Origin of the sequence: Nostoc sp. (genome assembly GCF_036917535.1) — a bacterium.
Classification (GTDB): domain Bacteria; phylum Cyanobacteriota; class Cyanobacteriia; order Cyanobacteriales; family Nostocaceae; genus Nostoc.
In genome coordinates this window covers 115,344-173,014 of sequence record NZ_JBALDA010000078.1, presented here as the reverse complement: position 1 = coordinate 173,014, position 57,671 = coordinate 115,344, and the positions used below count along the sequence as shown (strand labels likewise).

The following is a 57,671-nucleotide window of genomic DNA, read 5'->3' as shown; positions in this document are numbered from 1 at the left end:
CACTCCTAACTTTGGATGTTTGGGAACACGCCTACTACATTGATTTTAAAAACGCCCGTCCAGCGTTCATCAAGAATTTCCTAGACAACTTGGCCAATTGGGACTTTGCTGCTGAAAACTTGGCTAAAGCTTAATTAATTGGCAGTTTTGAACTGGCTGCGATGTCTTTTAGCCAGCTACTTTGTAGCTACGTAGCTTGTGCCAGATATCTAAAGTAAAGATAATTCAGTTAACACCTTTGTCAGCAGTCACGACAGTAGTCAGTCAAGCTTAAATTGATGGGTAAGCGATTTCGTAGTAGGGACTTTAGTCCTTATTTTCTAAGCACTAAAGTGCTTACTACAAACCCTGAAAACTAGCTTGACATTGTACTAGTATCGTGACTGTTTTTGCTTTGGAGTTTAGAGAATAAAAGAGATCAGGGAAAAATCAATTCAAAATTCAAAATTAAAGAACTTCTGCCTCCTGCCTCCTCTTCCCTAATCCCAATCTGCGTCATGATATGAAAATCAAAATATAAAATATATGGATAGCAAAGAACTAGCACAATACATCGAAGCAACAAATAGCATCTCTAAACCTTGGGTATTGATACAACTGCGCCTCAAGAAATTGCAAGAGCGTCGAGCTACCCTGACAAATGATGTCTACATTAAAGAATTAGAAGATATTTACCAAGACTTGATGAATTTGGGAGAATGGTGGCGCGGTATTGAAGATGAGGTATTTTGAGGTATTTTAAAGTGAAGAGTTATGAGTTTTCCTAACTTTTAACTCCTAACTCCTAACTTCTAACTTAAAACCCAACCTAATGGCTCAAGCTCTCGATCAAGTCGATTACGATACTCTCGATGCTGCAAAACGACGTTTCATCGATGCCGCAAAACGCACACTTGGCTTCGCAAGCGCTTATGGCATCGTGTCCGCGTCAGGTTTGGGAGCAAGCGCTAATGCTTTCAGCCTCAACCTCGCTCCGTTTATGGAGGCGGGGGCTAGAGAACTTTCGATGACGCTTGTCCCTGAAGGACTGGGCACCGCAGACGATACCCGCCCTGACGACCTTTCTGAAGAAGAACTTCGACGATTCTGGTGGAATATTGGTGTCAAGATCGTCTCGTGTCTGACGAACGATGCTGCAACTTCAGGTATGCAGACTATACTTCTCGGTCTTTATCTGCCGTCGAGTACTCCTGAAACAATCTTTACCCCTGCTTTTCTTGATGGATTTCTGGATGGAGTAGTTGAAGGGTGCAAACGAGTGGGGTGTGTCTATCTCTCAGGAGAAACTCCTCAACTAAAAACTAAGATGATTCCAGGGCGGCTCGACATCGCCGGCTCGGTTTTTGGAGTTATGTCGGCTGGTGTCGCTCCCATTGATAGTTCGCGTCTGGATGTCGGCAATACCATTGTTCTCGTCGAAAGTTCGGGCCCCCATGAGAACGGCTTTACCCCATTGCGAAAGCTTGCTGAGTCGCTCCCTGATGGTTATAGAACAAAACTCCCAAGTGGGCAGGAGTTCTGGGAAGCAATGAATGCTGCGTCATATCTTTATACACCGCTTGTACAGAGCGTGCTTAGTGAGGGGATTCGTCCCACGGCGATGGAAAATATCACTGGTCATGGCTGGCAAAAGCTGATGAGGTCGGTGAAGCCGCTTCGATATGTCATCGAAACGATACTCCCAGTACCAGAGATATTTACATTTGTTGAGAGTCATCTTGAGGGTGGGGCCGAGACGATGCTTTCAGTGTTCAATTACGGTGCAGGATTCGCATTCTATACAGAGTCTAAACAGGATGCAGAGAAAATTGTCCTGCTTGCAAGAGAACATCAACTTTCGGCTGTGATTGCAGGAAGAGTTGAAGCGTCTCTTTCCCGCGAGGTAGTGGTAGAACCTCTTGGAGTCAACTTGAAGGGAGATTCTTTTGGAATTGCGCGAGGGGTATAATGGAAATGTAGCGATCGCTAGTTTTCTCGAAGTGTAGACTCACTTAGCCGATGCCTGCGTTTTTTGCTGGCCTACGCTAAAGTCATTATGGGTTATCAAAAATCCGTAATTGCTGAATATAAATAGCATTTTTTATACTCAAAATTATTTGGCAATTCAGACTTATTAAAGATAATTACTCTATTAAAGCTTTATTTTATAAGTCATTTACCATAGATGCTAGAAGCATATTTATGAAATTTTAGATGTAATATTTAACACTACTCAAAACTAAAGTAGTGCAAAGTACCCATGACTACTGAGATTAAGATTTGCTAACGTAGTCTTAACATATTGAAAAATTTGCTGAGAAAGCTGAGAAAGTAGCAGCCGATACTAATTTTTAGTGTTAGTTCTTTCTCATCTAGAGATGTGGCGTTTTGGTGTGTTAAGAAAATATATTTTTCTTCAGAGGGGGTTATGGTTGTAAATTTGGCCCGTACTACAGCTTCAGCAGAACTTTTGAAGCAAGTATTCCGTAACATTGATGCACATACTTGTCCAAGGTTGTTCAACTTTCACATGCACACTGTCCACTCGGATGGAAGGTTGCAGCCAAGTACATTAATCGAGCAGGCGATCGCTATTGGGCTAAAAGGTTTAGCCATCACTGATCATCATAGTATTATCGGCTATCAAGCAGCCCAAGCTTGGTTAGAAGATTGGAAGTGGAATAATCCTAATGCAAGCATTCCTCACCTGTGGAGTGGCGTAGAAATCAATGCCAACCTTTTAAATATAGAAGTTCACATTTTGGCTTATGCTTTTGCAACAGAACACCCTAGTATGAAACCTTATCTGCAAAGAAGGACGACTACAGGCCAAGAATATCAGGCAAGTAACGTGATTGCTGCGATTCATAAAGCTGGGGGATTGGCAGTTCTGGCTCATCCAGCTCGTTACAAGCGATCGCTTTTCGATTTAATTCCAGCTGCGGCGCAAAATGGTATCGATGGTGTGGAAACTTTCTACGCTTACAATAATCCTAACCCCTGGAAACCCAGCACCTTGGAATCAGAACAAGTGCAAAAGTTAGCTGATGAATACTTTCTTTTCAATACCTGTGGTACTGATAGCCACGGTTTGAGCCTGCTACAACGCTTGTAAAGATGAATCCATTTTTTTCAAGTCTCCTGGCAAATTCAACCAGGAGATTATTCTATTTTGGATTTTCTGTATACTCAATTAGTTAAGTCACCCATTCTTTAATCTCATCGTGGACTCTAGGAAAAATTTCCGGTTGTTCTGCTGAATCATCTACAGCAATTCCCGGTGTTAAGAGGTACAGTAACAGCAATTAGTAAACCAGTTTTTTAAATGTTTAGGATTCATTAAGTTGAGTGCAACAGAAATGACTGTATCAACCATTTGTGTTGTAGTTGGAGCAAAACTGCGTAAAAAAGATTTGAGTTGTGACCACCATAATTCAATTGGATTAAAATCGGGAGAGTATGGGGACAAACAAATAACTTTTGCACCTACAGCTTCAATCATTGGTTGAATTGATGCTAGTTTATGAGCGGGTAAATTATCCATAACTACTACCGCTCCTGACCATAATTGAGGTACTAAAAACTTCTCAATAAATACATCAAAGGCTTTACTATCCATTGAGTTATTCATGGTCATTAATGCCAGAACTTTTTTAATACTAACTGCTCCAATTACTGTTACCTTCGACCCGCGATAAAATGGTTTTAGCTCATATACTCTTGTTCCCGGTTCTGAACGTGCATGAGTTCTTCCTAAACCCAGTATTACTCCTGTCTCATCTAAAAATACTAAGTTATCTGGATCTATATCTCTTACCTTTACCCAATATTCTGCTCTTAACTTTAATATTAAGTAGTAGTGATTAGGTTAATGCCCAAGGCTTCAAGTTGCTGATTGCTCCAAGCCGTTGCTTGTCGCTTCATCGGTTTTGATTGCTCGTTCTACTCCTGTTTTAGCAATTTCTAGCAGTTGTTTAGATTGTTCCCACACTTTGCGAGATTCCCTGAGCTTTGCTGTAATCTTCTGACGATCAAAATTTTTCCAGGTGCTTTGGCGATCGTGGGCGAAACCGTGACAGAAGCGATCGCCCTTTGTAAAAAAGGTATAGTTTTCAAAAAAAGTAATAGCAATTGTAGTTTGAGAAGTATGAGAAAGTTTTGCCACACTCTACCCAAACTAAATTTTTTGGCGTTGCAGAACAGTGGGATGAATTGGGGCAAGCAGGGGAGGCAGGGGACGCAGGGGAAGCAAGGGGAGAATTTTGGAAGTTACTAAATCATCCCGCAACTATGCAACGCCAATTTTTTTTACGTTTATAGTCGATTCTTGGTAGGAATCACAATCATTGAGAAATAGGGTACTTCATCTGGATTAACTTCATCTAGGGGTACGATGCGTTGCTGTGATGTTGATGCCCGCTCAATATATCTTGCTCGTGATGCTAACCCTAATTTATGCAGGATATCTCGTACTTTGGTAAAGTGACGACCTAGTTTCATAATTGCCGCTGCATCGGTCATCAGCAAATGTGTAGTCAGTTCTTCTGCCGGCAATGGCGCTGGTAAGACGGTGAGAATATCGGTGTAGTATGTGAAAGGTACACCTAAAGCTACCGGACAAGCCATCAGTGAGGAAACTCCAGGGACAACTTCTGTTTGGTACTGGTCGCATAACCGCGTGAACAGGTACATAAATGAGCCATAGAAAAATGGATCGCCCTCACATAGCACCACGACATCTCGACCTGCTGCTAAATGATCGGCGATTGGTTCAATTTCCTGGTCATAAATAGACTTTGCCTTTTCTGGTTCCAAAGCGCGGGGGAAGTGAAATAGCACCTCGATTTGATTGCCAGGAAGATACTGCGCTACGATCGCTCTGGCAATACTTTCTTTATCTGTGGCTGATTGATAAGCTACCACAGGAGCCGCACGTAATAACCGCAGCGCTTTCAGGGTCAATAGTTCAGGATCGCCTGGGCCGACACCAATTCCATAGAGACGACCTTTGGGTTGCATATTCATTCTTCCTCCGTTGCCAGGGCGTTAACTGCTGCTGCCGCGATCGCACTTCCACCGCGCCGACCGTGTAAGGTTAAAAATGGTACATTTCTGCTGTCTGCTGCTAGTGCGGCTTTTGATTCTGCTGCACCGACAAACCCCACTGGAAAGCCCAAGATAATCGCAGGTTTGGGCGCTCCTGCATCGAGCATTTCTAACAGCCTAAACAGGGCTGTGGGCGCATTGCCAATTGCGATTACTGAGCCTTTGAGGTGCGATCGCCATAATTCGAGAGCTGCCGCCGACCTTGTAGTACCCATATTCTGGGCAATTTTTGGCACTTCTGGCTCATTTAAGGTACAAATAACTTGATTGTTTGCAGACAACCGCCGTCTGGTGACACCATCGGCGACCATCCGGCAATCGCACAGAATTGGCGCTCCTGCGGCTAATGCTGCCCTTGCGGACTGTACTGCTGTTGGTGAATATCCCAAGTCCGTGACAATATCCGTCATTCCACAGGCATGAATTAGACGTACAGCAACTTTTGCTACATCTTGTGGCAACACATCTAAGTTTGCTTCTGATCGGATGATTGCAAAGGAATTACGGTAAATTTCGTTGGCATCTCGGATATAGTCGGGCATTAAATTTGGGATTTTAAATTTTAGATTGATTTGTTAGTCATATTTTGAGTTGGGGTTTAAATCCCCGAATCAAAATGTCTTTAATTTTGAATTTTGTTAGCGCAGCGTTAGCGAGTCCGCGAGCGTCATTTTGAATTTTGAATTGTTAACTATGGTTCATTTTCTAAGTATTTATTAAATAACTGTTGTAATTGTGCTGGTGGATATCGATTAGCAAATTCTCCAAAGGACTCATCAGAATTTAAGCGTTGAATTTTATATACATATAGCATCCGCTCTATTAATGCAGGTAGTTCGGCAAAAGTTACATATTGATATAGTTCGCGTCCAAATTTATGCTTGCCGTCACCAACATAAATGTGATATCCCTCTACAGTTTCATTGTCAGCTTCAATGCTGACACCAAGCAGAGTAATATCACTCTTGCTATGTTGGGCACAAGATTTTTCGCAGCCAGTGAAGTGGATATTAACTGGGTAATCGAGAGTAACGCGAGTTTCAAGATACTCTGCCAATGCCAACGCATGACTTTTGGTATCCGTAGCAGAAGCGGCGCAACCCTTTTTTCCAGAACAGGCAACTAATCCGCCCTTAATGTTGGTTGTAGAGGAATCTAATCCTAAAAAAGCAATTTCACTTTGGACATCAGCAATCCATTGCTGAGGAATATCTGTAAGCAGCAAATTTTGCCAAGGGGTTAGCCTGAGAGTTCCACTACCGTATTTCGCTGCTAAATCTGCTAAACCCCGCATCTGTCTACTCTCCAATCGACCCAGGGGCAAGACAACACCAATGTAAAATAAGCCTTGCTGACGTTGGGGATGGATGCCAATATGGTGATATTTCTCTCCCTTGCCTTGCTGAGGGAGTAGGTCTTTTCTGATTTCACTGCATAAAAGAGAAAAAGGTAGACGCTGTTGAACTTCCTGGAGATAATTTTCGCAACCCAAAGTATTCAATAACTCTCTCAAACGTAACCGCCGTTTACTCGAAGTACGACTATAAGCTAGATAGACATTTGCCAAGGCTGCCAAGACGGGCAAACATTCCTCTGGTAGTAGCAAAATTCCCGTATCGCTCGGCGGTTTACCCTTCTCGCCGACACTGAGATAGAGGCGAAAGTAAACATTACCATCAACTAAGACAGCGGCAAAAGCGATATCATTCAAGCGATCGCCCACCTGAATTATCCCACCACCATCAAAGCAAACGCTAAATTTGGCCGATAGTCCCGAAAGCGCCGGATGTGCTGCAATATAGTCATCCCAACCTTCTACAAAAGGGCGAGTGTCGATTAATTCCTGGGGATCTATACCAGCAGTTGGACTGGTCATAATATTGCGGATTTGGTCTACAACAGTATTGTCACAACCTAATCCCATCTCCTGGAGGTACTTCAGAACCTCAGCATTTATCTTCGTGCGGATTTCACGAACTTGTAGGTTAGCTCGATTAGTCACATCTATATAGCCGCCACCGTGCTGTTCTGCTATATCTGCGATCGCACGGCACTGTTGACTACTAATAATTCCACCTGGTATTCTTATCCGAGATAATATACCATCTGTGGCGGGAGTAGGATAAAACAAGCCAGGACAAGTGGCAAATCCAGATAGCAAACTTAGAACTCCTTCCCTGTGCAACGCAGGGAGTAGACGGTGAGTGTGTCTTGAGGACATCCTAAGAGTTGGCATTCTGACTTGGGTAATCCCATCACAGCTGCGGCACAGTCCCGGAATTTCACCGGAGTTTCCCAACTCTTAGCTTTAGTAATTTAGACTTTGTTTTGGTTATAGATATCAACCAGACATCATCCAGATAATCATCTTAACATTACTATAGCCAGAAATTTTACAAAGAAGGCAGGAAAAAAGAAGTATGAATAAAAACTTTAGTTCTGGGTATAAAGCCCAGTTTAAAGGAAGAATTGTATCGAGTAGAGTGCAACGAGATACAAAGCGTCCTTGCTTCAATCCCACGTTTTAAAACGTGGGTTCCTCCTGCCTCCTGCCTCCTATCTCCTGCCTCCTAAACTGAGCTATTTATTATAATAACGGCGATATAATTCACACGATGTTTAAAAATAAAACTGAAGCACTCAAATTTTTGAGAACATTTGTTTAAAGGTTAATTAAATAATTCGTAATTAAGTGATGATTAACATTGCACCTGCCATTGTAATACTAGGTCAAAATAGCCTGACAGTAGCACGCAAAATAATCAACGTCTTACCAGAGGCAACACTATACGGTTTGGAGGGTCGCACGTCGGGAGTTGATGTCAGCTTTACGAATTTTGGCGAGACGCTACGCGAGTTATTTGTGCAGGGAAGACCGCTGATTGGCATTTGTGCCGCCGGCATTTTAATTAGGACGCTAGCTCCCGTAATCTCGGATAAACGACAAGAACCACCAGTGCTAGCTGTAGCTGAAGATGGTAGTGCTGTTGTCCCTCTCTTGGGCGGACTTGGTGGAGTCAATGATTTAGCACGTCGCATTGCTGAAACGCTGGATGTCAAACCTGCAATTACGACCACAGGCGATTTACGTTTAGGCACAACGCTGTTATCTCCTCCCCCTGGATACCATTTAGCAAACCCAGACGATGCGAAGAAATTTATCTCAGATTTGCTAGCTGGGGCACAAGTCAAGCTAGAAGGAATAGCACCTTGGTTGAGCAATAGTAAATTACCGATAGATCCAAAGGGAGATTTGACCATCCAAGTTACAGAACGTTTGGTGACTCCTACAGCCAACTGTCTTGTTTACCACCCAGCAACGATCGCGATCGCAATTAGTGGCATGATTAATGATCCAGTAGCTTTAGTACAACAGCTACTAACTGATGCCAAACTAGAAAAAGCATCAGTCGCTGGGATATTTGCACCCATCACCGCCGCAGCCGATCCCGCAATCCATACGATAGCTAGCGCCTTGAATGTGCCCGCCCGCTTTTTCACCCCAAATCAGCTAGAAAGTCTACTTTCACAAGGTTATAGCCCCGCCCAAGCTGTAGCGATCGCTGTCACAGGCACATCCCCTTTATCTTTCCCTTCTTTTAACATTGCGATCGCTATTGCCCCTCAAGTAATTGACCCTAACACCATCGGTCAGCCACGGGGACGGTTAGCAATTATTGGCACGGGCCCTGGTAGTTCGCTGTGGATGTCTCCCGAAGTGAAGGAGATACTCAAGTCCGCAACTGACCTAGTGGGTTATAAAACTTATTTAGATTTAGTTGGTTCTCTGGCTGATGGCAAACAACGGCATGAATCTGACAACCGCGAAGAAGAAGCACGAGCAAGCATGGCCCTTGATTTAGCTGCATCTGGGCGATATGTAGCTGTAGTTTCATCTGGCGACCCCGGTATATATGCAATGGCAACAGCGGTTTTTGAGGTATGCGATCGCTATGCTAAACCCGAATGGGACAGTATCGACATTCATGTGGCTCCAGGTATCTCTGCAATGCAGGCAGCAGCAGCAGCCATTGGTGCGCCCCTTGGACATGACTTCTGTGCTATTTCCCTTTCTGATATCTTAAAACCTTGGTCTGCGATCGCCCAACGAATTGCTGCTGCTGCCGAGGCTGATTTCGTTATTGCTTTTTACAATCCTGTTTCCAAAGAGCGTACCTGGCAGCTGGCAGAAGCAAGAAATATTTTGCTGCGACATCGAACACCAGATACACCAGTAGTGTTGGCCCGGAATCTTGGTCGGCCAGGACAAACGGTGAAAGCAATCGCACTTGACCAGTTAACACCAGCAAGCGCTGATATGCGGACAATTATTCTCGTTGGTTCCACAAAAACCCGAACCATCAAGCGCCGCGATGGTAATATCTGGGTTTATACGCCGCGTCGCTATACTGAATAAGAGTGCCAGAAGTCGAGATCGCCTATGAATCGGTAAATATAGAATTTAGTTTCAAGTTAGTGGCAATAGCAATGTATCCTCAATTTTCTGTCGTACTTCGCGATTTACGTAACAATCGCTGTTGAGGCAATCTGCCAGCAATTTATTAGCGTCATAGTAATACTGCCAAAGTTCCCTCTGAGCATTGTTGAACTGCCAATTATGACCAATATTGCGATACTCAATCATAATGCCTCTGAGCTTTTCAACCCAAGTTTGACCATTTTTCTGCCACCATTGCTCATATTTTTCCCAATCATCTGCTACATTAGGAAGCTGCTCTTCGAGATGTTGAAGTGCTTGCTCCAATTGAGAATTACGGTATTGGTTGCTCACGAAGATGGCTTGGACAAGGGTTCGGGCTAAGTCCTGGGCTTGTGTTCTGATGAGGTTGAGGTCTCGCGCTTGGGGTCGGAAGAGGTCTCGCGCTTGTGCTTGAGTGAGGGCTTGAGTTTGAGCTTGGACTTGAGTAAGAGCGAAGTCCTCATTGAGGTGTCGAGCTAGAACTTCGTCAAGGTCTTGGTTGAAGTTTCGGTCAAGACTTCGAGCAAGGTCTTCGTTGAGGTTTTGGGCGAAAGCAAGGTGGCTGTAGAGGGATCGAACAGCAGCAGCTTTACAGTACGCTTCTACAGATTCTGACTTTTGCTTGACCCAAGTGAGGAACTCCTGCAATTTTTCCTCTTTTTCTAAAAGTTCATCAATTCTCTGTTTCATTAACTGCAATAAATTATCTGCATTTTTTAGCATTCCTACTGTTAGTAGGAATACTTCCCGCCATCGCTTTTCAATAATGTGGCTAACTAAATTTTGAAAAGCATTTTCTATATCGGAACTGTAAACAATCTCTTTAGCAGTGAAATACTCTTGAAACGTGAGATGGGAAAAAGAATAAATGCCTCTAGCTCGTTCTACTATGAGTCCGTGTTGCGCCTCAATAGATTTAAGCACTACTTCACTGTCTACTTGCAATGCTCCTGGATCGATTTTGGCTTCAGGTAAATTGCGTATATATTCTGCAATATATCTTTCTAAATCTCTTTGCTTAAAAAAATACTCATTACGCTGAAATGTAATCAAGCTAATTTGACTAAGTAAATTTTCTTTATTTCGGATAGATAATTTTTTATAAACCTCATCTCGCACAATACCGCGTTTGTTATCCCATTTTCTTAACAATGTATGAATCGCTCTATTATATAGTTCTGCTCTGTCAGATGGAAAATCACCTGAATCACTAAATTCCAAACATAACAATGTTAGTAATAAAGGGTTATTAGCCAACTCTCTAATTGGTTCATTTAATTCTAACTGCTGTAAAAATCGTTGGTATGAGTCTAAATCATTTTTTTGTTGAAACCATTTGTTAATAAATTTTCTTATCTGCTCATCGTTAAAATCAGCTATTTCAACTTCAGTAAACTTTTCAAAAGTATATTCTCTAGCTGCTATTCGACAAGTGATAACATACTTATTTTTATACTGTTCTGTAAAAAGTCTAATTTGATTAACAATTTGCCAATGTTGTTTTTCTCTAACTTCATCTAAACCATCAAGTAAAATGAGAAATTTACCAAGACTTAATAAATTAAGCACTTGAGCATTAGTTATTTGATTGAAACCCACAATTTTTTGAACAATAAAATTATATAAGCTAGGCTGCTCATCAGTTTCAGCGAATTCTTTGAGAGTGATAAAAACAGGAACTTGTCCCTCTTGAAAATTTCCAGAAATACATTCTATGGCTAAATATTTCAAAAAAGTGGTTTTTCCTGCACCTGGTTTACCCAAAATCATTAATCTTGAGTTACACTTTACCACTTCTAATCCAGAAACCCGTTTTTCTATAATCTGACCTATTCCAATACGTTCAACTTCATTTGCACTTGTTTTGAATTTTTTTAGTAATTCATCAAGATTCAAACGCAAGCGTCCAGTAATTGTTTCAAGAATATTAACATCAGTATAAATATCATTTAGTTCGATAGGCTGCGTCATATCTAGTACACGCATAGTGCCACATCGCTCTTTGATGTAAGGTTCTACCTTTTCACGTAACTCCTGTACGACATTAATAGTGACATTAGCTTTTCCCAATGGACTAATTGAACTAAACGCATTATTTATGCCGACAATTTCTTGCCAATCTAGTTCTAGCAGTTCACAAATTTTGACAAGATTTTTGCGGTCTACTCCTTTACCTGCAAAAAAATTAGCAACTGGCTGGCGGGTCGTCTGAAGTTTTTCTGCTAACTCTTCCTGTGTCCAACCTTTACTAGTTAAAGCTAGCTTTGCCTTATTTATACCTACTTGACAGGCTTTAAGAGATTCTCTTGCCATAGTCAAAAACCTAACGTTATGCCTATTTTAGCGGTAGGAAGCCAAAGTTATACCTAACTCATACAAAAGTCATTTCTCTGAAAACTTTACCTAGACTGAACTTTAAGCGTTGAACAGCGAGACTAAAAGCAGTTAAGTGGTAAAAATAAAGATGACACAATTCACGAATCAAGAAATTATCAGAGAGCGTGTACGCCAAGCACGTTACAGTTTCAACCTTGCACTGATTGCAACTGGACTGTCTGCCTGTATTAGCCTTGTAGGTGCAGGGCTTCTACTATCAGGCAAAGTTCCCGAAGGAACTGTTACTGCCGCAGGTGGAATGGCTGCAAGTGTGCGATGCACTCAGCTTGCTAAAGACACAAACGACAGGTTAGACAAGATTTTACGCGAATTAAAGGATGAAGATTAAATCTTTTCAACTATAAAGATCTTTGGTCACAAAACCCTTAAGGTAAAGGTTTAAGGGACTTCTAAAGAATAAATTGTCCCAAAGAATTAATCTCTAGGCAGTTACTCAATAATGATAATCATTCGTTAGAAGATAAATCTGAAAAATCTCGCAGACTAGAGGCATTAAGTAAAAGCAAATTTACTTTTAGATCCTCCCTAATCCCCTTTAAAAATCTGGGAATCGGAATCAAAGTCCTCCTTTATAAGGGGAATTTAGGGGGATCTAGAACTTTTTATACCGACAATACGACTTTTCAAACATCCTCTTAGTGGGACTTAGACAAAAAGTAGTCATAAAAAACCTCAAACGTATATGCAGAGAGACTTTGACATTGTTTTACCTAGCTTTTTAATATATCTGGGTTTCAAGCGTTTTTGAGCATTTGGTGTATTTTCTTACCCTGCATGAGTTTGAGGCTTGTTTTTGTCTCAAAAATGTTTAAGTCCCGTTAGCAACTTCTGCTTTCACATTTTGTGCCTTCACATTTTGGTTTATAACCCACATTCCGCAAACTTTTCTAAGGGCATAACATTGTTCTGCCCTCACTGCGTGTTTTATTCAAAAGAATTAGGCTAATTTTTCAACTCGCAAACCAAAGTATGTCAAAACAAGTTCGGTTGAGCCATTATTGACAACTTCGTGTACTTCTCCTGGTTCGATGGCTACGCAGTTTCCCGGAAGCAGGGAGTATTCTGTACCATCAATATGAATTACTCCCGAACCAGCTTCTACAAAAAATACCTCGCACATATCTTGATGCGCGTGTGCTGGTGCGGTTTGTCCAGAAGCAAAACGTGCTTGAGAAAAGTTAGTTAAGTGAGGTAAATCGCCGAAGCGTAACATCACCTTTTTTTTGATTTCGGCATTGTGAGAAACAGACTCTTCAGGCAAGTCTTTAAGGGAAGTGGTAATCATTCAGGTCTTAAATCATTAGATAATTCCACAATACCCCTAGACCCATCAATCCGTACCCGTTGACCATCTTGCAGAAGCCATGTAGCACTACGAACATCCATTACTGCGGGAATTCCATACTCACGAGCAACGATCGCACCGTGAGAAAGCCTTCCACCAGCTTCGGCAATTAATCCTCCAGCCTTTAATAACAAAGGGGCCCAGCCGGAATCTGTATAAGGCACTACCAGAATCGTATCTCGATCAATGTTTGGCACGTCTTGTAAATTTCGCAACACTTTCACTCTACCTTCAGCTTGCCCGTGACTGGCTCCAATACCTTGTAAAATTTGGTCAGAGTAGAGTTCAGAGGGAGCTAAGGGGTGAGGAGGTGTATTGCCGTAGACTAAAAGAGGTATTTGAATAATCTCACTATCTTGGAGAAATTGCGATCGCCTAAATTCCACTAATTTATCTAACTGCTCTATTAAGCTGGAATCTTCATCCCCAATTAGACGCCGCACTTCATCAAAATTGAGAAAAAAGATATCGCCTGTTTGCCTAAGTAAGCCAGACTTTAACCAAATCTTCTCTAAAGCCACAAAACTCCAACGCAATTCAGCTAAAAGTCGAGAATAAACTTCGGTGACTCGTCCTTTGATATCCACACGCCGTTGCACGAAAGAGCGTTTGCGCTTCCTGGCAAAAATACTATTAATCGCGTCTTTAGCACCTGCTTGTGGTTCGTTCCCCTGCATTAACTGCACAAACATCTGCTTAATCATCTGGGGATTTTCCCGCCAAGTGGGAACGGAAATATCAGTTCCCACCTCACTTAAGTAGCCGTAATCTTGAAGCAATTCGTTAAATTCTTGGAGGATCTTCTCTCCTTCGGGGGTTTGCTTTAATTGCTCAAATACTTGCTGTGGCTCAAACTCAACCAATACCTGCTTGGCATCTGTAGCGATTGCACTGAGCGATCGCAATGCTGCTACCTCTGGGGTGACGCTATGATCGATTTGTGCATCTTTTACTCGAAAAATCGCCTGTCTTAGGGCAGCACTCAAGGGAGCTAAAATGCTGTAATATGTCCCATAACGTAGCAACTCCAGAATAAAATCAATTCTTGCCAACAACTGGGGTGCTGACAAGCTATCTATATCTTCCTCTGCCAACTGCGATAACCCAGGAATGAATCGTTTGTGATAATCCTGCTTGAAGTCCTTTTCTAAATTTAATTCCTGCTTCAGCAACTTCCCTAGTCCTGGCAAATTTTCCCAAGTTGACTGCAAGGAGGGTTTACTTAATTTAGCTCCTCTAGTTAAAAATTCCAAACTTTCTGGCGGTAATCCCATGCGGAGAAAAATATCTCCTAAAAGGGAAGCATTAAAGTAAGCTCTAGAATAGTGGAGAGTTGCTGTTTTAGTGAAATCTAACCCCAAGGCGCGATCGCCTAGAACTAAAGTAAAAAATTCTCCCCAAACTCCACAAGTTAAAGGACGATTAATTGACCATGTTAAGGGGTGAATTACTCCGGGAATTACTTCCGCAGCGATTTTGCGTGTCCAGATGGGCAACAAAGTAGCGATCGGTCGAGATTGCAACACCCAAAGCGTTTGACCATCATAACTCCACTCGATATCTTGAGGAGTGCCATGATAACGTTTTTCGAGTCGGTAAGCTAGGTATGCAACTTGTTTGATTAATGACTGTGGTACTCGTCCTTGACCTTCTAATTGTACATAGTAAGAATTTTCTGTTTCAACGACAAAAGCGCGATATTGTTCTGGTGTAACTTTTCCCGAAACGACTTGTGTCGGGCTGCCTGGAAGGGCTTCAATAACGATCGCATCGCCTTGCTGGGTAATGGGATCGCGACTGAAAGCAACGCCAGAATATACACTCTGGACTTGTTGTTGAATTAACACAGCCATTGCTGTATCATTTAAGCCGCGATCGCGCCGATATTGGACAGCATAAGGATGATTGTAGGAAGCTTGAACTTGGGCGATAGCTGACTGTAATGCCTGTGGACTAGTAACATTGACAACTGTTTCATACTGTCCAGCAGCAGAAGCGTGTTCTGAATCTTCTCCAATAGCAGAGGAACGCACCACCAACGGGGATAATTCTGATGGCTGGAGAAATTCTGTTAACAGTTCTGGATCGTCGATGGGGGCCAATACCCATCCTTTCGGCACTGGATAGCCCCAGCGCTTAATTTGAGATAATGTCGCCGCCTTTTCTCCGACTATAGCAGCATTCAACTCCTCATCTAGAGAAACCATTGCGCGATCGCCGCGCAAAAATTCCAACATCGCTTGCGATTCTGTTTGTGCCTCTTGGGCTGGCAGTTTCATATCATCAGGAATTTTGGTATAAATCCAGCCCATTAAACCTGCTAAGGCGACAGCAGCAAATATTCTGGGAATATCGCTCAGGTGCAGAAGTGCCACAAACAAAGGAAAAAGCAGCAAAACCCCAAATTTGACTAACTTTCTTGATTGCAGAATTGTCAAAATGATACCTGCAAAGAAAGATACAAATACCGCTACTAGGGGATCGTGTACGACAAATCCCCAGACAACATTTGTCGTACCTGCTCCTCTGCCCATCCAGTATCTACCGATTACCAGAGCGATCAGGGCAACCAACTCCCAAAACGATCCTTCTGGGAAGAAAATGCGGGTGATTAAGACTGCCGCAATTCCTTTTAAAGCTTCTGACAAGACTGCCAGAATTCCCACAATTTTACCGCCATGATAAAAGGCAGCTGATACACTAATGTTTCCTGTACCAACTTGTGATAACTGCTTCCCTTTCAGGGCGTAAGTTATCCATGAAATCAGGGGTAATCCGCCCAAAAGGGGGCAGATAATTAAAATAACGAAAACACCCCAAGGTTCAAACATTCTGGAATTTGGATTTTAGATTTAAATTTTCCATCTAAAACCTCAAATCTAAAATCTAAAGTTTTGCTGAAATTTTTGATGGTTATAAAAAGGCTTTTATTTATTAGTTGCTAAATGGACACTTGGCTAAGACGGAAACCGTTTATGCCAGTGTCCTTCTAGACTACTAATGGTTTTAGTTTAGCGCATAGGCAGCTTGTAGCGCCCAGATAACGAGAGCAGCGATCGATCCCAGAAGCAACACGGTAGAGATAGTGACTACTTTTGGGGAATCTGCTCCTTTAAATTTCATAATTCCGCGATTTAAGTCGGACACAGCTTTGTAATCCTCTCTTTTTGGGGCATGAAATATTTGTCCGTCTTGATTGTAGTCCTTCTCTTTGCGGATGATGTTAAATTCACTTTAAAAATTTAGAAGTGAGAAGTGGGGATGCGGGGACAAGGGAGACAAGGGGGACAAATCAATTCAAAATTCAAAATTCAAAATTCAAAATTAAAGAACTTCTGCCTCCTGCCTTCTGCCTCTTCTTTTTTAATGCCCAATGCCCAATGCCCAATGCCCAATCCCCCAGTATCATTGAAAAGCAACTCAGTATAAGAGGGTGTAAGTAGGTGAAAATAGCACTGAGCGTAATTTTGGCGGTGGTTGTGGGATTGTTTTTGGTAATCGAGATCGGATTGCGATCGCTATTTGGTTTTGGTAATCCCCTGATTTATATTGGTGATGAGCAAATTGGTTATTTGTTGGCTCCTAACCAGCGTACCCGTCGTTTTGGTAATCGCATTGAAATTAATGAATATTCTATGCGAGGTAGTCCGATAAAAAAGCTACCTGCACCTACTGGGCTGCGAATTCTCCTTTTAGGTGATTCTATTGCTAATGGTGGCTGGTGGACAGATCAGACTAATACAATATCTAGTTTGATGATGCGTTCTCTAGCATCATCTCCTAATAGTAATTATCAGGAAGTAGAAGTATTAAATGCTTCAGCTAACTCTTGGGGGCCAAGGAATGAATTAGCTTATTTAGAGAAGTTTGGCAATTTCAACGCGCAAGTAGTGGTGTTAATAATTAATACTGATGATTTGTTTGCAACTCCTCCTACTTCTTTGCCAGTCGGACGCGATCGCAATTATCCCGATCATAAACCTCCCCTAGCACTAGTGGAAGTGTGGCAGCGTTATATTGTTAAGCAAAAGCCAATTCCTGAACTCCAAGCCGTGCAAAATGAACCAGGCGATCGCGTGGGGATTAATTTGGAAGCGATCGCTAAAATTCAAGCCTTAATTCGCCAATCCAATAGCAAATTTCTGCTGGTGATGACTCCTTTGCTACGAGAAATTGGCGAACCAGGCCCCCGCGATTACGAAATTAAAGCACGTCAGCGCTTGAGCGATTTTACCAAAGCACAGCAAATTCACTATATAGATTTTTTACCGAGTTTCAATTCAACTACCAACCCTCAAGGTTTGTTTCACGACCATATTCACCTCAACTTGCAAGGTAATAAATTTGTCAGTGAAGTTATGGAGCGATCGCTTTTGGAAATACTAGGAAATTCGTCAACCCCCTTCGGGGAAATTCAAAATTCAAAATTCAAAATTATCAATCCCCACGGATAAATCCGGGGGCTTGAATAATGATGCTGCACTTTTTTTGTCTCCATAAATTAATTTAGCGCAAAGTCTGAGCGGAGGTTTCCTCCGTTGGTGCAGCCCGCCGCAGGCATCAGACGGCAGTTCCTTTAAGCGGGGGAACCCCGCCAACAGACTGCCTCAACTTTGTAAGAGAGAGGCTTGTACCAATTACTCCAATCCAAACCTTTAATCCAAAATTTTAAAAATTCTAAAATATAGGAATTAAAAATTATTTAATTATTTTTAAATTTTGAATTTTGAATTTTGAATTGGAGCGAAGCGACGGTCACTTCGTCACTAATATTCATGTTTTAGCTAGATTTTTGAGTATCTATAACCAAATTATTTAACTCTTCCTGCATTTGACTTTGAACTATTTGATAACAAGCATTCACATAGTTACGATCTCTAGCTGCATCTTGACCATATCTTTCAAAAGTAATTGGCTGACAAACACGAGTGTGAATTTGCACAGGTAGAGGAATATTTGGCAGAGGACCAATAGACAAGCCCCAAGGCAAACCTAAGTAAATTGGGAAAACACCAGGATCTATTTGATATAACCACGGCAATCCCCACTGATGCAATTGTTTGACTAAATCATAGCAATCACACAAGACTATCAAGCTATCATGAGCGCCTACCGAGATTACAGGAATAATCGGAACTTCTTGTTTTAAAGCCAGTTTGATAAAGCCCTGATGACCGGCAAAATGAATTTTATGGCGTTGGCTATGAGGACGAAACATATCATATTGTCCTCCAGGATATACCAGAACGCTAGCACCTCGATTGAAAGCTGCGCTAGCCATTTTGGGATGTGCAATAATTGCTCCAACTTTCTGGGCTAATCCTGCTATTTCTGGACTCACTTTCCAAGCGGAAGGGTGCATTAGACCATACACTAAACGCTCGGTTCCAAATCTAGAAAACCAATCGTACATCATCATTATTAAATCTGGAGAAGCCATTCCCCCATTATGAGAGCCAACCAGTAATACTTTCCCTTTTATTGGTATGTTATGCCATCCATCAGTTTTTACTTGAAAGTAATAACGGTAAAACCATTCCCATATAGGCATCAATAATTCAATAAACTGAGTATCTCGCTGTGTTAATGACTGATGAATCTTTTTCGAGAATTCTGATGTTAAGGAATTGTCAGCGCTGACAGAAATTTTCTCTACGTGTTTTGGAAATTCCATAATTAGTCGCCCATCTTCCATCACTAGTACAGCACGGCGTAAATAAACATACCCCTGACGCTCGAGGACTCGCTAACGCTGCGCTAACGGCAGTTCCTCATGGGGGGAACCCCCTTTCTGCGGACTGCCTCACCATTTCAAATGGCGCAAAAGCCCGGAATACAATTCTTTTGACTTTTGACTTCCGCCTTGCGGTACTAGTCTATTTTGACCGCTGCATAACACTGTTACTGATTATTTAACAACAGTTGTTCTTTTTTTTGGTCTATCATCGGTCGAACAAAACCTTACCTTGCAAAATGGACGGCGTAAAGTTTAAGTGTGGCTTTGCTCTAGTAGGCTACATCAGCAGAGTTTTCGAGAAGTGATAAATAGACCTCTTGCTACGCGAATCTGAATCCACGGGGTTGTTTGCCTTGGGCTACTTGAATAATTGCTCGACTTGGTAGATGGTCTGGTTATACTTCTCAAAGACCTCCTGGAATGTCTACCCTTGTTCATGGTTTAAGACAATTTGAATCCATCTTTCTTGGCTGGAAACTCGCTCTGGGTGGACTTGTGTATACACGGTAGCCCCAATACATCGGGGAGGGGTGATTCAAGGATTTTTGCAAGAGGTCTAATGTTTCACAGCGATTCAAATCGCCAACAATATCATAAATTTAACGGCTTCCCCGCCTTTGATAATTCGGTGAGGATTAGGGAGTGAGGAAAAGTAGGTATACATATTTCCGAAAAACTGTATACTATACAAAATACTGTAAATCGACCGATAAAGTGTTGTATACTGTATATGCAGCATTGATATCTGCCAGTCAAATTAATTATTTAATCGCAAGAATCAACACAGTTCGTTTCTGTATTAAGTAAGTTGGCACAATAAAACTAAACTGTGTGAAGAAAAGTAAACAAGTCTTAAACCCTTTTTCCGTCTGCTAGAAAGCCCCTGCTTTATGCCAACTGACCTATTTATTGCTTTGGTTTGAATTGTGTAATCTCAAATACTCTGTGTTCACGATAGTTACAAGGAAAGGATTTCATGAGCAACATACAACTGTACTTTGCCAAAGCGTCTACCTTCTCTCAACGCACCCGTGTAGTCTTACTGGAAAAAGGCATTGACTTCACGCCGATAGAAATTGACTTACAGAATAAACCAGATGGGTATACGCAGATTTCGCGCTATGGCAAAGTCCCAGCTATCAAATATGGGGATATTGAAATCTACGAGTCTGCGATCATCAATGAGTATTTAGATGAAGTTTTTCCAGAACCACCTCTATTACCCCACGATCCTGCAAAGAAAGCGATCGCCCGAATTTGGATAGACTACGCCAATACTCGCTTTGTACCTGCATTTAACAAATTGCTCCGGGGTAAAGATACTCAAGAACAAGAACAAGGACGAAAAGAGTTCACAGAAGCACTCTTCTATCTTGAACAAGAAGGATTAGGCAAACTGTCTAATGGTCATTACTGGTTAGGAGATCAGTTTAGCCTTGTTGATATCAGCTTCTATCCCTGGTTTGAACGTTTACCACTCCTAGAACACTTCCGCAAATTCACACTACCAGTAGAAACACCTGGTTTACAGACATGGTGGAATCTGGTAAGCGATCGCAAGTCGATTCAAGCAGTAGCAAATCCTGTGGATTTTTATTTGCAAAGATTCGCCAAAGTTCTCGGTGAACCTGTTCCCGTTGGTGCAGCTTCAAAATAGGGTATGAAGCGATCAAAATAAAAAAGGGAATAATCACTAACTCTTGAGTATTGACCGAATAGTACTAAGTTAAGATACAACCCTTGCTCTGACTGCTTAAGAGCCTCTAAGAATAGATTCCTAGTCTTAAAACTGGAAACGAGACAACACAAACCTTTGAGCTTTTCTTAGTGCCATTCAGTATTGACTATTAACAATTAACCAAAATTCCAAATGGGATAACCTATGAGCTTAAATAATCAAGTTATAGACAGACCGATTTCCCAAGAACTGCCATACATAGAAGCTAACCTGACTTACCTAATCCCGATGGCAGAAAAACTTGTCAACTATACTTATGAACCCCCATTAGGGATTCACCGCACCAATGGAACTTATCAGACGTACAAACTGCCAATTTATAATGCTCGTTCGATCTCAGAAAACATCTCGTTAGATAGAGAAGGATTTGCCTTTACTGAACATCACAGCAATGTCCGCAACTTTTACGATGAAGACGAAATACGCCGCATCTACTACCCAGAAGCCGAGCAATTATTAAAAGAGGTGACAGGTGCAACTAAAGTAGTGATATTCGATCACACCCTTCGTAACGCTGGTCAGTCAAAGCCAGGTAAGAATAATATTAAAGAACCTGCCAAGCGTGTACACAACGACTTCACCGCCAAATCAGGCTATACTCGCGCCCATTTGGAATTAGCAACACAGGGCATAGATAATGATGAAATTGATACACTTTTGCAACAAAGATTTGCTATTATCAACCTTTGGCGAGCGATCGCTCAACCAATCCAAGAGTCACCATTAGCAGTGTGTGATGCTCAAAGTATTGTATCAACAGACCTTATAGCAGGCGATCTTGTGTACCGCGATCGTGTTGGTGAAACCTACGCAGTTACATATAATCCCGAACATAAATGGTTCTACTTCCCGCAAATGCAAAGGGATGAGGCACTATTTATCAAGTGTTTCGACTCCGCAGAAGACGCATATGCACGTTTTGCAGCCCATACAGCCTTTGAAGATCCCACCAGCCCAGCAGACGCGCCTCCACGAGAAAGCATCGAACTACGGACATTCGTTTTTTACCCAACGCCTTAATTCTTTGTAGGATAAGTGTGCGTTAGGCGTTCCGCTTAATGCACCCTAGTGGCGTGGCAAGACTAAAATGTTGCAATAAATTTTCTTGTAGTGTGGGCATCTTGCCCGCACTGGACGGGCGAGACGCCCATCCCACAAGAGTTTTCTAATGCACTATTTTAGACTTGTCACTCTACTACGTACTAAAAATGTCCGGGTTGATCAAAAATTATCAAATTAGGAAAAATAAGAAACTTGTGCTTGATGCAGGCAGGTTTAAGTTTTGTATAGTTTACTCTGTAAGATTTTGATGTGGAAAACGATGCTATTCTTGGTGAGAGCGATCGCATTACTGCACTAGCTGAAACTGATCCAAAATTTTCTTCACTTTCTAAACAAGATTGATACAAGTCTTGGTAGTTTATTTTGATCTTGCTCATGCCACCACTCTTTGAAATCCTCAAGCAGGAAGCCATGCTTTTTTGCTGTGTTAAAAAAGTCTGATAGATGATGCACAGATGCAGGAATTTCAATAAACTCTTCGTGTCTTTGAAAATTAGCTTTTGTTCCTTGATATTGTCTGAATGGATGAAGCTCACAGATAAAAAAGTATCCTCCTTTGACTAAGACACGAGATGCTTCTGAAAATATCAAGCTGAGGTCTTCGATGTGTTCTAAAACAAGATTACAAGTAACTAAATCGGCAGATTCATTGTGACAAGTCCATTGCTTAGTAATGTCTTCTGTAACAAACACCACATTAGCTGACCTCACTTTCTCTTTCGCCTTTTCAATCATCTGTGCTGAAAAATCGATCGCATAAACTTCCAGAGCAATTTGTGAAAGTAAAAGCGTATTTTTACCTGTGCCACAGCCAATTTCTACGACTGATTTACACCTCAAATCCATCAAGGTTTCTCTGGTAACGGTTTGATCCAGATCGCGGGTCAGATTCTCGTCAGCATCGTATGTGGCTGACCAATTATTGTATGCTGCTTGAATACTCATATAGCTTCATTTTGCCGAGCAAAGGGTATCATACATATTCATCATTTCTATCTCATCGTGCGATCGCACAATGCGAGGGTGAGTGCTGCCGCAAGTGCCGCTATTGTCCGAACATGGTTCCAGAACGTCCAATTAGTCAGGTATCTAGCCCATAGGTTCGCGCTTTCAGTGCTATCCGGTTTGGCGATCGCTAAGGCATCATTCAGCGGCACATTGAATGTGATCGTCACTAAAACGGTGCCAATGAGATAGAGCAAGCTACCGATAAGCAAATAGGCAGCACTAGGTTGATGCCACTTTAACACTGAGGAAACCGCTAGAAAGATGCAAGCCACAGCCGTTCCAAAGAGTGCCAGCATGAACAATGGATTGATCGCAGTGATATTGATAGATTGCATGGCGATAATGCCCTCCTTTGGCTGGAGTCGTGCAAGAGCATTCATTACGAAAGTCGAGAAGGCAAAGAAGACGCCAGCCACCAGTCCACAGCCTAGTGCTGTGAACAGCGTCAAAGGGAAGCGCAAATTGTCAATAATTACCATAAAGTCTCCTGTTAATTACTGCCTAACGCCTTGTTCGCAGATGGTATTATGTCACAATACGCTTGGGTTAAGGGTTATTGGTGTAGATGATTGGTCTTTCAAGACGTGATAAATCGCGTCTCTACATCTGGGTTTTGGGCTGATCCGATGGACATGATATTATTTTATTTGCTGTTGCTCCCACAACCACCGACGCAAGCAGTTTGTTTTACGAGCGATCGCACTGCTTGCGACAATGTATTTACAACCTTTGGATACCTTCGACTCACAGACGACATTACTGTAAATTTGAAATAAATATCTTAGCTGTATAGTTTGGTAAGTCAGTGACTAAACCATCCTCTCCAGATTTGACTTCTTGATTGCTAATCCAATCTCGCCAATACTCAGCAGTTGGGAAGTCTGAAATTTTATATTGATTTAGATTTTGGTCGGAGAAATTTGCCACGATAACGACATGATAATTCTGCCGATCCCAACGAGTGTAAGCCAGCACTTTATTATCTACATTTTCGTAGAGAAATTTAATATTGTCACTTTGCAAAGCTGGAGTTTGCTGGCGTAGAGCAATCAGCTTTTGATAATACTCAAATAAATCATGATTCTGGTCGCTTGACAATAAAGACCAATTAATCTGGCGCGGCTTAGTCACATCTTCGCTTTTTGGCTGATATTCGCCAAACTCTTCTCCCATCCACAGCATCGGTATACCCATTGCTGTCATTAACAGAGTAGCTGCTAATTTGGCTCGTTCAAATGCAGGTATGTCAAAGATGCCGCAATTGCCTAATTCTCGTAATACATATTCGCGATCGTGGGTTGCCAAATAATTAATTACATTGGTAGCGATCGCATAACCCTGCTGTTTGGGATCTAAAATCTGCTTGAGTTGTTCTAATTCAAATGATTTCCCACAAATATATGGAATTATAAAGTAGCGAAAACTTTCATGCCAACAAGCATCTAATGGGCCATCTGGCTTGACTACAGTGTTTGTATCGGGAATGTGTTCAGCAATGTTGTAAAACTGTTTGGGTGCAGCATGGTTTTTCGCTTCCTTAGTCAACCAGTCGATAAATTCAAAGTTAGCCAATTGCCGTACTGCATCAAAGCGAATTCCATCAATGTGATACTCCTGAATCCAAAATTTTACTACATCGCCGATATATTCCCATGCAGGCTTAATATTTAAGTTTTTGTCGTAATTATCATAGTTAAACTCTGGCCCCCAGTAATTATCTGGGTCTTCAGGATAATGTTTGTGTTCGTAGTACCAGTAATTTCGGTCAATTAATATTAAAGGGCATTCTTCATCTGTGTGGTTATAAATTCCATCCATAAAAACGCGAATGCCTCTACCATGACACTCGTCAATTAACTGCTTTAAATCTGCTGTTGAACCGTAACTAGATTCTGTAGCAAAGAAGTGGCGAACTTTATAGCCCCAGCTATAATCACCAGGGTATTCATTAACTGGCATTAATTCAATTGCATTAATTCCCAATTCACAAAGATAATCTAACTTAGCAATTATCCCTAAATATTTGCCTCGCTCGTTAGAGTCAACTTCATCACTGGTAAAATCGGCAACATGCATTTCATATATGACTAATTCTCGATTGTCAGGTAACGGTATTTCATCGTTTTGCCAAAGGTAAGTATCAACAATTCGTTGTCCATCTTGAATATGTACTATACCGTATTTTTCTGTTTCATTAACATCTGTTGCTTTGGGATCAATGATATCTATCCATTCATCAGGTGCAAAACTTGGACTTTTGGTTTGAATGCGAAATTTATATTGATAAACGCCGTCTTCCAGTTTGATTTTAGTGCGAAAATACCCATCTTCATCTTTTGACATGGGAATTTCTTTCCAATCTGAAAAAGACCCAATTAAAGCTGCTCCTTTGTTGCGAGGAGCAAATAAAGTAAATTCAGTTAAATTTGCCATTTTCAGACTTTTAAATTTTAGCTAGTTACAGTCACTAAAATTATTGTGCAATATAAAAAAATAATTTGCAGCTTCTTTCTTAAGTATTATCAATATTTTCCTAATGTGCTGGACTTCAACCAGATATTGCGATCGTTATGATTCAGGGATGCAATGACTATCTAAATTATCACTAATTATGTGGACATGATATGATAGTTTTGCCCAATTCTCTCTAGGATTTTGTTCTCAAAACCTATTCCACACATTTTTGGATTAAATGTCTATTTAAAGACAGTAAACGCAGTAACTTTTCCTGGCATCACATTACTCTATCTACTGGCTGATTTTAAAATACCTACCCTTGAAAGGTAGGAAGTAGGGGAAACAAGGAGGACAAATCAATTCAAAATTCAAAATTCAAAATTCAAAATTAAAGAACTTCTGCCTCCTGCCTCCTGCCTCTTCTTTTTCAGTGCCCAATGCCCAATGCCCAAGCAATGACTATTTACCAATATCTTCATTCCAAAGTTCAGGGTTAGTTTCAATAAACTCACTCATCATTTGTTCGCATTCGTCAAGATTAAGATCAATTACTTCCACACCGTGAGATACCATAAATTCTTTAGCACCAGGAAAAGTTCTGGATTCTCCAGCGATGACTTTTTTAATGCCAAATTGTACCACTGCCCCAGCGCACAGGTAACACGGCATTAAAGTTGAATAGAGTGTCGTTCCTCTATAGCTGCCAACTCTCCCAGCATTGCGGAGACAATCGATTTCAGCGTGGGTAACGGGATCGGCGTCTTGCACACGTTTATTGTGTCCTCTGCCAAGAATTTTGCCATCCTTGACCAGAACCGAACCAATAGGAATTCCACCTTCTTGTCTGCCTTGTTTTGCTTCTTGAATTGCAGCTTCCATAAACTCATTCATATAAATTCTCCTTTTATGTCAAAACAACTTGTATTAATGGATCACGATGGCGGTGTAGATGATTATCTAGCGACTATGCTGCTGTTGACAATGGATCATATTGAACTCCTTGGTGTTGTCGTCACTCCAGCAGATTGCTACATTCAACCAGCTGTTAGCGCCACACGTAAAATTATAGATTTGATGGGATTTTCTCATATCTCGGTTGCAGAAAGCACTGTACGCGGTATCAATCCATTTCCTACTCTCTATCGCCGTGATTCGTTTATCGTTGACCATCTTCCCATTCTCAATCAAAGCGAAACCATCACTACGCCTTTGGTTGCCGAAACAGGTCAAGATTTCATGATCAAGGTGTTGCGGGAGGCATCAGACCCCGTAACGTTGATGGTAACTGGGCCGTTGACGACGCTTGCAGTGGCTTTGGACAAAGCACCAGACATTGAAGCCAAGATTCACAAAATTGTGTGGATGGGGGGTGCGTTGAATGTTGGTGGTAATGTGGAAAAAAGTCTGGAAGCAGGACAAGATGGTTCTGCCGAATGGAATGTTTATTGGGACTCAATTTCAGCAGCGCGGATATGGCAAACCCAAATTGAAATGATTATGTGTCCTTTGGATTTAACTAATAATGTCCCATTCACATCGGAATTAGTGAAAAAAATAGGGCGACAACGCCACTATCCCATCTCTGATTTAGCCGGACAATGTTATGCACTAGTTATCCCCCAAGATTATTATTTCTGGGATGTACTGGCAACAGCTTATCTGGGACACCCAGAATTCTATCAATTGCACGAATGGGAAACAGAAATTATCACCAGTGGTCTTAGTCAGGGGCGTACTAAAGTAGTTTCTAGTGGTCGGAAAATTTATGCAATGGATCAGGTAGATAAAGAGGCTTTTTATGGTTATATTTTGCAGCAATGGGCACGTTAAACAATCCAGATTTGAAATTTACAAGTAATTAAGCAGCACTTGCGATCACTTGGTGTTTTGTCCGTGTAGCTCAATTTTATCATCGATTGTTAATGATAAATCAGCATCAATTACAGCTTTGAGTTCAATATATAAAAATTCTTGAGAGATAAAATTTTGCATTTCTACCATTTCTACTTTTGGGCGTTTGCTTGTGTGAGTAAACTAGTACGTCACGACGTAAATAGAGTAACTATTTAAAAACTCTAAAAACCCCATTTCATAATACTTTTGACTTTTGAACGCCAGTTGCTAAGAAAACGGGAACGCTAAGAGCGAACAAGTCGGCAGAGCCGACGACAGTCGCCTCAAGTCGGGAAACCCTTTCGGCAGTTCCTCCTGGGGAGAACCCCCTCTGAGCGACTGCCTCACCACGGCGCTGTCTCCTCAACGCACTGGCTCCTTTTGGCTTTTGACTTCCGTCTTGCGGTACTAGTCGTAGGTCTTCTTGCGTAGACGCTGCATCGGCTTGTCGCTAGACATCGCGCCACATCATAAATCCTGTGATCAACAAAATTAAAGGCGCAAGTCCAACAAAAACATAGAGAATGCGTGTTGGTAAACCTCCAAAAGTGCCATAGTGTAAAGGGGTCATGCCATTAACAATGTGATCGCCCAAAGGTAACTTCAACCCATTCCGCACATTCAGAACTTGACCTGTATATCGGTCAAGAGTAACAGAACTACTGCCATACTCATCAGTTTCTTGGGGAAGTTTTTTACCGATCTCAAATACCTCTTCTGGTGCTTTGGGTATGCGGATATAAGTTGTTGTCGCTTTGGGGAATGCGGCATCTGCTTTTAGCAAAATTTCACTAAGCGCTAAGGGAGTTTTACCAGGCTGAGGTTGAGAAACAAAAGTCGGTTGTTGTGGAGTCAGAGTGAGTGCGTAAATTGCGGGAATAGTATAATCCCAAAAGTTCCAGCAAAAGCCTGTAATGGCACTCAAGAATAAAAACACCGCAGTTACAATGCCTGCAACTTTATGCACATCGTAGTTCACGCGCTTGGGATGAGCATTCCATTTGATTTTGAAGCCTGTAATCAACTTACGCCAGCCCGACCAAAGCAGCGTTCCAGAAATGCTCAAAAGCATCATTAAAAAGGCAATCACCCCGATAAATTGCCGCCCTGGTTCGTCAGCTAAGAGAGAATAGTGGAAGGTGCGGATTACATCAAAAAAGCTGTTGCTTTGTTCCTGGAATCCCATTACTTTCCCGTTGTAAGGGTTCACATAGGCATGGGCGCGATCGCCTGCTTTATTTTCTAGTGAAATATCATAAGGCTGATCGGTGCGATCTGGAAGCTCAACAAAAAAGGGCGTAAATCCTTTATTCTGAGAGGCTTCTTTAACAGCATCAATGGCAGATTCAACCGTGATGCGTTGGGATTGAGGAATAACAGTGCCAATTTTTTGCTGAAGCGACCATTGCTGCAACTCTGGTTGAAATACTAATAGACTTCCAGTCAAACCCACTAATACAATCACAAAGCCAACGGCTAAACCAAGATAGCGATGTAGCAAGAATATCCAGTGACGGAAAATCTTAGATTTCATGGCGATCGTTCCCAAGTATTATAAAACTGGCCAGAAAGAAAAAGGTAAAGAGCCAATAAATTTATTTATGGGGTTCAAAATGTTTGACTTTTGACTTTTGACTTTTGACTTTTGACTTTCCCAATGGGGCTGACCGATGACAATTAAAACTCAAATGAAATAGAACCTAAAACCGTCAGTGGTTCTTGCGGCACAATCCAGTATCCACTGGATCTGTAGTACTCAATATTCGTCAAATTTTTCACATTGAGTTGCACCTTCCAGTTGTCCCGTTTGTAGAAAGCAGATGCATCAACGCGGAAGTAGCTGGGAATTTGCAAAGCAGTATTAGGCAGTTGTCCTTCAGTTTCACTGGTATAGTAAAGTCCTAAACCCACTCCTAATCCTTTGAGAGACCCGCGCTGGAGTTCATAACTCGTCCATAGACCAAACTGGTGCTTGGGAATGGCAGCTAATCGTTGATCTACCAGCGTAGGATCGGTGTCTTTGCTGACAAAAGCATCAATGTAGGCATAGGAAAGAGCAATGTTCCAACCATCTAGCGGGCGACCGACCAAATCAAATTCGATACCTTGGCTAGTTTGCTCTCCGGTTTGAATGCTGAAATCAGGATTTTGTGGATCGCTCACCAAAACGTTTTGTTTTTTAATTTGGTAAGCTGCTACTGTTGTGGATAGTTGGTTGGGAATTAAATCTGCTTTGATGCCGACTTCAAACTGTCTACCGCGTTCTGGCTCAAAGGGATTGCCCTGTGCATCCGCATCCAGTTGAGAAACAAACGAGGTTGCATAACTAAAGTAGAGTGAGACGGGTTCAATCGGTTGATAGACAATCCCAGCACGAGGGCTAAAGGCTGAGGCAGTTGATTCATCGTCTCTTCCATCGGTATCTTGGGCGGTCAATCGAGTTAGATCGAATCGTCCTCCCAGAAGTAGTTTGAGATTGTTGGTCAGAGCAACTTGATCCTGAACATAAAAACCAAGTGCATCATCCACAAAACAAATCAATAATTGCAGTCTTTTCCACATAATCTTCTCACACACAAATGCTTTCATCGTTAGTGCATTAAGCTTTTCACTCATGCCAATCAAGAACCTGTATCAAAAAGATTATCTGGAATCAGAGTTGTTGGTAAGACTAATTTGACTCCCAAACGGATTTTTTTTGAGCCTCAAACGGATTTTTTACAATAACTGCTAGCAATTTGCTATACAAATGGTTAGGGTAGGGTAAACTATTTTTTAAAAGACTTGGGATTAGTGCCAAAACGCTTGCAAAAAGCAGCAGCAAAACGGCTTTGATTTGCATAACCAACTGCACGCGCCACCTCTTGAACTTTCATCTTGCTTTCTAAAAGTAATTGACGCGCCAGTTCCATACGGTGTAAATGTAAATAGCCAAATACTGTTGTTCCAAAACAGTGACGAAATCCTAGTTTTAACTTGTAGTCATTCAGCCCTACTTCTTTGGCTAATTCTAGTAACGATGGGGGATGAGCAAGATTTTTCAATAAAATTTCTCTTGCCCAATGAATTCTATTGATATCATCAGATTTGAGGATGTTGGACTGAGCAATAGATTCTTTTTTGCTCTGTAATTGTTCAATTTTTAGAGCTACTAATTCTAAACACTTAGCTTCTAAATAAAGATGTTTAGTTACTCCTTGAAAAGGACACTTCAAAATCTGCTCTAGTGCAATTCGCATCTGGGGGGTGATTGTATCATCATTTTCCCAATAAGGTTCAGCATCTGGAGTCTCTAAAATTTGTCTTAAGTTTGGAGGTAAATTGCTCAGATATCCTGGAACATAATTATCTAAGAAATCGGCAGGATTGAAAGCAATATCGATTTTAACAATGCGATCGCCAGATTTCATTTCAGATATAGCTTCTTCATCCTTCCATCCTGGTGGAACAAACTCCAGAAAATTTGTACAACTCGGAACGATACCACGTTGACCAGACATATTAAAGCCAAATTCTAGGAATTCTTCGACTTTGCCAGATGGATAAAAAATATCTAAATCTTGGTAAAGTACTTGATTAATTATGAGTATTTCTATCCCACGCAGTCGAATAACTCTTTCATATCCTTTACCAAAATTCTCTGGACAAATTTTGGTGATATCAGCACTATCATCAGGATCTAAATATTGGGCATTCGCTCGCCATTGTTTTTCGTACTCGGCTTTGTCAATGATGTGTACCACTGCTGTCTTTATACCGCTAGCTTTAGATTTAAACTAGCATTTATAGATAATACTTCTCAAGTAGGTGGGAAAATATAAATTTGAGCGCCTGACGGTAAATTTGACGGATGTTGTGGGGAGGTGTTAACAACCGCGATGTCTACGACGGGCTGCGCCTACGCAGGCACTATAGATAGGTCGCAGTACATGAGAGATGATGATATCAGCTAAAGGAAAGCAGGCGCTAGAGGCAGGTAAGTTGATTGTATTGCAGTGCCTTGATGCTCAGTGTTTAGTTAACACGTAAAAGATTAGTCTAGTAGAACACGGCGTAAATAAACATACCCCTTCGGGTGACGCTCGCAGGCTCGCTAACGCTGCGCTAACGGCAGTTCCTCATGGGGAGCCAGTGCGTTGGGCGGCTCTGCCGACTTGAAGCAACTGGCGTGGGAACCCCCTCTGAGCGACTGCCTCACCATTTCAAATGACGCGAAAGCCCGGAATACAATACTTTTGACTTTTGACTTTTGACTTTTGAATGAGTGACTTCCGCGCAGCGGTACTAGTAGGCATCGCTTATGTGGGTAAATTAGTCGTAGGTCTTTTGCGATCGCATAGCTGAAAGTTAGCTCCAGATTGATAAAAAATCTGAGAAATCAAACAGCGAACGCTTCTGTAGGTAAATTAGTCGTAGGGCTTTTGCGATCGCTGACTTAGAAGTGAGGATGAAATATTGCTCAATTCTCGTTAAGCTATATTATTAGCAACAGTCTTGCTGGAGAGCCGTGCAATGGTTGGTCTTGATGTTAATCCACCACCATCTGTTTGTGAGGAAGTCACTGACGAAATTAAGTTCCCTCCTACCAATTTATATAGCGATGAGCCACCCTTGGAAACAGATTTTCACCGTCGCCAGATTGACCTATTGATCCGATTACTAGAATTCTGGTGGCGCGATCACCCAGATTTCTACATCTCTGGCAACCTGACAGTATATTATAACGAACAACAGCTAAAAAAGCGCGACTTCCGAGGACCAGATGTATTTGTGGTTTTGGGAGCCGAGAAGCGCGATCGCCGCAGTTGGGCAATCTGGGAAGAAGGGGGTATGTACCCAAATGTAGTAATTGAGTTACTCTCAAGCTCGACGGCCACAGTGGATCGAGGCGCAAAGAAGCAATTATATCAGGATGTGTGGCGCGTACCTAACTATTTCTGGTTTCATCCAGAGACTATGGAATTTGCGGGGTTTGATCTAGTCAATGGTCAATATGAAGCAATCGCTCCCACAGACACAGGCTGGCTATGGAGTAGGCAACTAAGTCTATATTTAGGCATTCATCAGCGACAGTTGCGCTGGTTTAGCGCCGAAGGTCAGCTTGTCCCATTGCCAGAAGAAGCAGAACGACAGGCAAAGGAGCAAGCAGAACTTAGAGAAGTTCAAGCAAAACAAAAACAAGAGCGACTGGAAGCATTTTTGCGATCACAGGGTATCGACCCCAATCACCTACCAGAATAGAAACGCCATCGCATAGCTGAAAGTTAGCTTCACTAATACAATCACAAAGCCAATGGCGGCATCTGTGCGGACATAGCTGGAAGCTTCATAAGAGTTACTCATATCGTCAAAGCGATCACCTATATCATTGCAGCGTTGTGCTTAAGCAAGTAAAAATTGTTGAAAGATAAAATACAAGCGTTTCTACTTTTGAGCGTTCACTTCTGTAAGTAAACTAATCGTAGGTCTTTTGCGATACCACCACATGACAAAGCCTGTGATAAATAAAATATTTGTCTCTAAAATTACTTCAATACCCTGTCATGAATCCTTACACTATCCTTAATCAAACCGGACTTCAGCGTGTTAGTGATGGCATGACCCAACCCCTACTAGAAAATTGCGAGACTGCCTCATATATCCTTTTTTTAGTCTGGCCACAACTTGGGGATTTTGATAGTCTTGAATATGCGTGGTGGTTACAGCGCGAAGCTAAAAAATTGTCAGATGGAAAACTCGCTATTCGTGCAGTGGGAATTGGTAATCGCGCCTCTGGAACAAGATTCTGTGAATATACAGGATTTCCACCTGAAAACTTATTTGTTGAACCTAATGGAGAACTACATCATCAACTCAAACTTTATTCAGGTCTAAATCTTCCTCTGCCTGGACTTTCTCCTGCTCAGAAAGCTTGGCTAAATCTAGTGTTAATGTGTGCAGGGTTTGGAAGTCCTGGAACGCTAAGAGAAGTTTTTCGGGGATACAGGGGAGATCGTCAAGCCCCTCAACTCATTGAAGATGATGAAATTATTCAGGGTACTCCTCTACCTGTTTTTAAAGGCTCGTTTTTCCAATTAGCTGGCAAAAGTGGGTTTCAACGTCCCTTTGAATTAGCTACTCTACGGCTACGGAATATGGTGGAAGTTCTCAGCAATTGGCATACTTATGTACCTAATTCTGCCTACTTAACTCAGCGTGGTGGAACTTTTCTGTTTGATACCAAAGGCCAGTTACTTTACGAACATCGAGATCCAGGAATTCTGGGCTTTGCTGCTAATATGAGTCAGCCCTTATCATTTTTATCCTTGATCGAAACGGATAGCTTTACCTCAACTCACTAATTCCTAATTGCTATTTCAATAATAGACCTCTTGCAAAACAAGTCCCTAACACCCCACTCCCAACCCCTCCCCGCAAGCGGCTATCCATTACCCGGATCTTTCTTAACATTTGCCAGAGTATTCACTCACGTTTTTATAACCCTGATTCGTTCATTGTTCATTCTCAATAAAAACACGGTTTTAGCGAGAATATTCAAAGCGAATTTGTCAAGTATGCCTAACTACTCAGTGACTAAGATGGTTATAGAACACGGGTTTCAAGATTGTAAAGAAAGATGTGGGTAACGCATAGCCGCAAGCGGGGAGGGGAGCGTTTGCTTTACTCAAATGCGGAGTGGGATTCTTTATTTTTGATTTATGCAAGAGGTCTAATATCTAACTCGCGTTTAATTTAGTGGGGTTTTAAACTTTCTTGTTCAGACGCAACGCTCGAATACTCGCTACCGCTGCGCTATCGTGGACTCGCTCTAAGCGTTGGCTTACTCCTACGGAGAAGCAAGCTACGCGTTAGCGTCTCTGAAAGAGAAGAGAAGGCTTTACGCTACGCTATTTGCTAGTCGTACAAAATTCATTCTGACCGGAGGCGGAGCGTCTCCGGCTCCGCTCCTGAATTCTGAATTATGCTGAGAATCGAGATAAGTGAGGACTTTCCAATGAAGCTTGAATTTCATTTGTGCGAAGTCGTCTTCCAGTAGGAAAATAGATGAAGCAGTAGTAATCATCAAGCTATATGTTTGAAATTATGGTGTTAAATCATTTCTTGTTAAAAGAGCCTGCTTCAGTATCTCATCAACACTCCGAGCACATCAATCTACTTTTGTAAATCCAAAATCTGCTCTAAAGCAAGCTCTAATGGAAATAAAAGTCATAATAATTCGTAATTGATAATGATGCTTGCGGACTCGCTAACGTAATTCGTAGTTGTAATCACTGCTTGCTTTGTACTTTTTTAATTACGGATTACGAATACAGCAAGTAAGGATAAAATGTCATTTATTATGCAAACTTCTGGAGCTCTTACTGGTTTAGATATCTTGGTAGTTGAGGATGATGATGATACTCGCTTTTTTATCACTACTGTCTTGGAAATGGATGGAGCAACAGTTATAGCAGTGATATCAGCAGATGATGCACGCAATGTATTGTCCAAATTGCAACCTGATGTTTTAATTAGTGATATTGGGTTGCCTGGGGAGGATGGCTACACTTTCATCTCCAAATTGCGTGCGCTTAAACCAAATAATTATGGACGAGTCCCGGCTATTGCTTTAACAGCCTTTGCTGATAGTGAGGCTCGTATCCGTGCCTTGGAAGCTGGTTTTGACACTCATATATCTAAACCGATCGCTCCAGAAGAATTAGTGGAGATAGTGGCTAATTTAGTTGCTTCTTGTAATTGGTAATTATTCTCATCGGTCTTGATAGTCTTCAGAAGACTTTGGATCTAACTCCCAGCGATCGCCATCACGATCCTCTAAAATATCGTTGGTATGCAGAAACTCAGAATCAGCCATTTCTAGACCTACTGCTGCTTCTAAGTCCTCAGTTACATTTTGATCGGGAGTGGAAGTAGTACCACCAACAGCTTCATCCCCAACTGCATCTGCATCTTGCCAATAAGCATCGACATCTCCACCAGTCAGTTTCGGACTAGTTTCTGTATACTCGTCCCTTTCGTCCTGCATAGAGCGTCCGCCGATATTGTATCCCGGCAAGTCTTTCACACCAGTACCGTAGGATTCGGTAATCTCTTGTGGCAAATCATTACTTTTAATTTTGTCATTATGATTTTTTTCTGCCATGATACTAGCCCTTTTCTGCATTTTTACAATAACGTTTTCTTGTCACCAATTTGTCTAACTAGAGGTGTATAGCTGATAAAATAATCTATCCCCTGAGAACGACGCTAAACTAGCGATCGCACCATAAGATTGTAGCTATGAATTCATGGTCAAGGAACTTGTAGTTGAAGTTATGAGTTAGAAGTTATTCAACCTGAAATTATTCATTAGCGAACTTCTAACTCATAACTATTTTCTGCTAGACAAAAATAGTTGAGAGCAAAATAAAGTCTTAAGTTTAGCATTTTCACCTAGTATTCATATTTCTAATTACCTAAATGCTAAACAATGAAGTAAATGCTAAGCAATGAAGTACTCAAAAATTATCTGAGTAACGGAGGCAGATTGTGAGGATAAGTAATTCAAAATTGGTTACTCAGTACAAGTCTGGCTATTTAGCTGTCTTCATCGATAAATATTTTTGTAACTAGTTAAAGACTAGAGAAATAAAAACGTAACACCATTTATGACTGAACAGAACAATCACCCAGGTAATAAAAAAGTTGCTATCCTTATTGAACAAGCAGTAGAGGATGCAGAATTTACAGTTCCATATAATGGATTCAAACAAGCAGGAATAGAGGTCGTAGTCCTTGGTTCCCGAATGAATGAAAAATATAAGGGTAAACTTGGCAAACTTAGTATAGAAGCCGACGGTACCACAACAGAAGCGATCGCAGCCGAATTTGATGCAGTAGTGATTCCCGGTGGTATGGCTCCCGATAAAATGCGACGCAACCTTAATACAGTACGTTTCGTACAAGAGGCTATCCAACAAGGAAAATTAGTTGCTGCCGTTTGTCACGGGCCACAAGTTTTGATTGAAGGCGACTTGCTTAAAGGCAAGCAAGCCACTGGGTTTAGCGCTATTGCCAAAGATATCACTAACGCTGGTGCAAATTATTTAGATGAGCCGTTGGTAGTTGATGGAAATTTGATTACATCTCGCGAACCTGGAGACTTGGCAATTTTCACCACAGCTATTTTGAGCCGTTTGGGTTATGGTGGAAAAGATGTTGCATTGCCAAATGAAAAAGACACAACTGCTGAATGGTGGAAACTAGCTGATGCTTGGGGTGGGTCAACTAAAGGTGATATTAGCAAAGGTTTAAATACTGCCCTTACTGGTGAACGTTATTCACTCGAAGCATTTGAAAAGTACTTTGAAAAGGAATCAGATAGCGAAGTTAAATCCCTCTTTCAACAAATTATTGCTAATAAGCAACGCCACATTGAAAAATTAGAAACCTATCTTCAGTATTTGGGCGAGAAACCCTCATCAGGGTTAAATATTGCCAATCAGTATGCCAAGGTAAAAACTGCCTTGACAGGAAGTGATGACATATATCAGTTACGTTCCGCTTTGGGGGATGTGCAAACGGGTATTGGCGATATTAGTAATTTGTGTGTAATGTTCACCGACCCAGTAGCAACTGCTATTTTCAAAGGAATTTCTCAGGATTTAATGAAATCTGAACAGCAATTAGTAGAGTTGTATCGAGCGCGGATAACCGCTCAGATTCCACCTCCGAAGCCGACTACAGGGGCAGCTATATCAATGTAATCAATCGCAGAGTTGCATAACATACTCCTATGAAGAAGTAAGCTACGCTTAACCTCTGATGAGTATTTGCGTTTTGGTTATTTTACTAGACCTCTGTCAAGTTTAGAATTAATGGGTAAATAAGCTTGTAGTAAGGACTTTAGTCTTTATTTTCTAAGTGCTGGAGTGCTTACTACAGACCCTCAAAACTAACTTAGACATTACACTAGACATCTGGCGAAAAAGAATTTGTATAGATGTAATACTACGTCTATACAGGGGTTTTGGATAACGCATATTTAATTTGTGGAGTTATCTAGAATTATCTACTATATGTAATGGAGAGATAAAAAAGTGACTTCGACATCAGGCGATAAACTTACTACCAGTCAGGGTGAAGCTAGTGAAGTAGAGCGTTGGGCATCTCTCATCGGTGGTGGTGCTATGGTGTTGATGGGTTTAAAACAAGGTTCTTTGCGGGGAGTGCTAACAGCTTTGGCTGGTGGTGGTTTGATTTATCAAGGTGCAACTAAACAAAGCACAATCCAGCAAGCACAGGAAGCAATAGGGATAAACCAACCCATCAAAATAGAAAAGACGGTAACAATTAATAAATCGGCAGAAGAATTGTATCGTTTTTGGCACAACTTTGAGAATTTGCCCACATTTATGAAGCACCTCAAATATGTAAGGGTGTATAATGAAAAACGTTCTCATTGGATAGCCAATGCACCTTTGGGTAATAGTGTGGAATGGGATGCAGAGGTCCTCGAAGACCGAGAAAATGAATTTATTTCTTGGGCTTCTGTAGAAGGTGCAGATGTTGATAATTCTGGTTTTGTCCGCTTTAAAAAAGCACCAGGCGATCGCGGTACAGAAGTAAAGATTGTCTTGGAGTATAACCCACCAGGTGGAGCATTGGGAGCTAGTGTAGCTAAACTTTTCGGTGAAGAACCAGAACAGCAAATTGGTGATGAATTACGCCGCTTCAAGATGCTAATGGAAGCAGGTGAAATTGCCACCATCGAAGGTCAAGCAAGTGGACGCAAGTAGTTTCCATGATTAGCGTTGAAAAAGGGATTGATAGCGATCGCTTTCCCAACTGCCTAAAAATGGCTAAAAAGTTTGCCAAAGCAGAAGTGAATAAGTTAATGCTGGCGAAGTGTTGAAACAGATGACTGGTGTCTTTAGTCCGATGCTTGTATTAGTGCTATTGGTATAAAAGACCATCACATTTTTCAACAAAAAAAAGGATAACTCCATCAAAGTTATTCTTACAATCTGAATGGTGAATAGTCATTCAGTGTTTTGAATTGTACATCCAACATAATGCAATTGAGGTTTTTTATGAATCGAGTAATTTCATGGCTGCAAAATATTCGCATTTCCCAAATCCTTGTAGTTTTCCTCGTAGGATTTATGTTTTTACTGGGTCAGGCTTTTAGCTACACTAACATAGCACTAGCTGATGTTAATACTCCAGAGGGCACTTATTACCAAGGAGCGCCAAATGAGCAAGGTGAAATTAGAAACGATAGCCAAATAGAAAATACTCAAAACTCCCAAAATCCCATAAAAAGCACTGTTGATAATATCCGCGAAAAGTTAAACTTGGATGAAAAACCTCCTGAAGCGACAAGAGAGTTTTTTGATCCTACTATAAACAAAACCGAAAATAAAACTTCATCATTTAGTAAAAGTAGAGAAGGTTATTATCGCACTCCTTCTAGCAATTAACTAAAGAGAGAGTTGCTAGAGGATTAGCAAATTTTGAGTCGAAATTGTTGACTCAAAAATTGTTGAATAACTTTTTAGCAATTATTGAGACGCGATAACTATCGCGTCTCAAAATCAAGATAAATATTAAATTTATCTTGATATGAATGAGTCAGAAATTATCAGAGGAACAAATAATTATGAAAGCAGTTTGCTGGCATGGAGCAAACGATGTACGGGTAGAAACAGTTCCTGACCCTAAAATTATTAACCCGCGTGATGCCATTATTAAAATTACTTCCACAGCAATTTGTGGATCTGATTTGCATATTTACAATGGTTACATCCCCTCAATGGAAAAGGGTGACATCCTTGGCCATGAATTCATGGGGGAAGTTGTAGAACTTGGAAGTGCAGTTAAAAATGTGAATATAGGCGATCGCGTAGTTGTTCCCTTCACCATCTCCTGCGGTAACTGCTTTTTCTGCAATCGTGATTTATGGTCGTTGTGCGATAACTCTAACCCTAATGCTTGGTTAGTAGAAAAGCAAATGGGATATTCTCCATCAGGTCTATTTGGCTACTCTCATTTATTTGGCGGTTATGCTGGTGGTCAAGCAGAGTATGCACGAGTGCCCTTTGCCGATGTCGGCTTATTTAAAATACCTGATGGGTTAACGGATGAGCAAGTACTATTTTTAACAGATATTTTCCCCACAGGCTATATGGCAGCCGAAAACTGCAACATCCAACCTGGTGATATTGTTGCCGTTTGGGGTTGTGGCCCTGTGGGACAATTCGCCATCAGAAGTGCATATATGCTAGGTGCAGAACGTGTAATCGCCTTTGACCGCATTCCCGAACGTCTGCAAATGGCTAAAGAATACGGCAAAGCTGAAGTTCTTAACTACGAAGAAGTAGATGTAGGCGAAGCACTCAAAGAAATGACTGGCGGTCGTGGCCCCGATGCTTGCATTGATTCAGTGGGAATGGAGGCACACGGCACAGATTTTATGGCGATGTACGACCAGGTAAAGCAAGCAGTACGTTTAGAAACAGACCGTCCGACGGCATTACGACAAGTAATTGTGTCTTGTCGCAAAGGTGGTCACGTATCAATTCCGGGTGTATATGGTGGCTTTGTAGATAAAGTGCCGATGGGTGCTGCGATGAATAAAGGTCTAATCTTGAAAATGGGACAAACACACGTCCACAAGTATTTAAAACCTTTGCTAGAACACATCCAAAACGGTGATATCGATCCAACATTTATCATCACTCACCGCTTACCTCTAGAACAAGCGCCCCACGGCTACGAAATTTTTAAGGACAAGAAAGATAACTGCATCAAAGTTGTACTCAAACCGTAATGGGGAGTGGGGAGTGAAGAGTATGAGGGGCAGGAGGGGAACAGAGGATAATAATCAATGCCCAATGCCTCATTCCCCATGCTCAAAGTTAAAACTATCAAAGAGGCAAAAAATATGTCTGATAAAACCGTTAGTAAAGTAGACTCTAGTCATTCCCCTAAAGGCCAACTTGGTCAAAAATATCTTGCATCTGGCAAAAGCATTTCCATGCGTCTGTGGGAAAATGAACAACCGAACGAACCTAAAGAGTCAACAGCACGGGAATATGAAACTGTTGGTTATGTAATCAATGGTCGTGCAGAATTACATATTGAAGGGCAAATAATTTTATTAGAGCCTGGAAGTTCTTGGATAGTACCAAAAGGAGCTAGCCACACCTATAAAATTCTAGAAACATTCACTGCTGTTGAAGCAACGAGTCCACCAGCTCAAGTTCACGGGCGAGATGAAAACTGATTTGCAGTTATTTGAAATTTGGCGATCGCTAAAAACTTATACCTGCTTTCAATGGCATAGAATATAAAGCATTCGTTGGGGAACAACATTCTTGTTCTCCTTTTTACTCAATGGGAACAGTGATAGATTTAGCAACTAGACTACCAGTAGAGATTTGGTTTCAAGAAAATCCCAGAGCTATAGCTATTTAAGTGCAAAGCATCTTTTAGTAAGCTTATTTGGGAAATCAACAGGATTTGTCGATGTACTTTTAGAGAGTCAGGGGTTACGCAGGCAGATTGCAATGACGGTAAATCGATTTAGTGTTGTGCCTGCAATTCTTAGACAGAGTAATTTTATAGTCACTGTAGTTTGTCAAGTAATACCAATTTGAAAAAAGAATGCGACAGATACATACGGATATACCTTTGTTCTGTCTGGCTTTCTTAATGCGTGAATTTTGAATTGGTATAATTACATTGTCTTCCTATGCCAAAGATTTAGTTGTGCAACCAGTACCACCTGCAATTGAACCAATTGCGCTTTCGCTGCTTTGGCACGGACGTTTAAGCCAGCATCCAGCCAATACATGGATGCGCTTCATAATCTTTGATATTTGTGCTGAAATATCGAGTGGTTTTCAAGACAGGATAAAGCACGGCTTCTAACCATAGTGTTATTGAGCAAGTGTTAGCTTTACTTTTGTACTCCTCCAACGGTTAGATGTGCCCGTCAGCTACACATGGAGTTATTTTCTCAATCTTAGTACACTTAAACGAACATAGTTAGAGTTGCAAAGGTTATTTGTGTCAGGTAAGTTTTAGGGAATCGCGCGATCGCATCTGTGATCAACTGCAACGCCGAATACTGCAAATGCGTAGGCGTAGCCAGCCGTAGGCATCGCCGAAACGATGAAAGCTCAATCATCCGATTAGCGATCGCACTCATTTTTCAATCTACTGAGGTGACTTAACAGAGCGATCAACTACTTTAAAGTTTTTGTGAAGCCAGTAAATAAGACAACAAAAAGCTTAGTGAATCTGTTATTCTGCTAGTGATTTTTAAGGATACTGTGGTAAGAGTAAATTAGTAGAAAAACCATAAATATTTAGTTATCTCTACAAAATCAAATCTGGTTTTCTTAAATGATCGCTCAGTTTTCCAGCTGCCTTGAGTAGGGGATGATAATTGTAGTTCTAATTAGGAGTCCATTCCAAATCGTGAAAACCGAAAAGTTCGCACTCTCGACTATTGTAGCATTAGCTGCCTTAGCTAGCACTGCAACGGCTGCACAAGCAGTCTCGCTCGTCAATCAAGCCTTAGACGTTCTCCCAGCGCCTCCCTTGGGTGAATCAGTCTTCACTTTCACCCAGCAAGGAGCTACGTCCCTGCCATTTGTTAGTCCTATTCAGACGACGGGATCGGGATCTGCATTAAGGATTAACAATAACCTGAATAACTTGGATGTCTCTGTCGGTGATATTGTGTATCGTCTGTTAAGCCCTGATGCTCAGTTTGGCACTGTTACTTCAAACCTTTACAAGGTGACGCTATCTGAAAACAACTCCATTGCAACATTCACAGGCGCGCGCGTCAACCCTAGTGAAGTGTTCCGCATTGAGCGCACGGTCAGCGATGGCTCGCCTGTCGATTTTACCTTGAGATTATCTACCGCAAATGAAACGAACACGTCTGCTGTTCCTGAACCGACTACAATTCCAGGTCTAGCGCTTGCAGGTGTCGCTTGTGCCTATATCCGTCGGCGCAAACAGCAAGCCGCAGAGTAAACAGTGAAACGAGATATCTGACTTCTAAGTTGCAACCCCGATTCTAGGGACGAACCGCATCAAGCAATCGGATATCTGGTTAATGGCAGCTACAGGCGATCGCGATCGTAATACCGTTGTGTTGGTCGAACTTACCTTCAATTAAGTTGATTAATACCAAGTTGCAATCATCTGTGATATTTTTCCCTTTGCTAGAAAGCTTCTCTGCTTCCCCTACCCGCCAAAATTAATATGTTTGAACACAACTGAGATAAAGTTTTAAATCGGGCAAGTTTAAACAAAGAGTAAGTATTGTGAATGCATCGGTTTGCATTCACAGTTAAATCAGTTTTAAACCACGAAGAGCATTAAAATTTCTAACACTCCAAAGCTGAAGTGTCATTAGTAGGAATACAATCACAAAATTATACAGTTTTGTTTGTAGAGACTGTACTGGAAAATTGCGGAGGTTAAAACAATGGATGGGCGCGATCGGTACTTACGAATCGCTCTGGTTCTGATTGGAATAGCTTTTCTACTTATCTATCCGCTAACTCAGGTCTGGGCATCGGGTTGGTTATGGCAACCAGGTCAGCACGAATACGAACAGATGATCATTGGTGTTTATGCGACGCTTGGTGTCTTTTTGCTATTAGCTTCAAGGCAACCAGAAGCTCACCTGAGTTTAATCTGGTTCACCGTCACATCAAGTGTAATCCACGGGTTGATCATGGCAATACATGCAGTAATTGACCCTGCTGAACATGGACACCTGCTTGGTGATGTTCCAGCATTGTTCTTGGTAGCAATTGTCCTTGGCTTTTTAGCGCCCCGCAAAGTAGTGTCAAGTACATAAACGGGCTACGCCTACGCTCTATTTTTTACTGTACTTTGGATATGAAAGGGCATGAGAATCGAACCGTAAAGGACGCATAGACACGTTCGCGGAGCATTCCCGTAGGGTAGTGGCTTTCCGAAGGGTAGGGCGCGTACCCCTACGGGAAAGCAAGCTACGCGCAGCGTTTGGCAGAGAAGGAAAAGAAAAGAAGGAGTGTAGACGCGTAGCGGCTACGCTCCTAAACTTTAAACTACAACTTTTATATGGCATCAATTATTCTTTGCAGTTGGGCAAAGATTTGACAACTGAAGGGTTATGGTGTGATTTGTTGGAAAGGTGCAATCGCTAGCGATATATTTCTCTTAAAAAGATTGCATAATTTCCCCTTATCGTCATTGTATTGGGATGACCTACACCTAAAGTCTGCTCACAAATAGCCAAAGCTTGCTCAAACAGGGGTTTGGCTTCGTTGTAGCGTCCTGTAAATTTGTAGAGTAATGCCAGATTATTCAGACTATTGGCGACATGATGATGGTTATCTCCCAGTAAGCGTTTTCTCAAATCTAAAGCTTGCTGATACAGGGGTTCGGCTTCGCTGTAGCGTTCTGTAGAACCGTAGAGTAATCCGAGATTGTTCAGGCTAGTGGCGACATCAGGATGGTTGTCTTTTAGTAAGCGTTTTCTCAATTCTAAAGCTTGCTCATACAGAGGTTCGGCTTCGCTATAGCGTTCTGCAAAACGATAGAGTTCTGCGAGATTGTTCAGGCTAGTGGCGACATCGGGATGGTTGTCTTTTAGTAAGCGTTTTCTCAATTCTAAAGCTTGCTCATACAGAGGTTCGGCTTCGCTGTAACGTTCTGTAAAACGGTAAAGTTCTGCGAGATTATTCAGGCTAGTGGCGACATCGGGATGGTTGTCTTTTAGTAAGCGTTTTCTCAATTCTAAAGCTTGCTCATACAGAGGTTCTGCTTCGCTATAACGTCCCGTAGATTCGTAGAGTACTGCGAGATTATTCAAGCTAGTAGCGACATCAAGATGGTTGTCTCCCAGTAAGCGTTTTCTCAAATCCAAAGCTTGCTGATACAGGGGTTCGGCTTCGCTGTACCGTCCTATAGAATAATAAAGTGCTGCAAGATTGTTCAGGCTAGTGACGACAAAGGGATGGTTGTCTCCTAGTAAGCGTTTGCTTAATTCCAAAGCTTGCTCAAACAAGGGCTTGGCTTGGCTGTAGAGTCTTGTAGATTTGTAGAGTCCTGCGAGATTGTTCAGGCTAGTAACGACATCGGGATGGTTGTCTCCCAGTAAGCGTTTTCTCAGTGACAAAGCTTGCTGATACAGAGGCTCAGCTTCGCTGTACCGTCCTATAGAATGATACAGTTCTGCAAGGTTGTTCAGGCTAGTGGCGACATCGGGATGTTCTAAACCAAGACGATTTTCAGCTACCTCAATACATAGTTTGTACCAAGGTTCTGCTTGCTGATAAAGTCCTTGAGCTTGATAAAACCAGCTTAAGCCTGTGAAAGGGCAAATTAAATCTTCGTTACTGAGATACTGGGATAGATGGGTTGCAATTTCTGCAATGTGGGGAATAGCGGAATTGAGATTGAAAATATCTTCAGGGTTAGACTGTTGAGGAATTTGCTTTGCCACTTCTACCAGCAGCGCGACAAAAGCAGTTTTCACATTATCTGCCTCACTTGACTCTTCCAACTTCATTTGGAAAAATTGCCGAATCAGTGGATGTAAACGATAAATTCCTTTAGCCTGCCATTGTATTAAATGCAGTTTTTGCAACTGGGCTATAGCTTTATCCCAGAATTCTTGTTCATCGTCATTTTCTATCGCCTCAACAAATAAGGGAATGTCATCCAAAGCATACAAACTCAGCCAACAGCCTAAGCCTTGTGCTTTCTCATCTAACTGTTCCCAACTCAATACAAAAGCTTCAGCAACGCCGTATTCATAACATATCAATGGGTTAGCATTAGCTACTGCTTCCTGTTCCAGTCGCTTTTTCTCTAGCCGCTTTAGTAGTATCTCCAGAGACAAATCTGGTATTGTATCCAGATATCGCCCCACTAACTCTAACGCCAAAGGCAAATATCCCAAGAATTTACAAATTCTTCTGGCAACCCAAGCCTCGCTTTTAAGTCGTTCCCTGTCAACCAGGGATTTTAATAATTTCATTGCTGCCAATGGTTTGAGGACATCCAAAGGTAATTGCGGCAAAGTTTTATCAAATCCCTGGCGCGTTGTCAGCAATACTTTAAACCTGGGTAATTCTGGGGGTAGATAAAGCTGAACCTGTGTTTTGTAGTCAGTGACATCATCGAACACCAGCAGCACTTCACCTTGTTGCCAATTCTCCCAGCAGTATCTCAGCCTATCTGCTAATTCCCACTCATCCGGTACAATGAGGTTAAATTTCAATTGGGCAAATCTGAAAATCTGAATTGCGACATCAATTCCCTGTGCTGATAACCAGCAAACCCCACCTTGATAATTCTGCAAGTGCTGTTTGGCGTATTGGGTAGCCAGTTGAGTTTTTCCCACACCACCCATACCCGCCACAGCTACAATGGCAACTTGCCCAGATGTTTGTAATGAGGAGTGTAGGTTTTGTAGTTCTGCCTCACGTCCCACAAATTTTTCAAATGGAACAGCAGGGGGAATATTTTGATGAATTTCTTTGATTGTGGTGTGGGCAGCGTTCGACTGAGCGCTCGCGCCGAAGTCTTGCTTGCCATTATATTTTGCTCTCAGGCAAGCCCGTAATTTTTCTAGTTTGCCCCGACTCTTAGAAGTCGCTAACTCAGGATAACTCTGAGCAAACTTGTTATACACCTTAGTCATCAGCTTTTTGAAAACACCAACACCGATATTCAATTCACTGGCAAGTTTCACCTGACTCTTACCTAAGTTTTCATTCTTCAAACGCTCTACAAAAGCTGCCGTTTGCTCTGGGGATAAACTATGAGTAGCAGCTTCATTGGTTAGAAAATCAACCCATTGCATAGACAGCTTGTGAGATTTCTTCTTGATTCTATCTAATTTCTAGTTTCTCTCGATTTCTAGGGAATTTCCTCATTCTTCTGGCATAAATACCATTTTCATAGAAACACGCCTACGTAATTGTGATTACAGGCTAACAAGCGCGTTGTAGCAGACGAACGCAAGCGCCCGATACGAAGTTAAAAGATATTTTGCCGTGGATCTTCTTTAACGTTAGCGCGATCGCATCTCTGATAAACTGCAACGCCAAATAGTGCAGAACACATCAATCGATTTGATTGACAAAAGACTCTTCGCAGCCGAAACAGCGATCGCAACGGCTGGCGTTGCTTGTCTTGTCTTCTGAGGCTGCGCTTTACTTGCCATGACTGTAAATATTTTTGTTTATCAATAAAGGCAGGAGGCAGAGGGCAGGAGGAAAACTGCTGTCTGTTTCCTGCTGCGACCAATCAGGGAAAGGGTTCAAGAAAGTTTTTAATCGGACAAGCTCAAACAAAAGGTAAGCATTGTAAATGCATCGGCAAGCATTGTGAATACATCAACTTGCATTATGAATGTACCGACTGGCATTGTGAATGTATCGGCAAGCATTGTGAATGCATCTTGGGGAATATGTTTCAAAACACACCTTAGTTAGAGTCTCTGTGCCAGATTACCGTGATACTATACGGCTCATTCCTGTTGTTTGTTGTAGGAGACAATTATGGAAATCAGTAGACGCAGCTTGTTAAAAACTGCTTCTGCTTCAGGATTAGTGGCAGCAGGACTTGCAGTTTCGGAAGGATTTTTGCAACCAATCCTCACTCAAGCAGAACCTGTTGATGATAATACTCAACTGCTAGCCCAAACACCGGCTGCTACTAGACGCGGCGATATGTTGTACCGCAACCTCGGACGCACCAAAGAACAGGTATCTGTGATTGGCTTGGGGGGATATCACATTGGAAAAATAGAAGAAGAGCAAGAAAGTATTAAGCTGATCCGCAGTGCTATTGATCGCGGCATCAATTTTATGGATAACTCTTGGGACTATCATAATGGACGTAGCCACCGTTGGATGGGAAATGCTCTGAAAAATGGTTATCGCCAAAAAGTCTTTTTAATGACGAAAATCGACGGTCGCACCAAAGCTGCTGCCAAAATGCAGATTGATGAATCGCTCAAAGATTTGCAAGTCGATCACATCGATTTATTGCAGCATCATGAAATACTCCGCTTTGAAGACCCCGATCGTGTCTTTGCTCCCGGTGGCTCAATGGAGGCAGCCGTTGAAGCACAAAAAGCAGGTAAAATTCGCTATATCGGTTTCACAGGACATAAGAATCCCCAAATTCACCTTCAGATGCTGGAAACTGCTGCACAAAATGGTTTCCGCTTTGATACTGTGCAGATGCCTTTAAATGTGATGGATGCCCATTTTAGAAGTTTTGAACACCAGGTTTTACCTGTACTAGTAAAAAACAATATTGGTGTCTTGGCAATGAAAACCATCGGAGAGTCTTATATTCTTAGAAGCAACACAGTCAGTGCGATCGAATGCCTGCACTACGCAATGAATTTGCCAACCTCAGTTGTAATTACGGGCATCGATAGTATGAAAATTTTAGACCAAGCCTTTGAGGCGGTTCGCACGTTTGCGCCAATGGATCAAACACGAGTTACAGCACTGTTAGCGCGTACCCGTGAAGCAGCAGCTAAAGGGCAGTACGAACGATATAAGACCACAACCCAAAATGATAGTACAGCCATGAATCCAGCTTGGCTGGGGTAAATATTAATAAGCTGTTACGCAAAGAAAATTGCACATTAAATAGTGAGGGTTGTCATTTGTCCTTTGTGCTTTGTCTTTAGAAACACAAATGACTAATGACGATCTAATAGGTAAATTCAAAGTTTGGGCTTCATTACCAAGATGTGTGTACACCGTCGCCGATACTTTGGGGAGGGCTGCAATGACTGGGGAAATCATAACTAATTATGCGGACATGATATTACGCATATCCTCTCAAAATCATTTTTTGTATCACTTGACCAGAGGATTGACTATTGTCTGATTATTTATTGCTGCTGGGTCTATCGATTGGAAGATGTATTTATCCTCAAAGCCTTGAAATGTTATAGGAAGGTACAAAGAGGCTGACTTGCAGATAGTAAGTTATTGAATAAAAACTGGAGATGATCGTGGCTAAATTAACAAATTTACGAGTTGCAGTATTAGCAACCGATGGGTTTGAAGAAGCCGAACTCACAGAACCCGTAAAAGCACTCAAAGAAGCTGGCGCACAAGTTGAAATTCTCTCAACAAAATCTGGACAAATTCAAGCGTTTAAACATCACGATAAAGGTACAACTGTAAGTGTTGATCGAGTTCTTGATGAAGTACAAGCAAGCGAATATGATGCTGTGTTGTTACCTGGTGGCGCACTCAATGCCGATACGCTGAGAATAGAGCCGAAAGTACAATCCTTCTTACAGCAAATGCAGCAAGCAGATAAACCATTAGCTGTGATTTGTCATGCACCTTGGGAATTAATATCTGCCAACTTGGTGCAAGGACGCACTTTAACTAGTTATTACACGATTCAAGATGACATTCGTAACGCAGGTGGTAACTGGGTAGATCGAGAAGTTGTAGTAGATGGAAACTGGGTGACAAGTCGTCAGCCAGATGATATCCCGGCATTCAATCGGGAAATGTTGAATCTATTTGCACAATTTGTATCGGCGGCATCTGCTTCACATTAATCAATCGGCTTTGTTTGTAGCTTACTTAACTGTGCGATCGCACTTGTTTTTCATTCAACGTTTCAAAATCTAGCTTTATTCAAGGAAAACTATTGATTATGTCCAACTTCAAAATATTATCTACTGGTATAGTGGCGATCGCCTTATCTTTAGCAAGTGGTTGTACACCAACTACGCCCCATGACCAAACTACATCAGAAGCTCCACCTGCTCAATCTGTGCAAACGACAGAAAGTCCATCTGCAACTGTATCCCCAACTGCATCACCAACTACATCAGGGCAAAATACCCCCAGTTCTTCAGACAAACAGTTTATGACTGAAGCTGCTCAAGGTGGTTTAGCAGAAGTCCAATTAGGAAAACTAGCATTAAAACGTGGAACTAGCAAGGCGGTAAAACAGTTTGCACAGCGCATGGTTAAAGATCACACCCCAGTGAACAATCAACTTAAACAGTTGGCGGCTAAAAAAGGTGTAACCCTGCCAACTAGTCTCGATACCACAAATAAGCAAGTCCAGCAACGCTTATCTAACCTTTCTGGTGCTAGCTTTGACCGCGAATATTTGAATCAGATGCTTGAAGATCATCAAAATGATGTCTCCGCATTTCAAACTGAAGCTCAAGGGGGACAAGATCCAGATGTGAAAGCATTTGCAGCTAAAACGTTACCAACCCTCCAACAACACCTGAAACAGGTTAGTTCCCTTGTTAATCCTGGAACTACAACTAACGCCCCAACTCCAAGTAGCGCTCCAACTCCAACTAGTACCCCGTAATATCAGTTAAGGGAGACAAGGGGGAGGGGGGAGACAAGGGAGAAATTTGTTCTTGTCCTTCTTATCCTTGTCCCCTAAGTCTCAAGCTTCAGTAGTGCCTCGGCTTAGAGTAACCTCATAGCGAAACGGGGGATTGAAGTAAGGACGTATTATTTCTTGTAGCACTTTCCGCTTGAAATAAATATTTATTTCTTCTTCCATACTTAAAAGTAGGGGCTTCAAACCTTCTGTGCTGAGTGCGGATTATTACTTTTTGACTCAGCACTCAGTACTGTTTTGGTGAAGAAAAGATGCTTAACTGAACGGTATTGGAGTATAAACCCGATTGCTTCAAGGTTTTGAGCAATCAACACAGTTCAGATAAGCTCAAAACCCTGATGTCGAGAAGCGATTTATCTCGTCTTAAAAGACCAATTATCTACACCAATAACCCTTAAAGGAATTAGATAATTTATTTCTTGGAGTTCTCTAAGTAAAGTTTGCTCAAAAGCGTAGTATTTTTAATTGCAAAAGAACGCATTAGCATTGTCAGGCAACGCAATGCCATTGTTAGACGATGCAATGTCATTGTCAGGCAACGCAATGCCATTGTTATGCGATGCAATGGCATTGTTAGGTGATGCAATAGTGTTGTCAGGCAACGCAATGTTATTGTTAGGCGATGCAATGGCATTGCAAGGTATTCCCAAATTGAATTTGCTACGAATTGTTGTATTAAATCCAAAATTTCACCATTAATAATTAAGAAACCACGATGTCTAAATTGTTTAAAGGAGAATTTTCTCGTCGTCAGATTTTGACTACAGCTGGGTTAGGAGCCATTTCAGCGGCTGCAATTGGTAGTATGGGCGAAGAGGTTGCTGCCCAACAGCCAACTGGGCAAGCTACTCCACGCGGAGGAACGTTGCCGCCTCAGATTGAGTTTCCGTCCATCTCAGAAAAAACTGAGGTTGAGACAGGGGGGCCACCAACTGCATTACCTCCAGAGCGACGTTTAGGATTTGCGATCGTCGGACTTGGCAGACTGACATTAGAAGAAATCATGCCTGCGTTTGCAGAATGTAAACTAGCAAAGCCAACTGCCTTGGTTAGTGGTGATGCTGCTAAAGCCAATCAAGTTGCCCAGCAGTATGGCATTAAACCGCAGAACATATACAACTATCAGAATTACGACAATCTCCGCAACAATCCAGAAGTTGATGTGATTTATATTGTACTGCCTAACAGTATGCATCGGGAATATACGGTGCGTGGTGCAAAAGCTGGAAAGCATATTCTGTGTGAAAAGCCAATGGCAACCACAGTCAAAGATGCTCAACAGATGATCGATGCGTGCAAACAAGCTGATCGCAAGCTGATGATTGCTTATCGCTGCCAATATGAGCCACATCATCGCGCCATGATTGGGATGATCCGTAGCAAAGAATTGGGAATTGTGAAGGTGATTCAGGCAGATAACGGACAAAACCAAGGCGGTGACTTAAATCAATGGCGATTGAAACGTGCCTTAGCTGGAGGTGGCTCTTTACCGGATGTGGGAGTTTATTGCTTGAATGCAACTCGCTATTTGACGGGAGAGGAACCGATCGCAATTAGCGCCCAAATCTTCAGTACTCCTGGCGATCCGCGCTTCAAAGAAGTTGAAGAAAGTGTCACCTTCCAGCTGCGGTTTCCCAGTGGGATACTAGGGATTTGCTCCACTAGCTACGGCTTCCACGAAGCGCGCCGCTTTCGCGTCTTTGGTTCTGATGCTTGGGCGCAGCTCGATCCGGGATTTTCTTACAACGGTTTGCGAATGATGATTTCGCGCAAATCGCCAACCAATAGCATGGCTGAAAACATTAGCGAAGTGCGGATAGGTGAGAAGAATCAGTTTGCTTTAGAAATCGATCACATGGCGGATTGTGTGATTCAAAATAAACAACCTCATACGCCTGGTGAAGAAGGTTTGCAAGACCAAAAACTAATCGCGTTGATTTACGAAGCGGCACAAACAGGCAAAACAATCGCTCTACCTCGTGTATCAGGATTAGATATTACTCGTGGCCCTGCTCCTCGAATGCTGAAGTAATACGTGCATACCCAGTCATGACAATGTCTGAGAAGTAAGAAAGCCCACGTAACGCTATCCTGTTAGTAGAAAAAATATTAAGTATGACAGGGTTACGAGACTATGATTCGTTTAATGCTCAAGCAACTTGCGTGACTAAAATCACCTATCAAGAACTTTTCAGACATCCTCTAATCAAAGCTCTCGGTGATGCCAGAAAAATGCTCAGCTAGAAAATCTACGAAAGTCCTTATTTTGGGTGATAGGTATCGCTGATTAGTATAGACAGCATAAAGAGATGAGGTTGCCAACGTGTAGTCCAGCTTCAGCACCACCAATCGTTGGCTGATAAGATCATCTTCAATCAACCACTTTGGCAAAACCGCTAACCCCATACCGGCTAGGGTTGCCTGATACAGCATGATAGTGTTGTTGGATCGGATCGAGACTGGCAGTTTGACTGTCTCCCGCCCGTTATAACCCTCAAAGAGTATCTCATCAGCAAACTGCGAGTAGTAATAGCTGATACTTACATGCTTCGATAGTTCGTTGGGAGTTTTTGGGTATCCATTTCTTTGCAAATAGTCAGTTGAGCCGACCAACATGAGTTGAATTGAGCAAATGCGTCGCGTGAGCAGTGAAGAACCGGGTTCCTCAGGCGTGACACGTAACGCCAAGTCAAATCCTTCTTTCACCAAGTCTACCAACCGATCGTTCAAATTCAGATCTAGCAAAACGTCTGGATAGCGAGAGCGGTACTTCGCCAAGGCTTTAGTGAATAACGGGTTAGCAAACCAAACTGGGGCGCTGATCTTGAGTACGCCACGCGCGACGACGGCTGATTGCCTCACCGTTGCCTCCACCATTTCCAATTTATCAAGTATTTCCCGGCATTGTTCATAATAGACCCTTCCTGCCTCAGTTAGACTTAAGTGTCGGCTGGTTCGATTCAACAAACGTGCACCAAGGTTTCGTTCCAAGTGCATCACATGCTTGCTGGTCATGGCTGTGGATAAGTTGAGCCGCTCGGCGGCTGCCACAAAACTTCCCGATTCCACCACCTGAAGCAATACTTTCATGCTCGTTAAGGTGTCCATCGTAGTTCTAAAGTTTCCTAAGAAGAAAGATAGCATCAACAAAATGATACTTGTACAACGATCAGAAATGAATGTAATTTGAGGAAGACTGGCAGCATCAAATAGCTAGGCAAGTAAATAGCTATGACTAAACCAACAAAGGGTGGTATTCTATATTTTTTGCTCTTCGCCTGAAGAATTTATGCATTGGACGTTTCAGGAGTCTTAACAACAAATCTAGAACACTATCAACTCGTCGATTGCCTGCAAGAATTTCAACGTAGAGGAGAATTTACAATGTCTCAGAACAACGAACTCACAGCGATTGACCGCTTTACCATCTTCGAGCAGTTGAATATGCATCAGCGATGTATCGACAAGGGTTGGGGGCGCGAGCAGGCCGACCTCTACAACCGCCTTTACTGGCCGGAGGCCAAATTCCACGTCTACGACCTACGTACTTCAACCTTCGAGGGTTTTGAGGGCATGAAGCAGATGTTCGACTACGCACACAGCGTCTTCCCAATGGACAAGTGGTTCCACTCTATGGGCGCGTTTGAAATTTCCGGATCGGGTGACAGTGCCGAAGCGCATTGGCGATGGTTCGTGTACTGGAAGGCTGAACAGGTCGGAATCGTTTCGACTGGCACCTACGACGACGTCTTTGAACGTCGCGATGGCGTCTGGAAGTGTCTGGAGCGCACCTCCAAGAGCGATCCTAACTGGCCGGTAGACTTGTTCCAGCCCTTTATTGATCGCGCAGACATCACCTTCAAGGCGTCCTGATAGTGAGACTTTTGTAGGTTATGTGGAGCTTCGCGAAAGCCGTCTACATATCGCTCATGGAAATGCGCGTCAATTGTTTTCACTCTAACTAAAGCCTCAACACCAAGTAAACCGTTGTATTGTGAGTGAGGTAAATCCAACCACTAATGGGAGTCGTTTATGGCAGATAGCACAGTTGGCACTCATGTAGTCGTTGAGGACGCAGCTTCTCTGGCTGAAGCGGTTCAACGTACACATGTTGTAATCGAGGTGGCTGGTCGCCTTCATGACTTAGAGAAATTTACACTTCTTGAAGGCTCAAATTTGGTGGGTACAACTTCTGACGCAGAATTGGTCTTCAAGCCAGATTCAGACTGGGTAGCGCTCACGGCAAATAACACCCTCCAAAACCTAACACTGCGATCAGATCCGAGCCGATTAACGCTCAGTCTGGAACTGGCAACGACTACCCTTGGACAACTCAAGTTGCAGCATCTCATCGTCTACGGTCGGCTGCACTTGGAATCGAGTATTGTGATGACCGCTGACCTTGTGCTCACTGACATTCAAGTGTATGACGGCGACAGCACCTCAGCGCTGCATCGTCCAGTCGGTTATGGCGTAGAGGTCGTTCCGGGTTCGCTAACGATCTACAATCGCTGTACCGATCCCCAAAGTCGCTGGACACTGCGTGCCGAAAACCTCTCAGGGGGAACGCGAGATGTGCCGTTGAGGGGTAGCGGCATCTTTATTTTTGGCGGCATGACTGTTCCAAACGCCGATCCTCAAGGTGGACCAGCGCCCAGTTCTCCTGGTGGCATGATCGACCTTAAATTATTGACCACAGGCGAAATCCATACTAATGGCAATATCCCGGCTGGTACTGGCAATCTTATCTCAGGCGGGGTGTTCGTTGGCTCAGGCGTGAAGGCTCAACAAGTGATCAATAACAGTCCTGTAACAACTTACGGGACAAATGACATGGTGTTGGATAACTGGGGCAATGTCCGTCTTTGGCTTGCTCGGCAGTCCATCATATCTCATGAAACCAGTGGAATCGGATTCGTGAATTTCGGAGATTTGCAGACTTTGATTGTGCAAGGCGACCTGGCAACCTATGGCGAAGGGGCGCGGGGGTTCAATCTATACGATGGAACCTTGGCTTATGCAGAATTCAAAAGCATTACCACTCATGGCAATGGCTCGATCGGGATACAGACCAGTAAACCATTTGGCAATATCCTCGTGCTTGGGGACGTGATCACAAAAGGTGGTAGGGGTAACAGTTTGGTGCGTGGCGTGGTCGTACAGCTTGACGCGCACGCCCTGAGTCTCAAACCGGGCACAAGTGGAAAAGAGATCATTGTACTGGGTCGAGTCGAGGCTCAAAGAGAGGAAATTACCTCATTGGATTTCGCTGCTCCAGCCAGCACAGTTGAATTCATTATGATCGGTGGTCAGCAGTATGTCGATGGATCGTCAACAGAGTAGGTAATACCAATTCAAAATTCAAAATTCAAAATTAAGAATTAAGAATCTAGACAGGACAAGGTTTTGGAGATGTGTATCTGTCGCATTCTTTTTTCAAATTGGTATAAGTAAGGGTTTAACGCCAAAACAGCGCGATCGCAGTTTTGCATTCCAAGCGACTATGAATCTTTTACTTGGTAACATTCAAAATTTTGATCGCCAGTGATTGATGAAATACCGATCCATTTTATTCACAGGAGTACGTCACAATGGCAACGATGAAAGCAATCCGAATTCATGCTTACGGCGGGGCTGAAAACCTCAAGTACGACGAAGTACCCCGTCCTGAACCGCAAGCAGGGCAAGTCCTCATTCAAGTGTATGCAGCAGGCGTAAACCCAATCGATTGGAAGATTCGTGAAGGGTTTTTCCAACAAGTCTATGATTATTCGCTGCCTGTGATTGCTGGCGCTGATGTGGCTGGTGTTGTTGCAAGTGTGGGCGATGGTGTCACCACACTGCAACCAGGACAAGCGGTTTATGGAACAGCAGACATGGCGCTTTCGGGAGCCTATGCCGAGTATGCAGTGGGCTATGCAGACGCGATCGCCCCGAAGCCGAAAACGCTTGACTATATTCACGCAGCTTCTATCCCAATCGCGGCAATCACCGCATGGCAAGCGTTGTTTGATGGCGCAAATCTCCAGCCAGAGCAGAGCGTGCTGATTCATGGTGGCGCGGGTGGAGTGGGTCGCTATGCAATTCAGTTTGCCAAGTGGAAGAGGGCACGAGTCATTGCAACGGCATCGGCAGCGAACCTTGATGATCTGAGAAACCTGGGTGCCGATCAGGCGATCGACTATGCGAGTCAACCGTTTGAACAGCAGGTAAAAGATGTAGATGTGGTGCTTGATTTGGTTGGTGGAGAAACGCAAGCGCGATCGTGGCAAATCATTCGTCCTGGTGGCGTTTTAGTTTCGACACTTGGTGTGCCTGAATCAGGCATTCCACAGGGCATTGAAGCGGTTCCTGTTTTCGCCAATCTTAGAGCAAATTCCCAGCTCCAGCAGATTGCTCAATTGATTGATGACGGACAGATCAAAGCGTCTATTGAGCAAGTTTTTGAACTGGCAGAAGCCGCTAAAGCGCAGGAAGTTAGCCAGCACGGACATCCACGCGGCAAGCTGGTTTTGCAAGTCGTTCATCCAGCTTGAGGCAGGCTTTTGTAAAACTTTGGTTCATCGAACTTTTTTCCTGTAAGGGCGAAGCATTCGGGCAAAAATCTTTATTTCAATGGGTTATTAATCAAATGCTTCCTCCCTACGCAGAGTGTATCTCAGGCAGAGTTCATTAACGAAATCTTTGGAGTTATTACTTAAAAAATGCGAACGAGACCCGTTCGTTTATCACTTGAAAATTTCTGCAACACAACCAATCAAGGCTGAACATTACCCGCTAATCGAACAAAAGTACGTTGAGCTTCGACTATGAGTAGAAACTTAGTTATGCACAAAAGTAAGGAGCGGCTATTATGGCAGTAACGACAGATAAGAAATCCTCAGCACCAAACATTGAACTAGGAACACCCGCACTGAACTGGATTGATGGCGAGTGGATTGATTCAAAAAAGCATACTGATAGCATTGATCCAGCTACAGGCAAGGTGATTGGAACTTATGCAGATGGTGGGCGTGACGAGGCAGTTCAGGGGGTTAATGCTGCGGTGCGAGCGTTCCGAGAATTAGACTGGAAGGAAAATCGGGCACTTCGTGCACGAGTGTTGAATCAAATTGCCGATCGCTTTGAAGCCCACAGAGATGAACTGATCGCGATTCTCTCGCTTGAAAACGGCAAAGTCCATGACGAAGCAGCATTTGAAGTCGATATGATTCCCAGCAAATTTCGATACTGGGCATCAGTTGTGCTGACGGATTATGGACGGGCGATGGAAGTCCAACCCGGACGCCTTTCGTTTGTGACTCGATCTCCAATCGGAGTTGCTGGAATCGTCGCACCGTTTAACTCACCGCTTGTCCTGACTGTGCGATCTCTGGCACCTGCTCTCGCTGCTGGTGTTACAACTGTTATTAAATTGCCGGGTAATACAGCACAGATCAACTATCTGTTTAGTAAAACCCTCGCTGAAGCTGCCGATTTACCGAAGGGCGTGATTAATGTCTTTAGTGAAAGCAAAGGCAGAGGCGGATCATCTTTTCTGATGGAGTCAAAGGATGTTCGAGTGATTAGCTTTACAGGAAGCACAAAGACCGGGAAAGCAATTTCTGCAACAGGGGCAGCGACGCTCAAGCTGTTTCAAACTGAACTCGGTGGTAAGACGCCGATGATTATCTTCGAGGATGCCGATCTGGAGGCGGCTGCACCCAAAGTTGAGAAGGCACTCACGACTTTTGCAGGTCAATTCTGCATGACGGGTTCCCGGCTATTGCTACAGCGTGGTGTTGCTGATCGCTTTCGCACGCTGATCGCCCAGCGATTAGAGAACGTTAAGACAGGACCTGCGTCCGATCCCTCAAGTGATATGGGACCTCTCATTGATAAGTCGAACGTCGCTCGTGTTGACAAGATGGTGGAGGAGGCGATCGCAGCAGGCGCTAAGGTGCTTGTACGCGGCGGCCCAATTATAGAAGGTCCACTCGCCAGTGGTGCATTTTACCGTCCGACTCTGCTGGAAGTGACCGATCCAAAAATGACGATCGTTCAAGAA

Annotated in this window: 54 protein-coding genes, 1 pseudogene and 1 riboswitch (2 of these 56 cut by a window edge); of the genes and pseudogenes, 32 read left to right on the top strand and 23 right to left on the bottom strand. The window is 42.4% G+C overall.

Features of this window, described 5'->3' with window-relative positions; translation table 11 throughout:
* The 4 genes from V7K56_RS25345 to V7K56_RS25330 all read left to right on the top strand — a co-directional run.
* Window positions 1-134, top strand: partial view of a superoxide dismutase gene (locus V7K56_RS25345; protein ID WP_334914789.1) — the final stretch only. It extends 469 nt beyond the left edge of the window; only the last 134 of its 603 coding nucleotides appear in the window; its start codon lies off the left edge, out of view; its stop codon occupies window positions 132-134.
* Window positions 135-525: 391 nt separating this feature from the next.
* Complete coding sequence (locus V7K56_RS25340) at window positions 526-732, top strand: hypothetical protein (protein WP_334914787.1); 207 nt, start codon at window positions 526-528, stop codon at window positions 730-732.
* A gap of 79 nt (window positions 733-811) precedes the next feature.
* On the top strand, window positions 812-1,948 hold the full coding sequence (locus tag V7K56_RS25335; RefSeq protein ID WP_334914785.1) for an AIR synthase related protein: 1,137 nt from the start codon (window positions 812-814) through the stop codon (window positions 1,946-1,948).
* A gap of 459 nt (window positions 1,949-2,407) precedes the next feature.
* Window positions 2,408-3,094 (top strand): PHP domain-containing protein, encoded by a 687-nt coding sequence (locus tag V7K56_RS25330; protein ID WP_334914783.1) that lies wholly within the window; start codon window positions 2,408-2,410, stop codon window positions 3,092-3,094.
* A 168-nt stretch (window positions 3,095-3,262) separates the two neighbouring features.
* Here V7K56_RS25330 and V7K56_RS25325 read toward each other — a convergent pair whose 3' ends face one another.
* Both V7K56_RS25325 and V7K56_RS25320 read right to left on the bottom strand, forming a co-directional pair.
* Complete coding sequence (locus tag V7K56_RS25325) at window positions 3,263-3,787, bottom strand: transposase (RefSeq protein WP_334914797.1); 525 nt, start codon at window positions 3,785-3,787, stop codon at window positions 3,263-3,265.
* A gap of 75 nt (window positions 3,788-3,862) precedes the next feature.
* Window positions 3,863-4,144, bottom strand: a complete 282-nt coding sequence (locus V7K56_RS25320; protein WP_334914781.1) for a hypothetical protein — start codon at window positions 4,142-4,144, stop codon at window positions 3,863-3,865.
* Between V7K56_RS25320 and V7K56_RS25315 the strand changes: the two genes are divergently transcribed.
* Complete coding sequence (locus V7K56_RS25315) at window positions 4,138-4,299, top strand: hypothetical protein (RefSeq protein ID WP_334914779.1); 162 nt, start codon at window positions 4,138-4,140, stop codon at window positions 4,297-4,299. The genes V7K56_RS25320 and V7K56_RS25315 overlap by 7 nt on opposite strands.
* Here the strand turns inward: V7K56_RS25315 and V7K56_RS25310 are convergent.
* From V7K56_RS25310 to cobG, 3 genes are all read right to left on the bottom strand, one after another.
* Entirely contained in the window at window positions 4,294-4,998 is a 705-nt protein-coding gene (locus V7K56_RS25310) for a precorrin-2 C(20)-methyltransferase (protein ID WP_334914795.1), read from the bottom strand. The genes V7K56_RS25315 and V7K56_RS25310 overlap by 6 nt on opposite strands.
* Window positions 4,999-5,000: 2 nt before the next feature.
* Window positions 5,001-5,627 (bottom strand): precorrin-8X methylmutase, encoded by a 627-nt coding sequence (locus V7K56_RS25305; RefSeq protein WP_334914777.1) that lies wholly within the window; start codon window positions 5,625-5,627, stop codon window positions 5,001-5,003.
* Window positions 5,628-5,776: 149 nt separating this feature from the next.
* A complete protein-coding gene (cobG, locus tag V7K56_RS25300; RefSeq protein WP_334914775.1) occupies window positions 5,777-7,321 on the bottom strand; it encodes a precorrin-3B synthase in 1,545 nt (514 codons plus the stop codon).
* Window positions 7,308-7,391, bottom strand: a riboswitch (adenosylcobalamin-variant (AdoCbl-variant) riboswitch). Its footprint overlaps the gene before it by 14 nt.
* A 389-nt stretch (window positions 7,392-7,780) precedes the next feature.
* On the opposite strand from cobG, the gene cobJ reads away from it, so the two are divergent.
* Window positions 7,781-9,502 carry a precorrin-3B C(17)-methyltransferase gene (gene cobJ, locus V7K56_RS25295; protein WP_334914772.1) on the top strand — a complete coding sequence of 574 codons (1,722 nt, stop codon included), beginning with the start codon at window positions 7,781-7,783 and terminating at the stop codon, window positions 9,500-9,502.
* Between the two features lie 51 nt (window positions 9,503-9,553).
* Here the strand turns inward: cobJ and V7K56_RS25290 are convergent, their stop codons facing one another.
* Window positions 9,554-11,878, bottom strand: a complete 2,325-nt coding sequence (locus V7K56_RS25290; RefSeq protein ID WP_334914770.1) for an NACHT domain-containing NTPase — start codon at window positions 11,876-11,878, stop codon at window positions 9,554-9,556.
* A gap of 151 nt (window positions 11,879-12,029) precedes the next feature.
* On the opposite strand from V7K56_RS25290, the gene V7K56_RS25285 reads away from it, so the two are divergent.
* Entirely contained in the window at window positions 12,030-12,290 is a 261-nt protein-coding gene (locus V7K56_RS25285; protein ID WP_334914767.1) for a TRADD-N-associated membrane domain-containing protein, read from the top strand.
* A gap of 609 nt (window positions 12,291-12,899) precedes the next feature.
* On the opposite strand, the gene V7K56_RS25280 is transcribed toward V7K56_RS25285, so the two are convergent.
* Together V7K56_RS25280 and V7K56_RS25275 are read right to left on the bottom strand one after the other, a co-directional pair.
* On the bottom strand, window positions 12,900-13,247 hold the full coding sequence (locus V7K56_RS25280) for a cupin domain-containing protein (protein WP_334914765.1): 348 nt from the start codon (window positions 13,245-13,247) through the stop codon (window positions 12,900-12,902).
* Window positions 13,244-16,138, bottom strand: a complete 2,895-nt coding sequence (locus V7K56_RS25275) for a glycerol-3-phosphate acyltransferase (RefSeq protein WP_334914763.1) — start codon at window positions 16,136-16,138, stop codon at window positions 13,244-13,246. The genes V7K56_RS25280 and V7K56_RS25275 overlap by 4 nt, the downstream gene beginning before the upstream one ends.
* A 612-nt stretch (window positions 16,139-16,750) precedes the next feature.
* Here V7K56_RS25275 and V7K56_RS25270 point away from each other — a divergent pair.
* Window positions 16,751-17,761 carry an SGNH/GDSL hydrolase family protein gene (locus V7K56_RS25270; RefSeq protein ID WP_334914761.1) on the top strand — a complete coding sequence of 337 codons (1,011 nt, stop codon included), beginning with the start codon at window positions 16,751-16,753 and terminating at the stop codon, window positions 17,759-17,761.
* 326 nt (window positions 17,762-18,087) lie between these two features.
* Here the strand turns inward: V7K56_RS25270 and V7K56_RS25265 are convergent, their stop codons facing one another.
* Window positions 18,088-18,981 (bottom strand): lysophospholipid acyltransferase family protein, encoded by an 894-nt coding sequence (locus V7K56_RS25265; RefSeq protein ID WP_334914759.1) that lies wholly within the window; start codon window positions 18,979-18,981, stop codon window positions 18,088-18,090.
* Window positions 18,982-19,392: 411 nt separating this feature from the next.
* Here V7K56_RS25265 and V7K56_RS25260 point away from each other — a divergent pair.
* The 3 genes and pseudogenes from V7K56_RS25260 to V7K56_RS25250 form a co-directional block, all read left to right on the top strand.
* Window positions 19,393-19,554, top strand: a pseudogene (locus V7K56_RS25260) (IS4-like element ISSysp3 family transposase); the annotation flags it as partial.
* A 466-nt stretch (window positions 19,555-20,020) separates the two neighbouring features.
* The gene (locus tag V7K56_RS25255) at window positions 20,021-20,701 is read left to right on the top strand and encodes a glutathione S-transferase family protein (protein WP_334914757.1); all 681 of its coding nucleotides are present in this window, start codon (window positions 20,021-20,023) and stop codon (window positions 20,699-20,701) included.
* A 225-nt stretch (window positions 20,702-20,926) separates the two neighbouring features.
* A complete protein-coding gene (locus tag V7K56_RS25250) occupies window positions 20,927-21,802 on the top strand; it encodes a CmcJ/NvfI family oxidoreductase (RefSeq protein WP_334914755.1) in 876 nt (291 codons plus the stop codon).
* Window positions 21,803-22,165: 363 nt separating this feature from the next.
* Here the strand turns inward: V7K56_RS25250 and V7K56_RS25245 are convergent, their stop codons facing one another.
* The 4 genes from V7K56_RS25245 to V7K56_RS25230 form a co-directional block, all read right to left on the bottom strand.
* Window positions 22,166-22,789: a class I SAM-dependent methyltransferase gene (locus V7K56_RS25245; protein WP_334914753.1), complete on the bottom strand. Its 624-nt coding sequence runs from the start codon at window positions 22,787-22,789 to the stop codon at window positions 22,166-22,168.
* Between the two features lie 47 nt (window positions 22,790-22,836).
* Window positions 22,837-23,331, bottom strand: coding sequence for an anthrone oxygenase family protein (locus V7K56_RS25240; RefSeq protein WP_334914751.1), 495 nt, complete (start codon window positions 23,329-23,331; stop codon window positions 22,837-22,839).
* Window positions 23,332-23,608: 277 nt separating this feature from the next.
* Window positions 23,609-25,285, bottom strand: coding sequence for an alpha-amylase family glycosyl hydrolase (locus V7K56_RS25235; protein ID WP_334914749.1), 1,677 nt, complete (start codon window positions 25,283-25,285; stop codon window positions 23,609-23,611).
* 483 nt (window positions 25,286-25,768) lie between these two features.
* Window positions 25,769-26,200: a nucleoside deaminase gene (locus tag V7K56_RS25230; RefSeq protein WP_334914747.1), complete on the bottom strand. Its 432-nt coding sequence runs from the start codon at window positions 26,198-26,200 to the stop codon at window positions 25,769-25,771.
* Window positions 26,201-26,215: 15 nt separating this feature from the next.
* On the opposite strand from V7K56_RS25230, the gene V7K56_RS25225 reads away from it, so the two are divergent.
* Complete coding sequence (locus V7K56_RS25225; RefSeq protein ID WP_334914745.1) at window positions 26,216-27,139, top strand: nucleoside hydrolase; 924 nt, start codon at window positions 26,216-26,218, stop codon at window positions 27,137-27,139.
* A 45-nt stretch (window positions 27,140-27,184) separates the two neighbouring features.
* Here the strand turns inward: V7K56_RS25225 and V7K56_RS25220 are convergent, their stop codons facing one another.
* The 5 genes from V7K56_RS25220 to V7K56_RS25200 form a co-directional block, all read right to left on the bottom strand.
* Entirely contained in the window at window positions 27,185-27,310 is a 126-nt protein-coding gene (locus V7K56_RS25220) for a hypothetical protein (protein WP_334914743.1), read from the bottom strand.
* Between the two features lie 88 nt (window positions 27,311-27,398).
* Window positions 27,399-27,569, bottom strand: coding sequence for a hypothetical protein (locus V7K56_RS25215; protein ID WP_334914741.1), 171 nt, complete (start codon window positions 27,567-27,569; stop codon window positions 27,399-27,401).
* A gap of 84 nt (window positions 27,570-27,653) precedes the next feature.
* Window positions 27,654-28,736, bottom strand: coding sequence for a PepSY-associated TM helix domain-containing protein (locus V7K56_RS25210; RefSeq protein ID WP_334914739.1), 1,083 nt, complete (start codon window positions 28,734-28,736; stop codon window positions 27,654-27,656).
* A 143-nt stretch (window positions 28,737-28,879) separates the two neighbouring features.
* Window positions 28,880-29,818 carry a TonB-dependent siderophore receptor gene (locus tag V7K56_RS25205; RefSeq protein ID WP_334914737.1) on the bottom strand — a complete coding sequence of 313 codons (939 nt, stop codon included), beginning with the start codon at window positions 29,816-29,818 and terminating at the stop codon, window positions 28,880-28,882.
* A gap of 152 nt (window positions 29,819-29,970) precedes the next feature.
* On the bottom strand, window positions 29,971-30,945 hold the full coding sequence (locus V7K56_RS25200; RefSeq protein ID WP_334914735.1) for a helix-turn-helix domain-containing protein: 975 nt from the start codon (window positions 30,943-30,945) through the stop codon (window positions 29,971-29,973).
* 769 nt (window positions 30,946-31,714) lie between these two features.
* Between V7K56_RS25200 and V7K56_RS25195 the strand changes: the two genes are divergently transcribed.
* The 3 genes from V7K56_RS25195 (at window position 31,715) to V7K56_RS25185 (ending at window position 34,946) form a co-directional block, all read left to right on the top strand.
* Window positions 31,715-32,443: a Uma2 family endonuclease gene (locus V7K56_RS25195; protein ID WP_334914733.1), complete on the top strand. Its 729-nt coding sequence runs from the start codon at window positions 31,715-31,717 to the stop codon at window positions 32,441-32,443.
* A gap of 302 nt (window positions 32,444-32,745) precedes the next feature.
* Window positions 32,746-33,543 carry a peroxiredoxin-like family protein gene (locus tag V7K56_RS25190; protein ID WP_334914731.1) on the top strand — a complete coding sequence of 266 codons (798 nt, stop codon included), beginning with the start codon at window positions 32,746-32,748 and terminating at the stop codon, window positions 33,541-33,543.
* 998 nt (window positions 33,544-34,541) lie between these two features.
* Window positions 34,542-34,946, top strand: a complete 405-nt coding sequence (locus V7K56_RS25185; RefSeq protein WP_334914729.1) for a response regulator — start codon at window positions 34,542-34,544, stop codon at window positions 34,944-34,946.
* Between the two features lie 6 nt (window positions 34,947-34,952).
* Here V7K56_RS25185 and V7K56_RS25180 read toward each other — a convergent pair whose 3' ends face one another.
* A complete protein-coding gene (locus V7K56_RS25180) occupies window positions 34,953-35,345 on the bottom strand; it encodes a DUF6335 family protein (RefSeq protein WP_334914727.1) in 393 nt (130 codons plus the stop codon).
* A 505-nt stretch (window positions 35,346-35,850) separates the two neighbouring features.
* Between V7K56_RS25180 and V7K56_RS25175 the strand changes: the two genes are divergently transcribed.
* The 6 genes from V7K56_RS25175 (at window position 35,851) to V7K56_RS25150 (ending at window position 41,116) form a co-directional block, all read left to right on the top strand.
* The gene (locus tag V7K56_RS25175; protein WP_334914725.1) at window positions 35,851-36,948 is read left to right on the top strand and encodes a DJ-1/PfpI/YhbO family deglycase/protease; all 1,098 of its coding nucleotides are present in this window, start codon (window positions 35,851-35,853) and stop codon (window positions 36,946-36,948) included.
* 333 nt (window positions 36,949-37,281) lie between these two features.
* Window positions 37,282-37,980, top strand: coding sequence for an SRPBCC family protein (locus V7K56_RS25170; RefSeq protein ID WP_334914723.1), 699 nt, complete (start codon window positions 37,282-37,284; stop codon window positions 37,978-37,980).
* A 294-nt stretch (window positions 37,981-38,274) separates the two neighbouring features.
* Window positions 38,275-38,664, top strand: a complete 390-nt coding sequence (locus V7K56_RS25165; RefSeq protein ID WP_334914720.1) for a hypothetical protein — start codon at window positions 38,275-38,277, stop codon at window positions 38,662-38,664.
* Window positions 38,665-38,843: 179 nt separating this feature from the next.
* Window positions 38,844-40,013 (top strand): zinc-dependent alcohol dehydrogenase, encoded by a 1,170-nt coding sequence (locus V7K56_RS25160; RefSeq protein WP_334914717.1) that lies wholly within the window; start codon window positions 38,844-38,846, stop codon window positions 40,011-40,013.
* Window positions 40,014-40,127: 114 nt separating this feature from the next.
* Window positions 40,128-40,469 carry a cupin domain-containing protein gene (locus V7K56_RS25155; protein ID WP_334914793.1) on the top strand — a complete coding sequence of 114 codons (342 nt, stop codon included), beginning with the start codon at window positions 40,128-40,130 and terminating at the stop codon, window positions 40,467-40,469.
* Between the two features lie 458 nt (window positions 40,470-40,927).
* A complete protein-coding gene (locus V7K56_RS25150; RefSeq protein ID WP_334914715.1) occupies window positions 40,928-41,116 on the top strand; it encodes a hypothetical protein in 189 nt (62 codons plus the stop codon).
* A 103-nt stretch (window positions 41,117-41,219) separates the two neighbouring features.
* On the opposite strand, the gene V7K56_RS25145 is transcribed toward V7K56_RS25150, so the two are convergent.
* Window positions 41,220-41,396, bottom strand: a complete 177-nt coding sequence (locus V7K56_RS25145; protein ID WP_334914713.1) for a hypothetical protein — start codon at window positions 41,394-41,396, stop codon at window positions 41,220-41,222.
* Window positions 41,397-41,668: 272 nt separating this feature from the next.
* On the opposite strand from V7K56_RS25145, the gene V7K56_RS25140 reads away from it, so the two are divergent.
* Window positions 41,669-42,235 (top strand): PEP-CTERM sorting domain-containing protein, encoded by a 567-nt coding sequence (locus V7K56_RS25140; protein ID WP_334914711.1) that lies wholly within the window; start codon window positions 41,669-41,671, stop codon window positions 42,233-42,235.
* A 457-nt stretch (window positions 42,236-42,692) separates the two neighbouring features.
* Window positions 42,693-43,070 carry a DUF6632 domain-containing protein gene (locus V7K56_RS25135; protein ID WP_334914709.1) on the top strand — a complete coding sequence of 126 codons (378 nt, stop codon included), beginning with the start codon at window positions 42,693-42,695 and terminating at the stop codon, window positions 43,068-43,070.
* A gap of 327 nt (window positions 43,071-43,397) precedes the next feature.
* Here V7K56_RS25135 and V7K56_RS25130 read toward each other — a convergent pair whose 3' ends face one another.
* Both V7K56_RS25130 and V7K56_RS25125 read right to left on the bottom strand, forming a co-directional pair.
* Entirely contained in the window at window positions 43,398-46,067 is a 2,670-nt protein-coding gene (locus V7K56_RS25130; protein ID WP_334914707.1) for a tetratricopeptide repeat protein, read from the bottom strand.
* Window positions 46,068-46,277: 210 nt separating this feature from the next.
* The gene (locus tag V7K56_RS25125) at window positions 46,278-46,430 is read right to left on the bottom strand and encodes a hypothetical protein (protein WP_334914705.1); all 153 of its coding nucleotides are present in this window, start codon (window positions 46,428-46,430) and stop codon (window positions 46,278-46,280) included.
* A 337-nt stretch (window positions 46,431-46,767) separates the two neighbouring features.
* Here V7K56_RS25125 and V7K56_RS25120 point away from each other — a divergent pair, with 337 nt between their 5' ends.
* The 5 genes from V7K56_RS25120 to V7K56_RS25100 all read left to right on the top strand — a co-directional run bounded on the left by V7K56_RS25120 (window position 46,768) and on the right by V7K56_RS25100 (window position 51,656).
* On the top strand, window positions 46,768-47,835 hold the full coding sequence (locus V7K56_RS25120) for an aldo/keto reductase (RefSeq protein WP_334914703.1): 1,068 nt from the start codon (window positions 46,768-46,770) through the stop codon (window positions 47,833-47,835).
* A gap of 404 nt (window positions 47,836-48,239) precedes the next feature.
* Entirely contained in the window at window positions 48,240-48,809 is a 570-nt protein-coding gene (locus V7K56_RS25115) for a type 1 glutamine amidotransferase domain-containing protein (RefSeq protein ID WP_334914701.1), read from the top strand.
* A gap of 98 nt (window positions 48,810-48,907) precedes the next feature.
* Complete coding sequence (locus tag V7K56_RS25110) at window positions 48,908-49,585, top strand: DUF4142 domain-containing protein (protein ID WP_334914699.1); 678 nt, start codon at window positions 48,908-48,910, stop codon at window positions 49,583-49,585.
* A gap of 540 nt (window positions 49,586-50,125) precedes the next feature.
* Complete coding sequence (locus V7K56_RS25105; protein ID WP_334914697.1) at window positions 50,126-50,323, top strand: hypothetical protein; 198 nt, start codon at window positions 50,126-50,128, stop codon at window positions 50,321-50,323.
* Between the two features lie 16 nt (window positions 50,324-50,339).
* The gene (locus V7K56_RS25100; protein ID WP_334914695.1) at window positions 50,340-51,656 is read left to right on the top strand and encodes a Gfo/Idh/MocA family protein; all 1,317 of its coding nucleotides are present in this window, start codon (window positions 50,340-50,342) and stop codon (window positions 51,654-51,656) included.
* Window positions 51,657-51,826: 170 nt separating this feature from the next.
* Here V7K56_RS25100 and V7K56_RS25095 read toward each other — a convergent pair whose 3' ends face one another.
* Window positions 51,827-52,732, bottom strand: coding sequence for a LysR family transcriptional regulator (locus V7K56_RS25095; RefSeq protein WP_334914693.1), 906 nt, complete (start codon window positions 52,730-52,732; stop codon window positions 51,827-51,829).
* A 276-nt stretch (window positions 52,733-53,008) separates the two neighbouring features.
* Here V7K56_RS25095 and V7K56_RS25090 point away from each other — a divergent pair, with 276 nt between their 5' ends.
* The 4 genes from V7K56_RS25090 to V7K56_RS25075 all read left to right on the top strand — a co-directional run.
* Complete coding sequence (locus V7K56_RS25090; protein ID WP_334914691.1) at window positions 53,009-53,497, top strand: nuclear transport factor 2 family protein; 489 nt, start codon at window positions 53,009-53,011, stop codon at window positions 53,495-53,497.
* 159 nt (window positions 53,498-53,656) lie between these two features.
* Complete coding sequence (locus V7K56_RS25085; protein ID WP_334914688.1) at window positions 53,657-54,967, top strand: hypothetical protein; 1,311 nt, start codon at window positions 53,657-53,659, stop codon at window positions 54,965-54,967.
* A 248-nt stretch (window positions 54,968-55,215) separates the two neighbouring features.
* Window positions 55,216-56,160, top strand: coding sequence for an NADP-dependent oxidoreductase (locus V7K56_RS25080; RefSeq protein WP_334914686.1), 945 nt, complete (start codon window positions 55,216-55,218; stop codon window positions 56,158-56,160).
* Window positions 56,161-56,477: 317 nt separating this feature from the next.
* On the top strand, window positions 56,478-57,671 hold the 5' portion of the coding sequence (locus V7K56_RS25075) for an aldehyde dehydrogenase family protein (protein WP_334914684.1). It continues 327 nt past the right edge of the window; only the first 1,194 of its 1,521 coding nucleotides appear in the window; its start codon is at window positions 56,478-56,480; its stop codon lies beyond the right edge, outside the window.

What these genes read in the sequence shown, in the direction of transcription:
- V7K56_RS25335 (WP_334914785.1), top strand. Translation starts at nt 812, where the DNA reads ATGGCTCAAGCTCTCGATCAAGTCGATTACGATACTCTCGATGCTGCA.
- V7K56_RS25100 (WP_334914695.1), top strand. Translation starts at nt 50,340, where the DNA reads ATGTCTAAATTGTTTAAAGGAGAATTTTCTCGTCGTCAGATTTTGACT.
- V7K56_RS25230 (WP_334914747.1), bottom strand. Translation starts at nt 26,200, where the DNA reads ATGAATGAGTTTATGGAAGCTGCAATTCAAGAAGCAAAACAAGGCAGA.
- cobG (WP_334914775.1), bottom strand. Translation starts at nt 7,321, where the DNA reads ATGCCAACTCTTAGGATGTCCTCAAGACACACTCACCGTCTACTCCCT.
- V7K56_RS25250 (WP_334914755.1), top strand. Translation starts at nt 20,927, where the DNA reads ATGAGCTTAAATAATCAAGTTATAGACAGACCGATTTCCCAAGAACTG.
- V7K56_RS25135 (WP_334914709.1), top strand. Translation starts at nt 42,693, where the DNA reads ATGGATGGGCGCGATCGGTACTTACGAATCGCTCTGGTTCTGATTGGA.
- V7K56_RS25155 (WP_334914793.1), top strand. Translation starts at nt 40,128, where the DNA reads ATGTCTGATAAAACCGTTAGTAAAGTAGACTCTAGTCATTCCCCTAAA.
- V7K56_RS25115 (WP_334914701.1), top strand. Translation starts at nt 48,240, where the DNA reads ATGATCGTGGCTAAATTAACAAATTTACGAGTTGCAGTATTAGCAACC.
- V7K56_RS25265 (WP_334914759.1), bottom strand. Translation starts at nt 18,981, where the DNA reads ATGGAATTTCCAAAACACGTAGAGAAAATTTCTGTCAGCGCTGACAAT.
- V7K56_RS25255 (WP_334914757.1), top strand. Translation starts at nt 20,021, where the DNA reads ATGAGCAACATACAACTGTACTTTGCCAAAGCGTCTACCTTCTCTCAA.
- V7K56_RS25280 (WP_334914765.1), bottom strand. Translation starts at nt 13,247, where the DNA reads ATGATTACCACTTCCCTTAAAGACTTGCCTGAAGAGTCTGTTTCTCAC.
- V7K56_RS25220 (WP_334914743.1), bottom strand. Translation starts at nt 27,310, where the DNA reads ATGGTAGAAATGCAAAATTTTATCTCTCAAGAATTTTTATATATTGAA.
- V7K56_RS25165 (WP_334914720.1), top strand. Translation starts at nt 38,275, where the DNA reads ATGAATCGAGTAATTTCATGGCTGCAAAATATTCGCATTTCCCAAATC.
- V7K56_RS25205 (WP_334914737.1), bottom strand. Translation starts at nt 29,818, where the DNA reads ATGAGTGAAAAGCTTAATGCACTAACGATGAAAGCATTTGTGTGTGAG.
- V7K56_RS25225 (WP_334914745.1), top strand. Translation starts at nt 26,216, where the DNA reads ATGTCAAAACAACTTGTATTAATGGATCACGATGGCGGTGTAGATGAT.
- V7K56_RS25120 (WP_334914703.1), top strand. Translation starts at nt 46,768, where the DNA reads ATGGAAATCAGTAGACGCAGCTTGTTAAAAACTGCTTCTGCTTCAGGA.
- V7K56_RS25175 (WP_334914725.1), top strand. Translation starts at nt 35,851, where the DNA reads ATGACTGAACAGAACAATCACCCAGGTAATAAAAAAGTTGCTATCCTT.
- V7K56_RS25125 (WP_334914705.1), bottom strand. Translation starts at nt 46,430, where the DNA reads ATGGCAAGTAAAGCGCAGCCTCAGAAGACAAGACAAGCAACGCCAGCC.
- cobJ (WP_334914772.1), top strand. Translation starts at nt 7,781, where the DNA reads ATGATTAACATTGCACCTGCCATTGTAATACTAGGTCAAAATAGCCTG.
- V7K56_RS25305 (WP_334914777.1), bottom strand. Translation starts at nt 5,627, where the DNA reads ATGCCCGACTATATCCGAGATGCCAACGAAATTTACCGTAATTCCTTT.
- V7K56_RS25285 (WP_334914767.1), top strand. Translation starts at nt 12,030, where the DNA reads ATGACACAATTCACGAATCAAGAAATTATCAGAGAGCGTGTACGCCAA.
- V7K56_RS25180 (WP_334914727.1), bottom strand. Translation starts at nt 35,345, where the DNA reads ATGGCAGAAAAAAATCATAATGACAAAATTAAAAGTAATGATTTGCCA.
- V7K56_RS25085 (WP_334914688.1), top strand. Translation starts at nt 53,657, where the DNA reads ATGGCAGATAGCACAGTTGGCACTCATGTAGTCGTTGAGGACGCAGCT.
- V7K56_RS25080 (WP_334914686.1), top strand. Translation starts at nt 55,216, where the DNA reads ATGGCAACGATGAAAGCAATCCGAATTCATGCTTACGGCGGGGCTGAA.
- V7K56_RS25110 (WP_334914699.1), top strand. Translation starts at nt 48,908, where the DNA reads ATGTCCAACTTCAAAATATTATCTACTGGTATAGTGGCGATCGCCTTA.
- V7K56_RS25160 (WP_334914717.1), top strand. Translation starts at nt 38,844, where the DNA reads ATGAAAGCAGTTTGCTGGCATGGAGCAAACGATGTACGGGTAGAAACA.
- V7K56_RS25310 (WP_334914795.1), bottom strand. Translation starts at nt 4,998, where the DNA reads ATGCAACCCAAAGGTCGTCTCTATGGAATTGGTGTCGGCCCAGGCGAT.
- V7K56_RS25105 (WP_334914697.1), top strand. Translation starts at nt 50,126, where the DNA reads ATGCCATTGTTAGACGATGCAATGTCATTGTCAGGCAACGCAATGCCA.
- V7K56_RS25130 (WP_334914707.1), bottom strand. Translation starts at nt 46,067, where the DNA reads ATGCAATGGGTTGATTTTCTAACCAATGAAGCTGCTACTCATAGTTTA.
- V7K56_RS25340 (WP_334914787.1), top strand. Translation starts at nt 526, where the DNA reads ATGGATAGCAAAGAACTAGCACAATACATCGAAGCAACAAATAGCATC.
- V7K56_RS25240 (WP_334914751.1), bottom strand. Translation starts at nt 23,331, where the DNA reads ATGGTAATTATTGACAATTTGCGCTTCCCTTTGACGCTGTTCACAGCA.
- V7K56_RS25245 (WP_334914753.1), bottom strand. Translation starts at nt 22,789, where the DNA reads ATGAGTATTCAAGCAGCATACAATAATTGGTCAGCCACATACGATGCT.
- V7K56_RS25090 (WP_334914691.1), top strand. Translation starts at nt 53,009, where the DNA reads ATGTCTCAGAACAACGAACTCACAGCGATTGACCGCTTTACCATCTTC.
- V7K56_RS25330 (WP_334914783.1), top strand. Translation starts at nt 2,408, where the DNA reads ATGGTTGTAAATTTGGCCCGTACTACAGCTTCAGCAGAACTTTTGAAG.
- V7K56_RS25195 (WP_334914733.1), top strand. Translation starts at nt 31,715, where the DNA reads ATGGTTGGTCTTGATGTTAATCCACCACCATCTGTTTGTGAGGAAGTC.
- V7K56_RS25095 (WP_334914693.1), bottom strand. Translation starts at nt 52,732, where the DNA reads ATGGACACCTTAACGAGCATGAAAGTATTGCTTCAGGTGGTGGAATCG.
- V7K56_RS25235 (WP_334914749.1), bottom strand. Translation starts at nt 25,285, where the DNA reads ATGGCAAATTTAACTGAATTTACTTTATTTGCTCCTCGCAACAAAGGA.
- V7K56_RS25145 (WP_334914713.1), bottom strand. Translation starts at nt 41,396, where the DNA reads ATGAGTGCGATCGCTAATCGGATGATTGAGCTTTCATCGTTTCGGCGA.
- V7K56_RS25210 (WP_334914739.1), bottom strand. Translation starts at nt 28,736, where the DNA reads ATGAAATCTAAGATTTTCCGTCACTGGATATTCTTGCTACATCGCTAT.
- V7K56_RS25185 (WP_334914729.1), top strand. Translation starts at nt 34,542, where the DNA reads ATGCAAACTTCTGGAGCTCTTACTGGTTTAGATATCTTGGTAGTTGAG.
- V7K56_RS25275 (WP_334914763.1), bottom strand. Translation starts at nt 16,138, where the DNA reads ATGTTTGAACCTTGGGGTGTTTTCGTTATTTTAATTATCTGCCCCCTT.
- V7K56_RS25290 (WP_334914770.1), bottom strand. Translation starts at nt 11,878, where the DNA reads ATGGCAAGAGAATCTCTTAAAGCCTGTCAAGTAGGTATAAATAAGGCA.
- V7K56_RS25190 (WP_334914731.1), top strand. Translation starts at nt 32,746, where the DNA reads ATGAATCCTTACACTATCCTTAATCAAACCGGACTTCAGCGTGTTAGT.